At 51.9% G+C, this 57,671-nt stretch carries 47 protein-coding genes; 20 read left to right on the top strand and 27 right to left on the bottom strand.

Annotated elements, in window-relative coordinates:
* Positions 1-229: 229 nt before the first annotated feature.
* Positions 230-3,292: an efflux RND transporter permease subunit gene (locus AC27K1_RS13875; protein ID WP_487151350.1), complete on the bottom strand. Its 3,063-nt coding sequence runs from the start codon at positions 3,290-3,292 to the stop codon at positions 230-232.
* 5 nt (positions 3,293-3,297) lie between these two features.
* Positions 3,298-4,353, bottom strand: coding sequence for an efflux RND transporter periplasmic adaptor subunit (locus tag AC27K1_RS13880; RefSeq protein ID WP_487151352.1), 1,056 nt, complete (start codon positions 4,351-4,353; stop codon positions 3,298-3,300).
* Between the two features lie 186 nt (positions 4,354-4,539).
* Between AC27K1_RS13880 and AC27K1_RS13885 the strand changes: the two genes are divergently transcribed.
* Entirely contained in the window at positions 4,540-5,145 is a 606-nt protein-coding gene (locus AC27K1_RS13885) for a TetR/AcrR family transcriptional regulator (protein WP_487151354.1), read from the top strand.
* A 2-nt stretch (positions 5,146-5,147) separates the two neighbouring features.
* Here the strand turns inward: AC27K1_RS13885 and AC27K1_RS13890 are convergent, their stop codons facing one another.
* From AC27K1_RS13890 to AC27K1_RS13925, 8 genes are all read right to left on the bottom strand, one after another.
* Positions 5,148-5,957, bottom strand: a complete 810-nt coding sequence (locus AC27K1_RS13890; protein ID WP_487151355.1) for a hypothetical protein — start codon at positions 5,955-5,957, stop codon at positions 5,148-5,150.
* Between the two features lie 129 nt (positions 5,958-6,086).
* Positions 6,087-7,190 (bottom strand): DUF1513 domain-containing protein, encoded by a 1,104-nt coding sequence (locus tag AC27K1_RS13895; protein WP_487151357.1) that lies wholly within the window; start codon positions 7,188-7,190, stop codon positions 6,087-6,089.
* 20 nt (positions 7,191-7,210) lie between these two features.
* Positions 7,211-8,287 (bottom strand): imelysin family protein, encoded by a 1,077-nt coding sequence (locus AC27K1_RS13900; RefSeq protein WP_487151359.1) that lies wholly within the window; start codon positions 8,285-8,287, stop codon positions 7,211-7,213.
* Between the two features lie 12 nt (positions 8,288-8,299).
* Positions 8,300-9,754, bottom strand: a complete 1,455-nt coding sequence (locus AC27K1_RS13905; protein WP_487151361.1) for a di-heme oxidoreductase family protein — start codon at positions 9,752-9,754, stop codon at positions 8,300-8,302.
* Positions 9,755-9,817: 63 nt separating this feature from the next.
* Positions 9,818-11,110: an imelysin family protein gene (locus AC27K1_RS13910; RefSeq protein ID WP_487151491.1), complete on the bottom strand. Its 1,293-nt coding sequence runs from the start codon at positions 11,108-11,110 to the stop codon at positions 9,818-9,820.
* 299 nt (positions 11,111-11,409) lie between these two features.
* Complete coding sequence (locus tag AC27K1_RS13915) at positions 11,410-12,309, bottom strand: 6-carboxytetrahydropterin synthase (RefSeq protein WP_487151363.1); 900 nt, start codon at positions 12,307-12,309, stop codon at positions 11,410-11,412.
* Between the two features lie 152 nt (positions 12,310-12,461).
* Positions 12,462-13,277, bottom strand: coding sequence for a DUF547 domain-containing protein (locus AC27K1_RS13920; RefSeq protein ID WP_487151365.1), 816 nt, complete (start codon positions 13,275-13,277; stop codon positions 12,462-12,464).
* Positions 13,278-13,295: 18 nt separating this feature from the next.
* On the bottom strand, positions 13,296-14,126 hold the full coding sequence (locus tag AC27K1_RS13925) for a DUF547 domain-containing protein (RefSeq protein ID WP_487151366.1): 831 nt from the start codon (positions 14,124-14,126) through the stop codon (positions 13,296-13,298).
* A 247-nt stretch (positions 14,127-14,373) separates the two neighbouring features.
* Here AC27K1_RS13925 and bioA point away from each other — a divergent pair, with 247 nt between their 5' ends.
* A complete protein-coding gene (bioA, locus tag AC27K1_RS13930; RefSeq protein ID WP_487151493.1) occupies positions 14,374-15,651 on the top strand; it encodes an adenosylmethionine--8-amino-7-oxononanoate transaminase in 1,278 nt (425 codons plus the stop codon).
* A gap of 23 nt (positions 15,652-15,674) precedes the next feature.
* Here the strand turns inward: bioA and AC27K1_RS13935 are convergent, their stop codons facing one another.
* Genes AC27K1_RS13935 through AC27K1_RS13945 form a run of 3 tightly spaced genes read right to left on the bottom strand, consistent with a single transcriptional unit; the run spans position 15,675 to position 18,342 of the window.
* Positions 15,675-17,024, bottom strand: coding sequence for a sensor histidine kinase (locus tag AC27K1_RS13935; protein ID WP_487151368.1), 1,350 nt, complete (start codon positions 17,022-17,024; stop codon positions 15,675-15,677).
* 13 nt (positions 17,025-17,037) lie between these two features.
* The gene (locus tag AC27K1_RS13940; protein ID WP_487151369.1) at positions 17,038-17,715 is read right to left on the bottom strand and encodes a response regulator transcription factor; all 678 of its coding nucleotides are present in this window, start codon (positions 17,713-17,715) and stop codon (positions 17,038-17,040) included.
* Positions 17,716-17,733: 18 nt separating this feature from the next.
* Positions 17,734-18,342, bottom strand: coding sequence for a PepSY domain-containing protein (locus tag AC27K1_RS13945; protein WP_487151371.1), 609 nt, complete (start codon positions 18,340-18,342; stop codon positions 17,734-17,736).
* A gap of 178 nt (positions 18,343-18,520) precedes the next feature.
* On the opposite strand from AC27K1_RS13945, the gene pepQ reads away from it, so the two are divergent.
* Complete coding sequence (gene pepQ, locus AC27K1_RS13950) at positions 18,521-19,828, top strand: Xaa-Pro dipeptidase (protein ID WP_487151373.1); 1,308 nt, start codon at positions 18,521-18,523, stop codon at positions 19,826-19,828.
* A gap of 427 nt (positions 19,829-20,255) precedes the next feature.
* The gene (locus AC27K1_RS13955) at positions 20,256-21,557 is read left to right on the top strand and encodes a hypothetical protein (RefSeq protein WP_487151375.1); all 1,302 of its coding nucleotides are present in this window, start codon (positions 20,256-20,258) and stop codon (positions 21,555-21,557) included.
* A gap of 157 nt (positions 21,558-21,714) precedes the next feature.
* On the opposite strand, the gene AC27K1_RS13960 is transcribed toward AC27K1_RS13955, so the two are convergent.
* Both AC27K1_RS13960 and AC27K1_RS13965 read right to left on the bottom strand, forming a co-directional pair.
* A complete protein-coding gene (locus AC27K1_RS13960; protein ID WP_487151377.1) occupies positions 21,715-22,929 on the bottom strand; it encodes a dicarboxylate/amino acid:cation symporter in 1,215 nt (404 codons plus the stop codon).
* 194 nt (positions 22,930-23,123) lie between these two features.
* Positions 23,124-23,930, bottom strand: a complete 807-nt coding sequence (locus tag AC27K1_RS13965; protein WP_487151379.1) for a hypothetical protein — start codon at positions 23,928-23,930, stop codon at positions 23,124-23,126.
* Between the two features lie 129 nt (positions 23,931-24,059).
* Here AC27K1_RS13965 and AC27K1_RS13970 point away from each other — a divergent pair, with 129 nt between their 5' ends.
* Positions 24,060-24,749, top strand: a complete 690-nt coding sequence (locus AC27K1_RS13970) for a TetR/AcrR family transcriptional regulator (RefSeq protein WP_487151381.1) — start codon at positions 24,060-24,062, stop codon at positions 24,747-24,749.
* On the opposite strand, the gene coaE is transcribed toward AC27K1_RS13970, so the two are convergent.
* Together coaE and AC27K1_RS13980 are read right to left on the bottom strand one after the other, a co-directional pair.
* On the bottom strand, positions 24,746-25,360 hold the full coding sequence (gene coaE, locus AC27K1_RS13975) for a dephospho-CoA kinase (RefSeq protein WP_487151382.1): 615 nt from the start codon (positions 25,358-25,360) through the stop codon (positions 24,746-24,748). The two genes, AC27K1_RS13970 and coaE, sit on opposite strands and share 4 nt — an antisense overlap.
* A 10-nt stretch (positions 25,361-25,370) precedes the next feature.
* Entirely contained in the window at positions 25,371-26,237 is an 867-nt protein-coding gene (locus AC27K1_RS13980) for a prepilin peptidase (RefSeq protein WP_487151383.1), read from the bottom strand.
* A gap of 302 nt (positions 26,238-26,539) precedes the next feature.
* Here AC27K1_RS13980 and AC27K1_RS13985 point away from each other — a divergent pair, with 302 nt between their 5' ends.
* Positions 26,540-27,523, top strand: a complete 984-nt coding sequence (locus tag AC27K1_RS13985; RefSeq protein WP_487151385.1) for a hypothetical protein — start codon at positions 26,540-26,542, stop codon at positions 27,521-27,523.
* Positions 27,524-27,658: 135 nt separating this feature from the next.
* Here the strand turns inward: AC27K1_RS13985 and xylB are convergent, their stop codons facing one another.
* The 5 genes from xylB to AC27K1_RS14010 all read right to left on the bottom strand — a co-directional run bounded on the left by xylB (position 27,659) and on the right by AC27K1_RS14010 (position 34,859).
* The gene (gene xylB, locus AC27K1_RS13990) at positions 27,659-29,122 is read right to left on the bottom strand and encodes a xylulokinase (protein ID WP_487151386.1); all 1,464 of its coding nucleotides are present in this window, start codon (positions 29,120-29,122) and stop codon (positions 27,659-27,661) included.
* A 112-nt stretch (positions 29,123-29,234) separates the two neighbouring features.
* Positions 29,235-30,230 carry a sugar ABC transporter substrate-binding protein gene (locus AC27K1_RS13995; protein ID WP_487151388.1) on the bottom strand — a complete coding sequence of 332 codons (996 nt, stop codon included), beginning with the start codon at positions 30,228-30,230 and terminating at the stop codon, positions 29,235-29,237.
* Between the two features lie 39 nt (positions 30,231-30,269).
* Entirely contained in the window at positions 30,270-31,247 is a 978-nt protein-coding gene (locus AC27K1_RS14000) for an ABC transporter permease (RefSeq protein WP_345198236.1), read from the bottom strand.
* The gene (locus AC27K1_RS14005) at positions 31,247-32,722 is read right to left on the bottom strand and encodes a sugar ABC transporter ATP-binding protein (protein WP_487151390.1); all 1,476 of its coding nucleotides are present in this window, start codon (positions 32,720-32,722) and stop codon (positions 31,247-31,249) included. Before AC27K1_RS14005 ends, AC27K1_RS14000 begins: the two co-directional genes overlap by 1 nt.
* A gap of 424 nt (positions 32,723-33,146) precedes the next feature.
* Positions 33,147-34,859 carry a flavin monoamine oxidase family protein gene (locus AC27K1_RS14010; RefSeq protein ID WP_487151392.1) on the bottom strand — a complete coding sequence of 571 codons (1,713 nt, stop codon included), beginning with the start codon at positions 34,857-34,859 and terminating at the stop codon, positions 33,147-33,149.
* A gap of 299 nt (positions 34,860-35,158) precedes the next feature.
* Here AC27K1_RS14010 and AC27K1_RS14015 point away from each other — a divergent pair, with 299 nt between their 5' ends.
* The 3 genes from AC27K1_RS14015 (at position 35,159) to AC27K1_RS14025 (ending at position 40,987) form a co-directional block, all read left to right on the top strand.
* Positions 35,159-35,929 carry a helix-turn-helix transcriptional regulator gene (locus AC27K1_RS14015; RefSeq protein WP_487151393.1) on the top strand — a complete coding sequence of 257 codons (771 nt, stop codon included), beginning with the start codon at positions 35,159-35,161 and terminating at the stop codon, positions 35,927-35,929.
* A 1,372-nt stretch (positions 35,930-37,301) separates the two neighbouring features.
* The gene (locus AC27K1_RS14020; RefSeq protein ID WP_487151394.1) at positions 37,302-37,754 is read left to right on the top strand and encodes a ferritin-like domain-containing protein; all 453 of its coding nucleotides are present in this window, start codon (positions 37,302-37,304) and stop codon (positions 37,752-37,754) included.
* A gap of 479 nt (positions 37,755-38,233) precedes the next feature.
* Positions 38,234-40,987, top strand: a complete 2,754-nt coding sequence (locus AC27K1_RS14025; RefSeq protein ID WP_487151396.1) for a hypothetical protein — start codon at positions 38,234-38,236, stop codon at positions 40,985-40,987.
* A 115-nt stretch (positions 40,988-41,102) separates the two neighbouring features.
* On the opposite strand, the gene AC27K1_RS14030 is transcribed toward AC27K1_RS14025, so the two are convergent.
* Together AC27K1_RS14030 and AC27K1_RS14035 are read right to left on the bottom strand one after the other, a co-directional pair.
* Positions 41,103-41,366 (bottom strand): hypothetical protein, encoded by a 264-nt coding sequence (locus tag AC27K1_RS14030; RefSeq protein ID WP_487151397.1) that lies wholly within the window; start codon positions 41,364-41,366, stop codon positions 41,103-41,105.
* The gene (locus AC27K1_RS14035; protein ID WP_487151399.1) at positions 41,353-42,459 is read right to left on the bottom strand and encodes a hypothetical protein; all 1,107 of its coding nucleotides are present in this window, start codon (positions 42,457-42,459) and stop codon (positions 41,353-41,355) included. The genes AC27K1_RS14030 and AC27K1_RS14035 overlap by 14 nt, the downstream gene beginning before the upstream one ends.
* A 714-nt stretch (positions 42,460-43,173) precedes the next feature.
* Between AC27K1_RS14035 and AC27K1_RS14040 the strand changes: the two genes are divergently transcribed.
* The 7 genes from AC27K1_RS14040 to eutM all read left to right on the top strand — a co-directional run bounded on the left by AC27K1_RS14040 (position 43,174) and on the right by eutM (position 49,903).
* Positions 43,174-43,452, top strand: a complete 279-nt coding sequence (locus AC27K1_RS14040; RefSeq protein ID WP_395179662.1) for a BMC domain-containing protein — start codon at positions 43,174-43,176, stop codon at positions 43,450-43,452.
* Between the two features lie 24 nt (positions 43,453-43,476).
* Entirely contained in the window at positions 43,477-43,761 is a 285-nt protein-coding gene (locus tag AC27K1_RS14045) for a BMC domain-containing protein (protein WP_487151401.1), read from the top strand.
* 82 nt (positions 43,762-43,843) lie between these two features.
* Positions 43,844-46,405: a choline trimethylamine-lyase gene (gene cutC, locus AC27K1_RS14050; RefSeq protein WP_487151402.1), complete on the top strand. Its 2,562-nt coding sequence runs from the start codon at positions 43,844-43,846 to the stop codon at positions 46,403-46,405.
* A gap of 63 nt (positions 46,406-46,468) precedes the next feature.
* Positions 46,469-47,416 carry a choline TMA-lyase-activating enzyme gene (gene cutD, locus AC27K1_RS14055; RefSeq protein WP_487151403.1) on the top strand — a complete coding sequence of 316 codons (948 nt, stop codon included), beginning with the start codon at positions 46,469-46,471 and terminating at the stop codon, positions 47,414-47,416.
* Positions 47,417-47,481: 65 nt separating this feature from the next.
* Entirely contained in the window at positions 47,482-48,951 is a 1,470-nt protein-coding gene (locus AC27K1_RS14060) for an acetaldehyde dehydrogenase (acetylating) (protein ID WP_487151405.1), read from the top strand.
* Positions 48,944-49,516, top strand: coding sequence for a CsgG/HfaB family protein (locus AC27K1_RS14065; protein WP_487151406.1), 573 nt, complete (start codon positions 48,944-48,946; stop codon positions 49,514-49,516). Before AC27K1_RS14060 ends, AC27K1_RS14065 begins: the two co-directional genes overlap by 8 nt.
* Positions 49,517-49,618: 102 nt before the next feature.
* Positions 49,619-49,903 carry an ethanolamine utilization microcompartment protein EutM gene (gene eutM / locus AC27K1_RS14070; RefSeq protein WP_487151407.1) on the top strand — a complete coding sequence of 95 codons (285 nt, stop codon included), beginning with the start codon at positions 49,619-49,621 and terminating at the stop codon, positions 49,901-49,903.
* Between the two features lie 107 nt (positions 49,904-50,010).
* Here the strand turns inward: eutM and AC27K1_RS14075 are convergent, their stop codons facing one another.
* Positions 50,011-50,364: a DMT family transporter gene (locus AC27K1_RS14075; RefSeq protein ID WP_487151408.1), complete on the bottom strand. Its 354-nt coding sequence runs from the start codon at positions 50,362-50,364 to the stop codon at positions 50,011-50,013.
* A gap of 179 nt (positions 50,365-50,543) precedes the next feature.
* Positions 50,544-53,795 (bottom strand): ankyrin repeat domain-containing protein, encoded by a 3,252-nt coding sequence (locus AC27K1_RS14080; RefSeq protein ID WP_487151409.1) that lies wholly within the window; start codon positions 53,793-53,795, stop codon positions 50,544-50,546.
* A 442-nt stretch (positions 53,796-54,237) separates the two neighbouring features.
* Between AC27K1_RS14080 and AC27K1_RS14085 the strand changes: the two genes are divergently transcribed.
* Complete coding sequence (locus tag AC27K1_RS14085; protein ID WP_487151411.1) at positions 54,238-55,254, top strand: Gfo/Idh/MocA family protein; 1,017 nt, start codon at positions 54,238-54,240, stop codon at positions 55,252-55,254.
* Positions 55,255-55,357: 103 nt separating this feature from the next.
* Here the strand turns inward: AC27K1_RS14085 and AC27K1_RS14090 are convergent, their stop codons facing one another.
* Entirely contained in the window at positions 55,358-55,540 is a 183-nt protein-coding gene (locus AC27K1_RS14090) for a hypothetical protein (RefSeq protein ID WP_487151413.1), read from the bottom strand.
* A 101-nt stretch (positions 55,541-55,641) separates the two neighbouring features.
* Between AC27K1_RS14090 and AC27K1_RS14095 the strand changes: the two genes are divergently transcribed.
* Genes AC27K1_RS14095 through AC27K1_RS14105 form a run of 3 tightly spaced genes read left to right on the top strand, consistent with a single transcriptional unit; the run spans position 55,642 to position 57,530 of the window.
* The gene (locus tag AC27K1_RS14095) at positions 55,642-55,914 is read left to right on the top strand and encodes a sodium-dependent bicarbonate transport family permease (protein WP_487151495.1); all 273 of its coding nucleotides are present in this window, start codon (positions 55,642-55,644) and stop codon (positions 55,912-55,914) included.
* A gap of 24 nt (positions 55,915-55,938) precedes the next feature.
* On the top strand, positions 55,939-56,421 hold the full coding sequence (gene purE, locus AC27K1_RS14100) for a 5-(carboxyamino)imidazole ribonucleotide mutase (RefSeq protein WP_487151415.1): 483 nt from the start codon (positions 55,939-55,941) through the stop codon (positions 56,419-56,421).
* Positions 56,421-57,530, top strand: a complete 1,110-nt coding sequence (locus AC27K1_RS14105; protein WP_487151417.1) for a 5-(carboxyamino)imidazole ribonucleotide synthase — start codon at positions 56,421-56,423, stop codon at positions 57,528-57,530. Before purE ends, AC27K1_RS14105 begins: the two co-directional genes overlap by 1 nt.
* Positions 57,531-57,671 lie beyond the last annotated feature (141 nt).

Genomic DNA, 57,671 nt, shown 5'->3' on the forward strand with positions numbered 1-57,671 from the left:
TTCACGGTGTTACCGGCAACGCCTGTGGTATTCAGGGAGTGATATTACGGATAAATGCACAGTGGTGGAGCTGCCCTGCTAACGATGGCAGATTTTCCCGACACCCGGGCTGACAATCCTTTCACCCTGTGAAAGCAAGAGGGACAGGAACCGGTTTGAAGAGGTCCTCAAACCGGCTGTCTATTTGAAAAGGTTTGAAACGACATAGGGAAAACGTCGTTTTTTCGCCTCAGTGATTGACGGCTTTTACACGACTATGACTTTCCGTCGCCGTGCTGAGCAGTGTGTACAGGACGGGCACCACGATCAGGGTCAGCAGTGTAGACGTGATCAGTCCACCGATAATGCACCAGCCCATCGGTGACCACATGTTGGAGCCTTCCAGCGTGAGTGGCAGGAGTCCGCCAATGGTTGTCAAGGTTGTCAACAGGATCGGCACCAGCCTGACGCGGGCAGATTCCCGCATGGCGTCATGAATACTCAGCCCCTGTTCGTGATGCTGGTTGGCGGAATCCACCAGAATGATGGAGTTATTCACAACAATACCTACCAGGGAGGTTAGCCCGACAAAGGCGGTGAAGGAAAAGCTGTAGCCTGTCAGCCACAAAGCGACAATGGCGCCGGTCGCGGCAAAAGGTATAGCAGTGAAAATAATCAGTGGCTGGCTGAAGGATTGGAATTGCAGCACCAGTACCGCAAAAATACCGAGCAGGGCGACCAGCAGCACCTGGTTCATGCCGCCGAATGAATCTTTTCGGTTTTCCTGTTCCCCGCCCACCTGATAGTTGACCCCTTCCGGCCAATCATAACGATCCAGCTGTTCGATGATGTCGTTGGTGATCTCTTCGGTCAGGTAGCCGGGCATGATATCGGCGGTAATTCGTGCCATTCGTTCCAGGTTGTGGTGCTGAAGGCGTGCCAGTGTCGTCTGTAACGTCAGGCTGGCCAGTTGGTTCAAGGGGATCAATGCGCCGTTGGTTGATTCCACCATGATCTGGTTGAATGTATCGACCTGGGGGCGTTCACTTGCTGCACGAACCAGGATGGTGTGATCATCGCCGTTACTGTCCCTGAACTGACCGACCGCTTGTCCGACAAGGCTGGCTCTCACGGCCTGATCAATACTGGAAATTGGCACACCCAGCATGGCGGCTTTTTCCCGGTTAATCTGAACCTGTAGATCAATGCGTGGTTTGTCGAGCGGATTGTCGACATTCACTGTGCCGGGGGTGGCCACAAAAACCGATTCCACATGGGCCGCTGCAATGTTCACTTGTTCCAGGTTATCGCCCACTACCCGGATGGATACCGGTGCTTCGTAGGGAGGGCCCTGCATGAATTCCTTGATCGTAATTTTTGCACCGCTGATGGCATTAAACTGTTGTCGGATATCTTCTATAAAAGGCTCTACCACCTGTAGTCGTCCGGTATCCAGTTGAACCAGAATTTGCGCAAAATTCGGCACTTGTCGTTTGGGAAATATATTGTAGAAAATACGGGGATTTCCCTTGCCGACATTGGTGGCAAGGTTCGTCACGATGTCATAGTCCTGCAATATGGACTCAACGTTGAGCGCCATCTCCCAGGTGGTATCAAAACTGGCATTTTCCGGCATATCAATGTTGACCAGCACCATGGGTTTTTCCGCTTTTGGAAACATGCTGACGCCCACTAAAGGCACAAGCGCCAGCGATCCTGCGAGCAGCGAGACAGAAAGCAGCAATACACACCATGGGTGCTTCAGGGCGTGTTCGAGTAATTGTGTGTAAGGGCCGTTAGCCAATACCTGAATCTTGCGTAACAGCCAGGGCGTCTTCTGATCCCCTTTGCCAAGCACCTTGCTGGCCAGCAAGGGTGTGAGAGTCAGGGCAATTACCAGGGAAGCCAGCAGCGTCAGGATGACGGTTACCGGCATGGATCGCAGAAAGGTGCCGGCGCCGGTCTGCAACAGCAGAATGGGGAAAAACGACAGAATGGTCGTCAGTGTGCCGCTGACAACCGCCCAGCCTACCTGGCTGGCGCCGTTCATTGCGGCATTGGCGCTGTCATGACCGCTACGACGGAAACGGCCGACATTTTCGGTAACCACAATGGCGTTGTCGACCAGCAGCCCAAGGGCAACCACCAGGCCAACAATCGACATCTGTTGCAAGCCGAAGCCGCTGAGGTCGAGCCAGCCGATGCCGATCAGTACCGACATCGGAATTGCCAGTACGATGACAAAAGCGGCGCGTCCTCCCAGGGCCAGTACGGTCATGACGCCGACCAGTGCAAGCCCCTGAAGCAGATTGTTAAAAAATCCGTTAATCCTTTCATCAACGCTGATGCTTTGATCGTGCGCCAACTCTAGGGTGATTTCATCGGGCAGGGTCTGGCTGAATTCTGCCAGCGTGCTCTTCAGCGCCGCCATGACGGCCATGATATTGCTTCCCTTACGTTGCACCACGGAGATAAACACCGTCCGTTTGCCGTTAAACCGGGCATGGTAAGTGGGAAGTGCATCGGTTAAATGGACATCGGCAATGGTTTCCACATAAACGACATTGCCTGGTTTTGACCGGACCGCGGTGCGCCGGATCTGCTGCAGAGAGCGGAAGTCGCCACTGGTACGGACGGTAAAGCGTTCGCTGCCGGATAAGGCATGCCCGCCGGGCAGGTTGATACTGGATGACTGAATAGCGTTTGCCAGCTCGGCAATACTGATATTCAGGGCGCGCATCTTGTCGAGATCCGCCGCAATCTCGACCTGCTGTTCCGGGAAACCATCAATATCGGCACGTTTGACGCCGGCGATTCGCTCAAGGCGTTTTTCCAGCTTTTCCGCCTGGCGTTTGAGACGGGCATAACCGGCGCTATCCGACATCAGGGCAATCTGCAGGATATTGACGTCAGTAGGGGATATTTTCTCTATAGTCAGCTGGTGAATGGCTTCCGGCAGGTCATCCCGTATGCGTGATACTGCGGACACAACATCGTCGTATTTTTCATCCGGATCGGTGCCATAGAGAAATTCGACCCTCACAACACCCAGGCCATCCTCGATATCACTTTTAATAACTTTCAGGTCATCCAGTTCATTGATCGCTTCTTCAATGGGATCGACCACCAGTTTCTCCATATCCGCCGGTGCTGTACCGGGGTAGATCACCTTGATCATGGCGGCAGGGAAGTTGAACTGGGGATCTTCCGAGCGTGGCATACTGGCTAATGAAACCGCACCAAGCGCAATCAACAGCAATGTGATGACAAGGGTGAACTGGTGGTTTTGTATCGCAAGACGAGGTAACTGCATGATGATTATTGCCTGTTTGCTACCGGAGTCGATTGAACGTTGTCGTCGGGTTTGAGAAACGACGCGCCTCGGGTAATAACAGGTGTACCCTCAGGCAGGCTGCTTTGAATCGCCAGAGACTGGTTATCCAGCCAGAGAATATTTACACGGTGTTCAGTGATGTGTTCAGACGCAGGATCAGCCACATAAATGATTCCCTGGCCATTGTCTGCACTGACCAGGGCGTTGGCCGGCAGTCGTGCGATCCGCTGGGTTTCTGAAGGTGTGAGGGTGATCCGGCCGATGAATCCCTGGTAAAGCCGTTTTGGGGGGGCATCCAAAGCGATTTCCAGATCGAATGTGCCGGTTCGGCTGTCAGCGGCAGGAGCGATTTCAGTGACACGACCGGTAAAGCTGGCGCCCGGATAGGCATCAAAATGAATGGTGGCAGGATCGTCGATCTGAACCCGGACCACATCGCGATCGGATAAACCGGTGCGCATAATCCAGCCCTTGGTTTCATCTGCCAGCAGGAAGGCGGTCTGTTGGGGGCTGACCAGTTCACCCGGTTCAATCAGACGTTCAATAATCCGGCCACGACCCGGAGCGCGGATATGCGAGTAGCGATTGTTGAAATGGGCAATCCGGAGTCGGGATTCAGCGACATCAACGCTGGTCTGGGCGGCCTGGAGCTGATCCAGGGAGATAGCCTGTTGTCGGTGCAACCGCTGCAGGCGCTCAAGATTACGCAACGCTTCCTGATGCCGGGCTTCTGCTTCGGCAACCTGGGCCTCGATTTCCTCAGTATTCAGACTGGCCAGTAGCTGGTCTTTTTCAACCGTATCGCTTTCGTCGACCTGAATGCTGGCGACGGGGCCTGATGTTTTGAAGGACAGCTTCCGGGTTGCCTTATAGGTGAGCTGGCCACTCGTCTGTATTGGTCGGGTGGTCTCCTGGTACTGCAATGGCGTGATGTCATACGGTGCGGTGTCAGCCATCGCTGGCGACAGGAACATAACGGCTGGCATCAGCACAGGTGTGATCACCTGTCGCAGAAAACGGCCTACGGCTGCTCTTTTCACGTTTGATTCTCTTTGCCCTGGGGACTGTCGTTATTGGTGCGCAGTCATTGCGCTTGTCCGTAAAGATGAAATGTAGGGGGGGATGTTGTCACTGTCAACAATGTTGACAACAATAACATTGGACAAGAGAATCTCAAGCCAGACCATTTGGATAGACTTGAAACGCCAGAGAACCGGGGAAAGGCAATGACGACGGGCAAACGCACTTATCATCATGGCAACCTGCGCGATGCGTTGCTGGCGTGTGCGTTCCGGCATCTGGAGGCGCATGGGCCGGAAAAGCTCAGCCTGCGTGCATTGGCCCGGGATATCGGGGTGTCTCAGACGGCGCCTTATCGCCATTTTCCCGATAAGGAGTGCCTGTTGGCCGCAATGGCGACGGAAGGGTACCTGGCGCTCAAAGCCTTTATCTGTGGGGCCAGCCAGGGGATTGATCGTCCTGATGAAGCCTTGCTTGTCTGTGGTGAGGCCTATGTCCGTTATGCAGTGGCCAATCCCGCCAAGTATAAGCTGATGTTCGGGCCAATGATCCAGCACCCGGAAAACCATCCGGAGCTACAGGAAGCGGCGCAACAGGCTTTCAAAGCGCTCTATGCCATTATTGAGACGGGGATAGCGCAAGGTATTATGGTGAATCAGCCTGTCTGGCTGATGGCCAACAATTGCTGGGCGAATGTCCATGGTCATGCCATGTTGCTGATTGATGGTCTGTTGCAGCGGGTGACACCTGATAGTGAGCAATTCAATATCAGGGATTCTCTGAGGATCAATATGAATGGTCGGCTGGCCTGATTTCAGCTCGACGACGGATGGGGTGGGGTTAGTGTTAATTCGTGAACTGTCAGGATGGCTTCTTCTCTATCACTGTACAGCCTGAGCAGGTCGTCCAGCTCGCAGCAATAGAGACCGTTATCACCCAGGTAAGACAGGGTCAGGTTAGTGCTGTTAATAATGATTGCCGTATGTATCCAGTTAATAAACGGGTCGGCAAGCATGATATGTTTCCCGGTGTTATTTTCTGCTGTTCGGAAAGGGCGCGATGAGTGTTTTATAGTATAAAGCCGTTTCCTGAGGTCTCTATTTCCCGTCAGTAAAAACAGTGAAAATTCCATGCACTTGAATTTATTGTTATCGCATTTCAGATGTGTTGTGCCTTCCTTTAATAGTTGACGGAAAGACGCTGCCTGTTTTTCAGGGAATGAATATTGACCGTTGGCTGTACGGACGATGATCGGACTATTGTGAGTTATCTGTATCGCTGCGCTGACAAGCCAGTCAGGGCGGTCATGAAATTTGATGCAATGGTATTCATGGCAATGTTGGCCAATGACTGTTTTCAGGGGGAAACAGTCAAAGGAGGCATGAGTGCGGCGTATTTTCTTTTTTTTGTTGCTGACAAATAGGCTGACTTCACAGGCAGAGAGTTCATGTTCTGCTAATAAGGAACGAGTCGTTCCTGGCGCGCCTGCCTGGTGTCTTTGGCTTCTGCGTGTTGCGGTGGTGCGTACAGTTTGCCGTCGGTTGTCGTCATTGCCATAGTTTCTGTTGGATGCTCTTGCTACGGGGGACGGGTAAGGGGTTCCATGTCTTGCCTTCATAATCACCTGTTAATGCTGATTTAACGCGTATTGCACCTGTTCCTTATCGGTAGAGAAATAGAGTTTTTGCATTACATGGTCTTAGATTGTTTTTCGACAATGGGTTCATAACGTGTAGGTCAGCGTATACAACCATTAACTGGTCATGTGATTGTCCCATTGGCAATCGGGATAGAGCAGCCGCTGACTTTCTCTCCCCTTTCCATCCTTGCAGTGGTACTGGATTAATTCTCCGGTGCCATTGCTGATAACTGCCGAATAGTGGTTAATTGCTGCAACGCCGGCTGCATCATTAACAGACGCTGTATTCACGAGCTGGTGATCGCTGAGTCGCCAGAACGCTACACTATTTCCCCTTGGCGCAGTGGTAATCACTGTGTCGGCTTCTGGCAAAACACAGACGCTGGCAATGTACTGGTTGAGTTTCATCCAATCTGTGTCATCTGCCTGCATGGACTGGATAGATTGCCCCCGACGATGTAATGCGACCAGTGGTCTGATATCCGCAGGATCTCCCTGGTATTGCATACCAAAAACCACGGTGCCATCCGGAGCGAGATCCAGATGGCGAATACTGAGCTGGTGGTGCTGGAAGCTGTGCTCTTCCAGTAGTTGACCGGTATGGCTGTCGATATAGCTCAACCGTGGTTGCATGGTTTCCAGGTTGAGTTTCTTCCTGCCTGAGGCCGGGTGGGTCTGGATGCCGCCATTGGCGATAACCAGTGTTCTGTCGTCTGGATGCAGGCGGATCTCATGAGGCCCGATGGCATGGGCCGCAAATTCCGCTACTTTGGTGTAGTGATCCGTTTCATAGACACCAATCACCCCACGGCCATCGCGTAGGTTATTTTCAGTGGCAAACAGTTGAGCACCATCGTGGCTGTATGTGGCATGGCCATAGAAGTGGCGATTCGGGCGGCTGCCAATACGCTTGAGCAGGGCGCCATTCGGGTAATCAATAACATGCAGGTTTTCACCGGGGCGGCGGTCGCAGCAGACGATCACGGGTTGTGTTGGGTGTATTGCAATATCATGCCCTCTCTCGGGCAGGGGGACGATATGTTGCCAGATCCGGTCTGGAGAAACGATTCGCACGGAATAGCGTCCGTTCCGGTCACGCGCCGTGCTGAATACAAGACGCTCAGGGGTTGAGTTGGTACACCCGGTATACAACGGTAACAGGCCGACCATCGTACAACCGGTAACCATGTGTTTCAGAACGGTGCGGCGAGTAGGCATAAACAATGGCCTGTGAGTGATCAGTCTCCATCATTGGCATTGAAACTTAGCATAATGCCCAGCGCGTTGGGGACTTCGTTGCCAAAGAGATCCCTGAGAGTTTTGAGGTCGTTGGCCAGCGCTTCTACCGCATCCCTGGATTCCGGGTTGGTCACCGCAAGGGATAACGGTTGCGGGACCAGGGCCAGTGAACGTTCCACCTGGTTAAACGCCTGGTGTACCTCTACGGTCAGTGACCCGCCATTGGGGGAGGCTTTGACAAGGTCATCCAGACCAAAGCCATCGGCGCCATCATAAAAGCGGCGTGCACCCCGAATATTGGCGGCAATATTTTCAAGGGAATTGCGGCTGCGCCATGACTCAGCCAGATAGGGATTGCCTCTCCCGTCTTTTCCCAGGGGCAGGACAACTTTCTTGTAGGCCCGTTCCAGCATGGTATGAAGACCGTTCACCATTAGTGTACTGACCGGATTGGGAATACCTGCTTCCTGTCGTTGATCTGGCAGCGCCATAAACTGCTCATGCCAGCTGCTGTTACCCGGTTTCCAGCTGGATTTCAGCAGGGAGGCATTGTCATGTACATGTTGTGCAATATCGCGTAATAGCTGACAACGTTCAGGCTGTAGCCTCAGCTGCTCTGCTGTGTTGACGGATGGTTCAAACAGGAGATATTCCAGGGCAGAGAGGCCTTGTATGACGACACTCGCTTCACTGATGTCAGTTTTGGCATGACTCTGGAGTTGTTGTTCGACTTTCCGCTGCACCAGGTTTTTCTTGTCCGGCCAGAACTGGAATTGCCACAACAGGTTCTCTTCAATAACCGGGCCAAACTGGATCACTTCCGTTTCCAGCCAGGCGCCCATCAGGTTGCGCCAGTGCTGTTGCAGTTCATTGAATGCGGGTTGTGATGGTGCATGGCAAAAGTGTTCTGCTGAGGATTGAACCTGCTCAGCCTGAAATGCAAGACGGTGGTACAGTGCCAGGATCACCCGCCTGGAAGAGTTTTCCGCCAACTGGCGCTCGGAATCATTGTTGTTCGAGCAGCCCCCGAGTGCCAGCAACAGCGATGTAAGTACGACAATGGCAATAGATTTCATACTGCTTTGGACTTATAAGGATTCCAGAAAAGCCAGCAGCGCCCGGCGGTCATGACGGGGCATAGCCACGAAATGTTCCCGGGATTGTTCCGCTTCTCCCCCATGCCACAGGATGGCTTCCGTCAGGTTACGGGCCCGTCCATCGTGCAGGAATTCAGTATGGCCATTGACGGTTTTAGTGAGACCGATACCCCAGAGTGGCGGTGTTCGCCATTCCTGCCCTGTCGCAAGGAACTCGGGGCGATTATCCGCCAGTTCTTCGCCCATGTCATGGAGTAAAAGGTCGGTATAGGGCCAGATGACCTGGCCGGATTGCTCTGGCTGTCCGGTTATTTGTGCTGTCGTTGTCTGAGGAATATGACACGCAGCACACTGAGCGTCGTTGAAGAGCTGTTTACCCCGAAGGACGTCCGGTGCATCCACATTCCGGCGGGCGGGCACGGCCAGGTTGCGGGTATAAAACGTGACAAAGTTCAGAATGTCTTCAGAGAGTTCCGGATCGCCACCATTGATACTGTTCAGGCAATCTTGCTGGCTTTCTGTGCAGTGATCTTTCCGGAATAAGCTGGAGGTAATACCGAGATCGCCGTTGAACGCGGCAGCATTTTGCTGTCGTAAATCCGGCTGGCCGGCTTTCCAGCCAAAGCGACCTATAGTTGTCGTTTGTTTATCAGCATGCCAGACCTGGTTGAGTCGTCCGGAAATACCGTCGTTGTTTCGGTCGTCTGGGTCAGCATAGGCTTGAAGCGTATTTTCAGGAACGGCTTCCAAAAGCCCCAGGCCAATCATTGGTGGTGCGACCCTTGGGGAAAGCATGATATCCGGATGGAATTCACCATACCCTTTGTCCTCAATAGTAAACGACGGTTTACGCAGTTCTGCGGTGTCCCCATCGGAAAAGGTCACAGTCTGGTAGCTGTAAGTTACCCGGATTTTTCCCTCAGGTGTTACGCCTGGGAGTGCAAAATCCTGTAATTGCCCGCCATAAACGGGATCAGGTACGGAACCGTCGGTTTTTAGTTGTGCCTTATGTGCAGCAGTGATAGCTGGAATGCTCAGGCGTATCAGCATGGATACGGCATTGTCATCAGGTCCGGAAGGCGCATGTCCACGGCCATCTTTGATATGGCAATTCTGGCAGCCACTGGTGTTGAACAAGGGGCCGAGTCCATCCCGGGCATCGGTGCTGGCCGGCGCCATGACCCAGGGGTTGCGAAAGAAACTGTTGCCGACGCTGAAGTCCAGACGCCGGGAGACGGCCATGTTGGCAGATGGCAGGGAAAACGCATTACGGCTTTGGTTGAATACCGTGGCTTTACCACCACTAAGGTGTTCGTTGGGGGCAGGGGCAGAGTAATCGGCGTTGTCGGTCGCCATCGCAATGGCAAAACCCGTTGCCGCCAAAACAGTACCCACTCCGGTAGCAGCCAGCAAAGGTTTGGCATGGCGCTTGATAGAAACAGACATCAGTGTTTACCGTTCGTATGTCATTCGCACAGCGTCCCTGCCCGTGCGATAGAGAGATTATTATCAGAACGTATGGTCAGCCGTATCAGGACTCAGGTTGTTGATGCCGGCCAGCGCGGCAAGTTGCTCGATAGCGGCCGTTTCTTCAACCAGTGCGGTGATGGCTTGTTCAACAATCGCATTGCCTTCCTTGTTATCAGCAGCAATCAGCTGGTCAAACGCCTGACCCTGATCAGCCGCATTGACCATGGTCTGCAGTGCGGCCTGGGTACGGACAAACTTGCTGCTGATGGCGCTTGCCTGTTCCGGGTTCTCGGCGGCGGCGAGGTCGGCCAGGCTGGGACCGCTGACCTGTGTACCGTCAACCCGGGTATAGCTGCCGCTATAGACGTTGTTAATACCCAGCGCGTTATAGAAGTGTGAGTTGTGGGTATTGTCACTGAAGCAATCGTGCTCATCTTCGGTGGAGTTGGCTTCCAGGGCGACTTTCATCCGTTCACCGGCCAGTTCACCCAATGCCAGGCTGCCCATACCGAACAACATTTTACGCAGGCCCTGTTCGGCAGGTTCGCTCAGTAAGGTTTGACGATAGTTGTCGTCTTGTCCTGAGCGCCATTGCGCTTCCATGGTTTCAAGGTCACTGACGAGCAGTTCAGCGGCTGCGGTCAGGTATTGGGCGCGTCGCTCGCAATGGCCGTTGGTGCAGTCATCACCTGTCGCGTAATCACTGGCAGGACGATTGCCGGCGCCGGGTTCTGTGCCGTTCAGGTCTTGTCCCCAGAGCAGGAATTCAATGGCATGGTAGCCGGTTGCAACATTGGCTTCACTGCCTCCCAGCTCATTCAGGTTGGCCAGGAGTGCGGGCGCAAGGTTGCTGGTATCAATCATGTCCGGGCCAACTTGAACCTCAAGGTTGGCAATGATGTTGGCAGCAGCACCGATGTTGCCAAGTTCCGCCTGATAGGAACCGGTATCGACGTAATCGATCAGGCCTTCATCCAGTGGCCAGGCGTTGAGTTGGCCTTCCCAGTCATCCACGATGGCATTGCCGAAACGGAAGACTTCACTTTGCTGATAGGGCACTCGGGCTGCGACCCAGGCCGTTTTGGCTGCGTCCAGATTGGCTTCAGTAGGACTTTCAATCAGTGTGCTGATAGCGGTATGCAGTTGTTTTGCAGTAAACAGGGCATCTTCAAAGGTGGCGTGGGCAACGTTGGCATACTGTTCGACAATGGCTTCATGTGAAATGCCAGAATTCGTCTCGCTGCTTTGTGAGGCTGAGGTCTTTTGTTCATCATTTTGTCCGCAGCCGGCCAGTGCGGCGGAAATAGCGAGAACGGGGAAGACCTTCTTCATTCTTGTCATGGAGATATCCAACCTGTGTCATTGTAATTCGATGGTTATGTATCAGGCTTTTCGTACTTATTTTGCCCGCAATTATATTGATAATTATTATCATTACAATTCTGTTTTGTGGCGTTAGTTCTGAGGGAATCCTTGATATAGGGGGAATGCCAGCGTCCGGGCCTGCTGTTTTTCGCCGCGATCACAGGACTTTCCCTGTCCTGCATCGCTACCGCGACATCCTGTCGCTGCTGCAAACAGCAGGCCCGGACGCTGGCTGAAACGAATCAGTCGCGGTTGGTTTTTTTTGATTACTGGTTTTGGTTGTTAGTCAGCAGGAGATTCATTGACGGCTGGCATTGTGCGTCAGCAACCGCACCTTTCTGGAAACCTTCGTAAGCAATAGCCCGGATGTCTTGTCCCGGATTTTCGTTTGCCAAAGTATTTGCCATGTGATCAGCCAGCAGTTCTACGGTGGTATCTGTGTCGATCAGATAGCAGCGACTGGCCAGCAGGGATATTTCAAAATAGCCCTGTTGGGCGGTGTAGCCGAACCGGTGATATTCACGGTCCTGAACAGTGAATGTGGTTAGCAGATCTTCCCGGGTCGCGAGGTAAATGTCCTGCCAGCGATTCGCCCAGTCTTGCTCATGGGACTCGCTGCGCTGATTATTCAGCAGGATTTGAATGGCAGAGCGATGGCCATGGGCAATACGCTGGCAATCCCCCTGATGCTTTTTCAGGCCATGGCTGTAGTGGTACCAGGCGCCTTCAATGGTTTCAGGGTAAAGGCGCAGTTCAATACCGCTGACATTATCCGGCAGATCAGCCATCACCCGCTGTTCCAGCAAGGGTTGGAGCGCTTCGGGCGTGATATGGGACAGTGGCAGTAGTGTGATCGCCTGCTCTGGTGCACGGCACTGGATATAGCCCAGTTCGTGGGTATGAAGAGTGACGTCGATACGGCCACCGTCCTGGCAATATTCAATCGCCGTACATTCTGCAGGAACCAGCAGGGTGTGATCCATATAGCGATCAATGGATTGCTTGATCTGCTTTTTGACATGGCTGAAGTCAAAGACCATGCCTTCATCATTCAGATCGCCGTAGAGGGTAACATCGACAATCAGGCTCTCGCCAACCAGCCCGCGCTCCGGGCACAGGTAGGAAAAGTCGATGGTGGTCATCTTGTTAACGAACAGGGCGCTCATGGTGTGTCAGTTCTCGCTGCTGGCTCCCTTTTTCGCGACAAGGGAAGAAAAAGGGCGGTATTGTAGGCGACCTTATCAGTATGAGCGAGTGTAATACTAATCGTAATGTTTAGCGTTTTTGTTGGCGCTCATGCCTTCGAGCCTGCCCGTGTTTAGCGAAGGCCGCTGGATTGGTTGAGTCGCCAGTCATGCTTTATGTGGTGGATGTTTAATTGCTTGCTGGCTTCCTGGATGCCATAACGGACTTCAGGCTTTGAGTGATTCTTACAAATCAGATCCAGCATCTGCTCCCTGGAACCGAAGTCTTCACGATACCAGTGAAATTTCTGGGGAAGGTTAAGCGTTGTGGTATCCGGTTCAAAGAATACATGACTGGTGAGGTATAAACGGGTAATGGCATCCAGTTCGGCATCAATATTGTCGGGATGAAAGACCCTGAGATCGGGGCATGAGCGTGTCCCGCAAAAGAGGGCTGCATGAATCCGGGGGTCAATCTCGTGGAGGCAGTGCTTCCTGCCCGGATGATCCTTGCTGAGAGGGAGTAGGAGTGATGCATGCCTGGGATGGTTATTGCGCAGGATGCCGTGCTCAATATCGTCCAGCGAATAGACACCATCTGCCAGTGTGTAGCCGTTTTTGGTAAAAAAAGTTTTGCAGTTGTTAACGCTATCACCAATGTTATTGTGAATGATGTCGTGTATAGCCAGACCGTTGTAGAGATTCAGCCAGAACGCCAAAGCGTCGTTATGATCCGTTAATTGTTTCGGATCAAAGGCCGCCAGCTTTCCTGCGATGTTGACGTAACGGGCAAATTCCCGGGAATGCTCGCAGGCCAGATAATCAAATTCATGCAGTGCGTCATTATAAAACCGTTGATAAAGATCGCCGAGTATTGCCGCAAGTTCCCCAGGCAAGGCAGATGTATTGATTTTGTTTGGATCTACATAGCGGTCATTGAGTATATGCATAGTCCATTCCTGATGCGCCTACAGCTCCGATTGCTGCCATTGGTATCGGGTTGCGTTCAGACTCCAGTCGAAATCATGGTAGTCGAATTTGATGTTGTCCCCTGCTTTTGAAAGCGCCAGCCGTACATCGCTGGATGGATGTTTTTCCCTGATAAAAGCAATTAATTCACGATCTGAGCCAAAATCTTTCCGGTACCAGTAAAAGGTCTTGGGCAGGGTAAGAAGTTGTTTGCCGGCATCGAAAGAGACATAGTTCAACAGATAGTCTGAGACGGTATTATCCAGTATCGCCGACAGATGCTCCGGGTCGTAAATGCGTAAGAGAGGACAGGAGATCGTGGCGCAGAACAAGGCGGCATGAATTCTTGCATCCAGCTCAGGTAATGCATGCTGATAACCGGGGTGTTTCTTTTTCAGGGGGCGCCGGAAGGAAGCGAATTTGGGGCTGTTGCTGCGCAGGATGCCGTGCTCAATATCATCCAGGCTGTAATGGTGATCCCTGAGTTTATAGCAGTTATAGGTATAGAAACCATTGTGGTGCCTGACGCTGCCACAGACCTCATTGTGGATGACACTATGTATCACCAGGCCATTGTACAGGTTGAGCCAGAAGGCCACTTTCTCATCGATGTCGGCCAGTGAGGCTGGATCGAAGTCCTGAAGTGCGTTTACAACCTGAAGATAGTGTTCATAGGATTTGGAACTGGCACAGGCCTGGTAGTCAAATTCGTGTGTTTCTGGCGTGTAATGATATTGGGCAATGGCAGCCAGTGCCTTGGCCAGCACGGAGGGCAGGTGAGCCTCCTTCAGACTGTCATCCTTGAGATATCCGCTATTGAGTATTTCCATATACGTATCGATAAGTCAGCGGTTTGTTTATCTGTTTAAGTATATCCAATGAAAGCCGGCAGATGGCTTTCCAGACGCTTTAGTCCGTGTTGTTCATAGAGAACAGATATAATAGGCTGCCCGGTTATTGGGTTTTGAAGTATCTTGCTTCTGGTGATACCTGAATGGGTATAGCGGGCTGGATGAGTATTGCGATTTCAATCGATAAGAGGTGGCCGTTTTGCAAGCAAGCTCCAATGAACATTCCATGGGCCTGAGTCAGGATGACCTGAACTTTGACGCAAAACACATCTGGCACCCTTACAACTCGGTCACGCGTCGATTGCCGATTTTTCCGGTGGAGTCCGCCTCAGGAGTGAGGCTGAAACTGACCGACGGGCGGGAGCTGGTGGATGGGATGTCATCCTGGTGGTCGACCATTCATGGTTATAACCATCCAGAATTAAATGCTGCTATTTCACGGCAAACCCAGAATATGGCGCATGTCATGTTTGGTGGGCTGACTCATCAGCCGGCGATTGAGCTGGCGAAAAAACTGGTCGCCATGACGCCGGAAGGTCTGTCGACGGTCTTTTTTGCGGATTCCGGTTCTGTCTCCGTGGAAGTTGCCATCAAAATGGCGATCCAGTACTGGCGGTCCCTCGGCAATACCCGCAAGAAACGATTGCTGACCGTTCGCAATGGTTACCATGGCGATACCCTGGGTGCGATGGCGGTGTGTGATCCGGTCAACGGTATGCATAGCCTGTTTCGTGGCATCTTGCTTGAGCATGTGTTTGTTGAAGCGCCGCAGTGCCGGTATGGCGATGCCTGGGAAGAGCGTCATCTGGATGCGTTTTCAGACGCGATTCGCGAGCACCATGAAGACCTGGTGGCAGTGATCCTTGAACCAGTGGTGCAGGGCGCGGGTGGTATGCGTTTCTACTCACCGGAATACCTGCGTCGTGTGAAGGAACTGTGCAGGGAATGGGGTGTACTACTGATACTGGATGAAATTGCCACGGGCTTTGGACGAACAGGAACGCTATTTGCCTGCGAACAGGCGGGTGTGACGCCGGATATCATGTGCCTTGGCAAGGCCCTGACGGGCGGCTATATGACACTCGCGGCAACGCTGTGTACCGATGAGGTCAGCCATACCATTTCAGATAATGGCGTCTTCATGCATGGTCCGACGTTCATGGCCAATCCCCTGGCCTGCAGTGTCGCAGGCGCCAGTCTGGATATTCTGAATCGAGGGGAATGGCAATCCCAGGTCAAAGGGATTGAAGTGGCGCTGAAGGAAGAGCTGCAACCGCTGGCCGACTTATCCACTGTTGAGGATGTCCGTGTGCTCGGCGCGATTGGCGTTGTTGAGATGAAAGAGCCGGTGGATATGCAAACGGTTCAGCCCATGTTTGTAGAGGAAGGCATCTGGGTCAGGCCATTCGGCAAGCTGGTTTACGTCATGCCGCCGTATATCATCAGTCGTGATGATCTTGCATTGCTGGGCCAGGGCATTCGCAGTGTTGTCAGACGGCTTTGATCGAGGGAAAACCTTTCCTGCCTTTAATGCGGTGCAGGAAAGGTGATGGTGACACATAGCCCCGGGTTGTTATCTGTCAGCTTTATATCGGCACCGTGGAGTTTTGCGACCGCCTGGGCTAATGACAGACCCAGGCCATAGCCCGGTTGGGTTCGGCTGCTGTCAACCCGGTACAGCCGGCGAAAGACTTTCTCTTTTTCCGCATCCGGAATGCCGGGCCCCTGGTCTGAGATGCGCCAGCCGTCAACCGTGATGGTGATATCAATCGTTGTATCTGCCGGCGCATACTTGATGGCATTATCCAGCAGGTTGTAACACAGCCGGAACAGCAGACTCCTGTCGGCATTGACTCGAAGGTCATTGCTATCATCCAGGGCAATTCGCTGCTGTTTCTCTTCTGCCTGGGGTTCCGCCAGCTCAATGACTTCATGCCAGAGATCACGAACAGACAACGATTCCCGTTGCCAGTGACTGGCACCCTGTTCCAGTCGGGAGAGTTCCAGGATGGCCTGGAAGGTCGCCAGAATCTGATCCAGTTCCATCATCATGGTTTCCAGCTCATCGCCGACAGGGCTGTCTTCAGGCTGTTCCATCAGCAGTGTCTCAAGGCGCAGGCGCAGGCGAGCCAGGGGGGTGCGGAGATCGTGGGCAATGCTGTCTGTGACCGTGCGAACCGAGTGGATCGTTTCATCAATCCGGTTCAGCATGTGGTTGACGCGGTCTGAGAGGTAATCCATCTCATCGCCATGGGTATTGACAGGCAGGCGGGCGGACAGCTTTCCTTCTTCAATTTCATGGGTAATGCGGTTAATGCTTTCAATGCGTCGGAACAGGCGACGGGAGAGAATAAATCCAAACAGGCTGGCCAGCAGGATGGCGCCGACCATCGCCAGGGCAACGGCCTGTTTCGCCCTGGCGGCGACCCGATCCAGTCCACTGCTGTCCATGGCAAGGACTATCGGGCCGTAACGGGTGTCTATCTGGCTGCCGAGCACCTCCCGTAATCGTGATAGGTCGAGCAGTGAAGGGCTGAAAATAATGAACCGGCTGACCTGTGGCCATGGCTGGACATTTTCCGGCAGGACGTTGAGATTACCGACCATTCCCTCGGGGGATTGCCAGGCAATCATGACACGGCGAAACAATCGCATTCTGTCGTATACGGCACGCTGGAAATCGGGCAGGGAGATATCCTGGCTTAATTCCCGGAACTGGGACAACTCCCGTACGATGGTCTGCTCCTGCTGACGTTGCAGGGCCCTGATGGCCTGCCACCAGGTCGCCCCTGCCAGCAGACTGATAATCACCAGTACCAGCACGGTATACATGGCCGTGTAACGCCAGACCGAGGAACGCCAGGTAATCCGGTTCATAACAGTTGCCTTGTCAGGAAGCTTTAAGCGTATAGCCTACGCCACGCACGGTGTGCAGAAGGCGCGATTCATTGTCCTCCTCCAGTTTGCGCCGAAGACGGGCAATATGGACGTCAATCACATTGGTGCCGGGATCGAAGTGATAATGCCAGACTTCCTCGAACAGCAGGGTACGGGTGACGATCTGGCCGGCATGTTCCATCAGGTAGCGCAGTAACTGAAATTCCCGTGGCTGCAGCTCAATGGCGCGACCACTGCGGTGAACGTCACGGGTGATCAGGTTGAGTTCCAGATCGCCGACTGTCAGCGATGATTCCACTGTGGGCTGACGCTGACCGCGTGCCATCAACAGATCCGCACGGGCCAGCAGCTCGGCAAAGGCGAAGGGTTTGGTCATGTAATCATCCCCGCCCTGGCGAAGGCCGCGAACCCGTTCATCGACATCCCCGATTGCGCTGAGAATCAGTACGGGGGTAGTGATATCCGAGGCCCGTAGCGAGGCCAGCACTTTCATGCCGTCAAGGCCGGGCAGCATGCGGTCCAGGGTGATGAGGTCGTAGCGTTTTTCCAGACCCAGCAGCAGTCCCTGTTGACCGTCTTCTGCGGTATCGACACTGTGTCCCTGTTCGGTGAAACCCTTGCAGATATAGTTGCGGGTGGTGGTGTCGTCTTCGATCACCAGAATTTTCATGAAACTGCCTCAGCGCTGTCAGAAATTGCCATAAACCGGGATGGGCTTGCCGCTGCTGGCGTCAAACAGATGTTTGGTGATTTTACCTTCGTGGTTGACTTCCAGCTCAAAAAAGAGAATGCCTTTCTCCAGCTTGAGCTCCGCCTCAACCACGTGACCTTTGTCGTTTTTCTGGAAGCGACGCAGGATATCAACCAGCGGTGTACTCTGTTTCAGCAGGGTGTCGACGCGATTGTCTCGCCGGGATAACCAGTTGTCGAGGTCTTCGGGGTTGTTTTCCAGTACTTTGCCGGTTAGCGCGTCAATGGTGAGTTCGCGGGACGACTGGAAATCAGCAGAGACCTGGGTTAATTCATACACCAGGTGACCATTCTCATCATCGACCTCATACTCAGTGATCAGGCCCGGGTAGGCATTCAAGGTATCCGTCAGCGCCTTTTCCGGTGAATAGGGCGCCTGTTGCAGGGCCTGCCAGGTCAGGGCCCGTTCCCGGGGAGAGTCGGCCATGGCATCTCCAACAGACAGGCTGCCGGCCAGTAACAACAGAATAAACAGAACTGAATACAGCGGGCGATGGTCTGTTTGACGAATGGCTTTGGCTATTACAGTGCTCCGTCGTTTTTCCATGGAAACATCCTCATGATCAGGTGGGTGCATTATAAAAGGTGTGAGATGACACTCGCATGGGCGCTTCATTAAATTTTGTTAATCTCTGGCATGTGTCGTTTTGGATCAGTAACATCATTCCATCCCATCAAGTACGATAATCCTGAGCCATCCAGGCTCGCAGCAGGATAGGCAATCAATGACAGACTGGACATCTCTCTTTTCCCAACATGTGGCCACACTGGCAGAGCGGTATACCGAAGGACTGGCGCAGGCAGGTTACCATGGGCTTCTGATTCCGGCAGGTTCGCCTGACCGACGTTTTCAGGATGACCAGGACTACCCTTTCTGGGGAAATCCGTTTTTCAGGCAGTGGGTGCCGTCACGTGGTGCGCCGGAATCCATGCTGGTCTTTGTTCCAGGTGAAACGCTGCAGCTGGTGCATTATCAGCCTCGTGATTACTGGCATGTGGCACCGGAACCGGCAGAGACTTTCTGGTCGACAGCCCTGGACATCAAGAGCATCAATAGTCCAGATCAGCTTCGCGATTGTTTACCTCAGGATCTGTCCAGGTTTGCGCTGCTGGGGTGCGAAGATGACCGCTTCGGTAATTGGGGGTTAGGCGCCATCAATCCGCCCGAACTGCTGCATTACCTGACCTGGATGCGCGCTTATAAAACGCCTTATGAACAGGCCTGCATGCGTGAAGCCAACCGGGTTGCCGCTCATGCCCACCAGGCGGCTGCCGAGGCTTTTCATGAAGGTCTTTCCGAGTTTGATATTCATCTCCGCTACCTCTCTGTAAGCCGGCACAGGGAGTCAGAGTTACCCTACGGCAATATCATTGCGCTCAATGAGCACAGCGCGGTACTGCATTATGATGATTATGACCGGGAGCCGCCGGCGGAACGCCATGCATTTCTGATCGATGCCGGCGCCAGTTTCCGGAATTACCATGCTGACATTACCCGTACTTATGCAGCAGGTAAGGGAGACTTTGCCGATATGGTGGAGCGCATGAATAGCGAGCAATTGGGCATTATTGGTGATATCCGGGTGGGTATGTCCTATGTGGAACTCCATGATGCCATGCATCGTCGTATCGCGGGCATGCTCAGTGATTTTGATATTATTCGCCTGCCTGCTGAATCAATTTATGAGCGTGGCTATACCCGGACATTTTTCCCGCATGGTCTTGGGCACCTGATCGGTTTGCAGACTCATGACGTCGGCGGTTGGCTGGCGGGTTCTGATGGTGCACAAGTGGGTCGACATCCGGAGTATCCGGCATTACGTCTGCAGCGGAAAATCGAACCCGACATGCTGTTTACTATCGAACCCGGTCTTTATTTTATTGATCAATTGCTGAGTGAGCATGAGGGTAAGACTGACTTTAACTGGGCGCGTATCGAAGCATTAAAGCCATTTGGAGGTATCCGGATTGAAGATACCGTCCTGGTCAGCCATGAGACAATGGAAAACCTCACCCGTCCCTGTTTCTCCTGATGCACTGAGCTATCATGTGTCGCTGCCACTATTCTGTGGCAGCGACACATAATGCCGGGCATGGCGTTGTATCTGGCTGTCGAATGCCAGTATTTCAGTCGCACATTGTCAGTAACGCAAGAGGGGATCGTTGAACGAAAATACAGATGTCAGGTCTTTTTTAACACGGAGGCGCTATTAACCGCCGAATCAGCGCATTGGAAAGTGCAATCCTGGTAACGAATATCCCTGAGTAAACTTGCAGGTTTGCAGGATTAAAAAGTGATGACAGGAATATAGCGCGAACACGATAATTTTCCCTGGATACATTGTATGAGTCGGCCAGTCGAACCGCCAGCCAGCCTGTCAATGGTCTTAGGGCATTCAACGCCAGAGTGGCTGAAATTGAGTGATATCCAGAACTGCGTTTGTATTTAAGGAGGTGAAAATGGATGTAAGAAAAACTCAAGGCGATTCAACAGCAAATCAGCAGGCTCGATTTGAACGTCAGGGCGCACGCCCCAAGACAAGTTCGTCTGGGCGTAAGGTCGAAGTAGCTGAAGAAGATTGTCAACATATTCTGGAAGCTTGTTATAAAAAGGTTTCTGGCGATAAATCAGGGTTTTCAGGTAACGTGCAGGCCGTTAAAATATTTGAGATGGTTGATCAGGGAAGGGTGGTATTTGATTATTTTGCCACGCATGAGCTATCAGAAGGAAGTCTCTGTAAATCACTAATAGATAAACTTCTTCCTTGTGTTGCTGATGAAGTCGAAAGATGTCCTGAATTATATGAGGACAAATTTACCAAAGATGGAATGGCTTTGCTGAATCAATATAAGACTGAGAGAGATAAAGGAAAAAGTAGACTTCAAGAGTTAGAGCGGGTTAAGGCATCGATTGTCAAGAAGTATAGATTGAATTCCTTGAGTCCATTGCGGACAGAACAGGTAAAAGAGTTTTTTCACAATCTTGATGAGGATAATGTCTTTGGTAGTCCTTGTTTTGATGAAGTGTATTCATCACTCGATGATGCTGGCTATACAAGAGTTAAAGATCATATTGATAAATGTGTTCTTATTATTCTTGAAGATATCAAGATGCATGATAATGCAAGGGGATATTCCATGGAAGCTTTATTGTTTATGAAGAAAACAGCGGAGAAAAAAATTAAGAAGTTGAGACCTGACACGCTATACACACCGGAAATGAAAAAAGAGATCGTTCAAAAAGTTTTCGTGGAACTGAAAGTAGATGAGAAAGGCAAACCTGTAGACATTGAAGAAAGTTATAGAGCTTATTGTAAACTTGATAAAGACTGTAAATTATTTGATGGTGAAAATGTTCAGGGGTATAAGGACTTTGCAGAAGTTATTGAAAAGCTTGATTGGTTGGCTGAAAACACAGCCTATTATATTAAAAAAACTGTTGGTGATAAAAACGAATTGTCAGTTGTTGCATTGAAGTATATCAAGTATGCCCTAAAGAAATCAGGTAAGAGGGCTGCGTTGTATCATAGGCTTGATATGCGAAAGGAGATTGTACGGGAAGCGTTTAAGCGAATCAGTGGTACTGACTTAACTTATACTGGCAAAGAAGAGGCTTTAAAAATTCACCGCATACTTAAGGATGAATACTGCTTATTTTCAGCTGAAAATAACGTGGATCTGATGCAGGATAAAATATATAAAGCTGCACTAAATTCATTACTGAAATATGTGAGACAAGAAAAAGCGCAGAGTTCAACTTGATGCTATACAAATTGCTTGCAGGCCAAGAAATTATTTATGGTATTCATTGGCCAGTTTTCTGAATGGTTCTTTTGTTGGGGCTGATCTGTATTCCCCCAGGTGATCTATTCCCGTTCTCGCCTGTTGACTGTCTGCCGTGAAGCATGAGCGCTACCCGCTACATCTGGTCAGCAAGCAGTGAGGCATGATCATTCCTTTCCTTGTTGATAACACTGGTAATACATGTGTCAGACCAGACGTTAATGGCGCTCTCCAACATATCAATGAGTGCATAAACCGGCAGTATCACGCCCATGATATTCAGGGGAATATTCATGGACGCCAGAATGGTGCTGGATAGCAGGTAGCAGCCCATCGGCACGCCAGCGTTACCGAATGCCGCCAATGTCGCAATAAATATCCAGCTAATGAGCTCCAGTCCTGAGTAGGTTACGCCATAGGCCATGGATACAAACAATACAGTGATCAGAATAAACGCCGCGCAGGCATTCATATTGATGGTAATGCACAACGGGAAGCTGAATCGGGAGATTTCACCGCTGATGCCCAGTTTTTTCTCGGCATTCTCCATCGCAGAAGGTAACGCTGCGCTGGAAGATTTGGAAAAAAACGCCACAGTGAGTGTTGGCAAGATTCCCTTGAAAATTTTCCAGGGCGGCAGGCCTTTGAACAGGAGCATACCGGGCAGCACGATAATGGCCTGAATAAGATTGGCAATCAGTATGCAGGCAACATAGAGCGAGATCGCTGCCAGCATCTGTTGATTTTCCAGTGTCTGGCAGAAGTCGGTGACAAACGCCCAGACGGCTAGTGGTAATAGAAGCAATATCAGGCCGGTCATGCGCATGATGGCTGAGAACAGGCTGTCAAACAGTTCATGGAGGAGATCACGCTTCTGCTCCGGCAGCGACAGAATGGAAATGCTGAGTAACAGTGCCAGCAGCAGTACACTGACAATCTGGTTGTCGACAAAAGGGGCAACGAAACTATTCGGAATCAGGCCTAACAGGTATTGCCCATACCCATCGCTCACGATGCTTTCCGTAGTGCCGGTAATGCCGGTGATACCACGAACCGGGTCAATAACAAGAAAGGTAGCCAGCGCAATCGCGGCGGCCAATAGTGTCGTCAACAGGGAGTATTTCAACACCATGCCCGCGAGCTTTCGGGCATGGGTGGTGTTTTTCATACCCGTCAGGGTCGAGAGCAGGGCAAAGAAAATAATCGGTGCGCTGACCAGCCGCAATAGCCGGATAAACAGGTCGGATACCACCGCTGCGGTGTCCAGCACCGGTTGAGGCGCGCCCAGTCCGCTGACCAGGCCCGCCATGGCGCCCAGTAGCACCATTGTGTTCAATGAAAGTCTGCCCATGAAGTTGCCTCTTACCGCTACCGGCAATTCCTGACAGTCCCGAGTTAATAACTACTGACTGTATTGCTGCCGCTTTTCTAGATGATTTATAGATAAGACAACCATAGGCAGGAAGAGTTCGTATGCCCAAATACCGGTTGGGTATTTGCTTATGAAAACCGCGAAATCCCGGTGGGATGAGGGAAGACTGGTGTTCAGCCTATGCCCTCGTGGATTTTGGTCAGTACCGGCAGAAGTTCCGAGAGTGTCTTTTGTACTTCATCCAGATCATGGCTTTCGCTGAGTTGTATGACTTTAGTCAGTAACCGCTCCCTTTCGGCTTTTGGCAGATGAACAAACAGCTCAGGCCAGGTTTGGCCCAGTTCATAGCTGTAGAGGATCAGGGCTTCCTGCTCGAACTGCTGGTGAAGGTTGAGATAATCCAGCGCGCTGGATGCCAGCATGGCGGCAGCGGCCTTGGTGTCATTGAGACCTTCGAGCCGTTCCCGGCTTTGCTGGTCTTTCTCGCTGAGGGTCAGCCAGAACTCCACCGTCAGATCGAACAACACGGCCTGTTGGCGGATGGAATAACTCATCAGGCTCAACGCCTCTTTTCCATAAGGTTGCCGCGAGGCAGAAAAATCAAAATACAGACGCATGATCTCCTTGAGGGAGAACAGTATCCTTGATGCCTCTTCCCGCCGGAAATCCAGTGACTGGTAAATATCCAGCTGGGGGCGGAAATTCTCTTCGTTGATCAGGCGCTCAAAGACGGCGCCCGTGTACTCGCCGCCACGGCGGGGCAGGGCATCGGCCTGTTTCTCGTCGATGGTTTTCAGCGCTTCTGTCGCCTGCCGGTAGTCGGCTGATTGCCAGGGTCGGGTGACATCGGGAATTTTCTGGCCAAGATACCAGAGCGCTTTGGCGGCCTGCGCCGAGGGAGGAAGTAACATCAGGCCAATGGCGAACAGGAACGGCGTCAGCCGGTGGAGGCGGTCAGGCGACAGGCAACGTCTTCTCATTGTTATCAGGCACTTCGCTGTTATTATATCGTGCTTGGCAGGCGCCCGGGTGGCGGACGGCTGTTCTGGACATCGTTATACCGTATTCCGGTAGCTGACGGAAAGTACAATTGTTGGGGGAGAGCCATCATGGCCGGCGCACAGGGGAGTGACAGCCTGGTTATTATCCGGCAGGTGTTTGAAGAACTCGGCGGACGGGAAGCCCTGTTTCGGCAGCAAAAAGCCGAAGCCGGCATCCTTTCTGACCAGGGCGAAATTGCAGCCACTGAGATCATGCTGCATTGTATTCCTGTTTTTCTCGGCAAAGGCATTGATCCGGTGACGGTCAATGACCTTATCCAGGCGGCAGGCGTCTCCCGTCGTACCTTTTATAAATACTACCCCAGCAAGATGGCGGTACTGGAAACTGTCTATCGGGCAGGCGTTGACCTGATGATGGGGCAGTTGCAGATGATGGCGTCAGAGTCCACATCGTTACGGGAACTGATTGAGCGTTCAGTAGGCCTGTTTTTTGATTGTCACCGCTATATCGGCCCATTGCTGAAACTGCTGGAAGAGGAGGCGATGCGCTCAGAGTCGCCACTGGCGATTTATCGGCAGCAGGGTTACGACGCCATGGTCGAACTGTTCCTCAAAAAAATGCTCGACCTGGGACTGGAAGCCCCGGATCGTATGGTCTTTTACACCCTTATCTGGGCGATGGAAGCGGCGTCCCTGAACCTGCTGAAGGATACCCGGCATACCCGTGAGGATGTTAACCGGGTCAGGGAAGTGGTGATCCGTATCGTGATGAACTCGCTACAACCTGTCGGCCACTAATCTGTCGCCCGTTGGGAAGCCATTTCCAGCCAGGTGTTGTGTAGCTGATCCAGCGCCTGGTGCAGATCATCCAGCGAACCACTGTTGTCTATAACATCATCCGCCTGTTCCAGCCGGGTCTCACGGGCGGCCTGGGCTTTCATGATGGCTTCCGCCTGGCTCTGTTCGATCCCATCCCGCGCCATAGTACGTTGTACCTGCAACTGTGCAGGAATATCGACCACGGCGATGCGGTCAACCATCGTATGTTGGTCTGTTTCCAGCAGCAGGGGCGAAACAATAATGCTGTATGGTGACAGGGACTGTGACAACTGGTTCAGCATCTCTTCCTTGATCAGCGGATGTAACAGGGCTTCCAGCCAGCGTCGTTCTTCCTTGTCGTTAAAGATGATGTTGCGTAATGCCCGACGATCCAGGCTACCGTCTTCCTGCAGGATTTGTTCGCCATAGTGCCCGGCAATGGCCTGCAGGGCCGGCGTTTCTGGCTCAACAACCACCCGTGCGGCCTGGTCCGCATCGACAACCGTGATGCCCAGGCTGGCCAGGTAATCCGTTACGGCAGTCTTGCCGCTGCCAATACCGCCGGTAATACCAATAATCAATGTGCTCATAGGGCGTCAATCAGAGTCCGGTGAAGCGCAGGTAAGTATTGATCAATTGTTCACCCTGGAACATGGCGATCAGTCCTGCGGCTGCCAGGTAAGGGCCAAAGGGAATCGGTATGGTCCGGTCCCGGCCAAGGAACAGAATTAAAGAAATACCGATCATGGCGCCGACCAGGGAAGAGAGCAGGATAATCACCGGCAACTGGCTCCAGCCCATCCAGGCGCCCAGTGCGGCCAGCAGCTTGAAGTCGCCATAGCCCATCCCTTCCTTACCCGTGACCAGCTTGAATAACCAATAGACAGACCACAAGCTGAGATAACCGGCAACCGCCCCCCACAGGGCCGCTTCCAGCGTCGTAAATAAACCAAAGCTGTTACAGATTAACCCCAGCCAGACCAGCGGCAAGGTGATGGAATCCGGCAACAGCTGGTGGTCAAAGTCAATCATGGTCAGGGCGATCAGCGACCAGGTAAGCACCAGTACCGCCAGTGCCTGCCAGGAGAATCCGAAGTGCCAGGCGACCAGGGCGGAAAGCACGCCGGTTACCGCCTCAATAATGGGATAACGGGGAGAAATGGTTGTCTTGCACTGACTGCAGAGCCCCTTCAGGAACAGGTAGCTGAGCACGGGAATATTTTCCCACGGGCGAATCTTGTGCTGACAGGAAGGACAGGTGGATGCCGGTACGATGAGATTAAAGCGTTCGCCATTTTCAGGCGTCTTATCCGGATCCAGCAGTTGCTGGCATTGCTGTTTCCAGTCCGCCTGCATCATCACCGGTAACCGGTATATCACCACATTGAGAAAACTGCCCACCAACAGGCCGAGGATCAGCGTCAGTGTGATAAACAGCAGGGGAGAGCTGGACAGAAGCGACAACATATCCATAACACAGTCTGATTTATTCTGGTAATTCCGGGTAGTGTCTCAAACGGGCAGGTGTGAATCCAGCGTTAATCAATTATCAACGGTGTTTGCCATATATCGTCTCAGAATCGTGACATATTTTAATCACGTAATGTTTGTTGACAGATGGACGCTTCTACTTGCCTGAAGGTTTGTCCTGTGTCATAGCCTTCGGGGGCACTTTAACTTTGCCAGTTAGCCCAACATGTCCGTCAGGGCATTTGATGCACTCATGGGATAGTTTATATCCTCGTTTGCCATTGCGTTGGGAGAATGTCATGCAAGGAGTAACCTCAAGTTCAAGTTCTAGCAAACAAGCTGTTTTTCCAGCAAAACAGCCAGTAACAAACACAGGGCAGTTAAATGGCAGGTCGTGTGGCTCGTTGGATTGTCAGTTTGCTTTTGATGAAAGGGAGCCGTCTACTTACTTATTGCATTTGGTCTCGGCACATGCGATTTCCTATGAAAATGGGACGATCGCCTGTCATGTGGATATGCACAATCCAGCTTCCCCTATAAAGAAGTCGTATTGCGGTGAAGTAATGCCATTGAGAGCGTATCCGGATCATCTTCGCAGAACGCATGGGTTTCTGGTGCCATCCAGCGAGCAATTCGCGGGATTGCAGGCGTCGGCGCTGCCCCCAAAACAAACAGCGGCTGCTGTTAGTGTGATCCCTCAACCACTCCATAAGAAACATAAAACCGCAGAGGCAGCGCCCGTTCAGTCAACAATGCCCCTGACAGTACCGTTCTCGTTACAGCACGTCACCCCTTCGGTAACTTCAACGCTAACGCTGTCCACGACCGGGATTTTTCAGCAGGCTAACCAGCCCATAACAGTTTCTGTGGTAACAAAGCCAGATTCGATGCTTCGAACTAAAACTTTCAGGTCAGTTGTCGCCCCATCTTTTGCTGGCAACATTCAAACATCGAAAGAGCAGACAGTATCGTCCCCGATGAGCATGATAGCACCGGCAGCCCCCCCCGAAGAAATAGAAGGCACTGGGGTAATAGAAACCAAATATAAATGTAGATCAACAGGCTGTGAACATGAAAGCAGTTCTGAAAAAGAGTGTATACAACACATTAAATCCGGACATGTGATTCGCATGGAGAATTATCAATTTTGCGGCGTGGATCTATCTGGATCAAAATATTGTAGGGTAATACTTCATCCGGTAAATGAAGACGAGCATCTAGCGACGCATGTAGAAAAACGTCAGGACTACAAAACGTTTCGGTTATTAGGACCCCAGATATAACAACGCCTTGTCTGAGCTGGCGCCATGGAGGGAAATTGAGAGGTCAATTGTACATACGGAGCCTGAGCCCAGATCCTTTGACATCGAACCTTATACACAGGAGAACGACGCAACACACAGTTCCCCTGTAAAGTGTCAAGAGGCTGAAAATTCGTCCTTGAGCGCCAGGTAAAGGCGCCTGAACCGGGTTTGGCGCTTTTTATTGTGCTCAACCGCATTGGTATCAGGCGAGACTGTCTCAATCAGTTCCGGCACAGGGCAGACCCTTGCGGTTACCACCGGTTGGTCGCCATATAGACAAAGACGCGCCAGCCGGGCAGCACCCAGGGCGGGTCCCACCTCGCCGCCACGGCGATAACTCAGTGGCATGTTCAATATATTGGCAAGCATCTGTCGCCAGAGCGGACTGCGGGCGCCGCCGCCAATCAGCGTCATTTCATTGATGGTAATACCCGTTGCGTTCAACGCTTCCAGGCCATCGTTTAATCCCATGGCGACACCTTCCAGTACTGCCAGTGTCAGCTGGGCGCGGGTTGTTGCGCCGGTCATACCAAAGAAAACGCCGGATGCCGTGGGATTATTGTGTGGCGTACGCTCACCGTTCAGGTAAGGCAGGAAATACAGACTTTCCTGGGGCTGAGCCTGTTCTGCTTCTGCCAACAGAGTTGGGACATCGACAGCGCCGGTCAGTTGGGCGAGCCAGTCCAGGCATCCGGCGGCGCTCAGCATGACGGACATAAGATGCCAGCGATTGGGCAGGGCATGGCAGAAACTGTGTACACCGTTGGCGGGGTTGCTGCGATAGTCGTCACTTACGACAAAAATGACGCCGGACGTTCCCAGGGACAGGATACCCTGACCCGGTTCGGTCACGCCGGTACCGATCGCGCCGGCTGCATTGTCACCACCGCCCGCGGCAACGGGTACGGGCTTCATGCCCCACTGTCGTGCAATATCGGGTTTTAAATAACCGGCGACCTGTGAGCCTTCCCTCAGTTCGGGCATGTGTTCGAGCGTCAGCCCGCAACTGGCGAGCATGGTTTCTGACCACTGACGTTTCGCAACATCCAGCCAGAGCGTACCGGCGCTGTCAGAAAGATCCGATAGACAGCAACCGGTCAGCTGCAACCGGATATAGTCCTTGGGCAGCAGCACTTTATGAATTCGGGAGAAAATCTCGGGCTCATGTTTCTGAAGCCAGCGCAGTTTCGGTGCGGTGAATCCCGGCATGGCCTGGTTGCCGGTAATTGCGCGCAATTCGGGTAGAAGCTCTTCCAGCTCCAGGCATTCCGCCTGGCTTCGGCCATCATTCCAGAGAATGGCGGGGCGCAGTGGGCGCAAGTCATGATCCAGCACGGTGGCGCCATGCATTTGCCCCGACAGGCCAATTGCTTGCACACCGGACAGATCATGTTGCTGCCGGAGACTCTCAATGCTGGCGCAGACGGCCTGCCACCAGTCATCCGGATGCTGTTCTGACCAGAGTGGCTGCGGACGGGAAACGGTCAGGGGAGCGCTGGCCTGGCCAATGATGGCATCGGTGTCAGACAGCAGAACGGTTTTGACACCGGAGGTGCCCAGATCAATACCAAGGAACATGCGCGTAATTGTTGCCGGAAGTGAAGGACTGTCACAGCAGGGAGCCTGCTGTCCTGAATGTAAGGTGTCCGCACAGACGCTGCGCTGTGCGGACCGGGCAATATCCCGCTACTCAGCCGCGGGGATTCTGTGCGTCGGGGTACATGATGACCTCAACAGGGATATCCGCGCTGGCTGGCTTGATGTTGTTCTTCAGGAAATCATCCAGCACATTCACGGCGTGTTCACCGATGTACTGGAAATCCTGAACGATGGTGACCTGCATATCGCCAGCATCCACCAGACGCTTGCCCTCAGAGGAACCGTCAAAGCCAATGATGGTGAAATTGTCCAGGTTGAAACGGCTGTCGTTCTTGATGGCGCCGATGGAGCCAATCGCCATGACATCGTTTTCGTTGTAGATCACGTATTTGCCTGCCGGATCCAGAGCGCTCAGTTTGGCTTCCAGTACGGACTGGGCCACGTCCTGGGCAAAGTCGCCCGTCAGGCGAATGTACTTCTGGGGATCGGCGGTCAGCGCATTCCAGGCAGCACCAGCTTCTGCGGATGTCAGGTAGTCAGTGAAACCTTTTGCGCGGGTGATGTGGGCGCTGTGGCCGTCCAGTCCCTGCATGTGAATGACACCGGTTAGCTCTTCCGGGTTGATACCGGACTTTTTCACCAGCCATTCGGCCGCGAACTTGCCGCCATCGACGTTGTCGGTGGCAACGCGGGCCAGCATGTCCACATTGGCGACGGTGGTGTCAACGGACACGATCGGGATGTTTCGATCAATGGCGTCATTCAGCACGCTGCGGGTGGCGTCCTGGTTCAGCGGGTTGATGATGATGGCGCTGACGCCCTTGGTAATGGCGTCTTCCACCTGGCTGGGCTGACGGGTGGCGTCGTTACCGCCGTCGTACACTTCAATGTTGTAACCCAGGGTTTTTGCCTGTTCGACCGCGGAACGCTCCAGCACGCCGAAGAATTCGTTGGAACGGTTGGAGATCATCAGGGCAATGGTCTTCTGATCAGTGGCGGTGGTGTCCGCACTGTTTTGATCAGAGCAGCCTGCCAGGAGACCGGTTGCGGCAAGGGTAAGGCAGGATACGGCCAGTAGTTTTTTCATGGTACGACGACGCTTCCTAATGACAGTGTGTGTAAGGTGTTACTTCTTCTTGATGTCGATGACGACAGCAAACAGGATGACCAGCCCCTTGATCACCTCCTGGTAGAACGAGGAGATGCCCAGCAGGTTCAGGCCGTTATTCAGGACGCCGATGATCAGCACGCCGATAAAGGTGCCGGTGATTCGACCACGGCCGCCGGTCATGCTGGTGCCACCGATGACGACGGCGGCAATGGCATCGAGTTCCATACCGACGCCGGCGTTGGGATAGATCGAGTTGTAACGGGCGATGTAAAGGATGGCGGCCATGGCGGAGAGCAAACCGCACAGCATGTAACCCAGGATCTTGATCTTGTCGGTCGGCACGGTGGAGAGCCGGGCCGCTTCCTCGTTACCGCCGGTGGCGTAGAGCTGACGGCCGAATACGGTCTTGTGCAACAGCACCATCAGGATGACCAGCACCACCAGGAATACGATCATGGAGACAGGCAGAATGCCGATGCTGCCCCGGTTGATCCACGCGATCATGGACGACACATCACCGATATTACGCACCGGCATGCCATCGGAAATGATCAGGGTCAGCCCGCGGTAAACGGTCATGGTAATCAGTGTGGCGATGAAGGGTTGCAGTTTGACCCGGGCAACCAGCAGGCCATTGATAAGCCCCAGGATAATGCCCAGCGCCAGCGCCACAGGCAGGGCAATGGCGATCGGCAGCTGGAAGTTCACCAGCATGACACCGGTCAGGTAACCGACGAGCGCCAGTACAGAACCGACGGACAGATCAATACAGCCCAGCAGAATGACAAACGTCATACCAAAGGCAATGAGGCCGTTAATAGACGACTGCTTAAAAATATTCTGCAGGTTATACAGCGAGAAAAAGTTAGGGTTCAGGCAGGTGAAGAGTACACACAGCCCGATCAGAATAACGAACAGGCCATACTTCTCATAAATCTCCGACAGGCTGGGCTTCCTGCGGGGGCTGACGGCGCTGGCTGAAAGGGTAGACATTACTGGGCACCTGTAAAAGCGTATTTCAAAACCTGGTCCTGGGTGAGGGTATCGGTGTCGGCGATTTTGACCAGCCGGCGTTGATGCATAATGGCCAGCCGGTCCGAGATACCCATCACTTCAGAGAGTTCACTGGAGACGACGATAATGGCGACACCCTGTTGTTTAAGTGTGTTGATGATGTCGTAGATTTCTTTTTTAGCGCCGATATCTACGCCGCGGGTCGGTTCATCCAGAATCAGGATGTCAGGCCGGGTTTCCAGCCATTTGGCCAGCACCACTTTCTGCTGGTTGCCGCCGCTGAGGTTTTTCAGTTTCTGGTCGCGGCTGCTGGTCTTGATATGCAACCGGGCAATGTGCTGATCCGTGGTGGAAACCAGTGCGGCGTCATTAACCAGCCCGTTTTTGCGAAAGCTGTCGAGCGAAGGCAGTGTCGTATTTTCGGTGAGGTTGAAGTCCAGTATCAGGCCTTCTTCCTTGCGGTTTTCGGTGACAAAGGCAATGCCGTGTCTGCTGGCGTCACGGGGGGTTTTGATGGTTACCGGCCGCCCGTGAATATGGATTTCACCGGTTTCGGCAGGATAGCTGCCAAAAATGCCGTGCATGACTTCTGAGCGGCCTGCCCCCATCAAACCGGCAAAGCCGAGGACTTCGCCAGCGCGCAGGGTAAAACTGACATCCTCGTACTGCCCCGCTGAACCCAGGTTGCGGAGTTCCAGCGCGATATCACCAGGTATGGCTTCACTGGCGGTGTAGAGGTTGTCGATGCTTCGCCCGGTCATCATTTTGACCAGGTCATCTTCATTCACGTCGGCGGTCTGGCAGGTGCCGATATAACGGCCATCCCGCAGGACGGTAATGCGGTCAGACAGCTCAAAGATTTCATTCATCCGGTGCGAGACATACAGGAAGCTGACACCCTGTGCCTTGAGTTTTCGCACAATAGTGAACAGTGTGCGGATTTCCTTGTCGGTCAGCGCCGCGGTGGGCTCATCCAGAATGATCAGGCGGGCGTTGATCAGCAATGCCTTGGCAATTTCGATCATCTGCTGATAACCGACACTGAGCTGTCGCATCAGGGTACCAGGCGACAGGTGTTCGAGGTGCAGTTCGTTAAGCAGCTCGACGCAGGTCTGGTTCATGCGCGGACGGTCGATGAAACCGAACCGGTTACGCAGTTCACGGCCGAGGAACAGGTTGTCGGCAATGGACATGTCGTTGATGACGTTCAGTTCCTGGTGCACATAGGCGATGCCCAGTTGCTGGCAGGCGGCAATACTGCAGGCGTCCACCGCCACGCCGTCAATGGTGACCGTGCCGCTGTCCCGGGTGTAGACACCCGCCAGGATCTTGATCAGGGTGGATTTGCCGGCGCCGTTCTCGCCCATCAGGGCATGCACTTCACCGTCGGCAATCGACAATGCAATATCGGTCAGGACATTCACATGGCCGAAAGCCTTGCAAATGCCTTTCATCTCAACGTTCAAGTGGTTGTCTCACTGGTAGTCTGAGTCCCGCGGAGAACGGAAACCCTGTCTGCGGGAGGGTAAACAGCGTTTACCGGGATTGCAGAAAAGCAGCCTATAGGGTGGCGAATTGAATCATTGTTTGTGTTTCTGATTATTGATGTTTATCAATGTTGGAAGGTGTTTGATGTTGTTGTGAGGTATTAAAAGCGTATGCGCCAGATCAATGATGTCAGAAACAGGCCCAGGAAGTATGGAGCAGCCATTGTCCGGCTCGGTCTGAATAAACGCGGATTATGGCCTGCAACCTTGACGGTTTTTACCCAACCGTTGGGATCCTGATGGCTTTCTTCAGCATAATAAAATGCGTCATATTGATCACCGGCTCAGCCCGAAGCAGGGCCGTGCCGGTGATGCATAGTGCACAGCCGCTTCAGGTACCGTAATCAAAGAGGTCTGATGTCTGCTTGAGGGGATTGTCTGGATGGAGTGCCTGTTCACCCGCCAGTCGGGCGATCACCGCTGCCGAAGCATTCAGCGCCGTCTGCAGGGCGCCTTCAATCCAGCCGCCGGACCAGGAAACGCTGTCGCCGGCCAGGTACACGCCTTTGTCGGTTTCCGGGTTTTTGACGGAGAGGAACTGGCTGTACAGATGCCGGGTTTCCAGGTCCTGCCCGGGGTAATTCAGTTTGAAGGCGCCGAAATAATTGGGTTCCAGCTGCCAGTCAACGTTCTTGTTGTCGCAGACTTCCTCCCTCAGTTTTGCGACAAATTCAGGGCAGGCGGACTCCAGCGAATTCAGCAGAATCTTTTCCCGGGTGCCGACATCCAGGGCAATCAGTTTGGTGGAATCATCGCCCCAGGTGTAGCTGAGCAGTACGACGCCGCTGTCGGTGCCGGGATAATCCAGGCAATAAACGCCCCGGCAGAGGCCATCCGTTTGAATGTTTTCCGGCAGGTTGCGGGATTTCCATTCCTCACTTTTCCAGAACTTGGTGCGGGTCCGCAGAAACAGCTTGGACGAGTTCATCAGGTGAAGGTTCTCAACGGCAGTGATCTCGTCGTTATTCAGCGGAGAGGTCTCGACCGGGTTGGTCAGCCGCAGATCAATTTCCATGGAGCGGGTCGTGGTGGCGACGATGACGGCATCGTAATAGTCCGTGCAGGTATGTCCGCAGGGATCAACGGATATCAGTTCAACCCGGCCATCCGGCTTGCTGGTGACTGATTTCACCGGCTGGTTGAAACGGATCTGGCTCCAGGTTTCCAGGGACTGCGGCGTACTGTCATGGATGGGGGTCCGGGTGGAATAAAGACCGTCGATCAGCTTGTCCATGCCTTCGGGATAGAATTCCTGGGAATCTTCCAGGCCATTAATCACCAGCCGGGCGATCTCGGCGAAGTTAACCGCATACAGCGGACCGAAGCCGCCGGAACCAATGCCCAGCGTGCCGAACAGGTCAAACTCCCTGGCCGTCCAGTGGGGAAACTGTTGTTTCAGTGCGCCATAGAAACTGAGGTTGCTCCAGCCCGTGTCTTTGCCGGTCAGCAATGCCTGCCATTGTGTCTGTGCCTGGTCAAAGTCACCGTTCTTGAGGTTGTTGGCGATCGGTACCATGGTGTTGGCGACCAGTGATTCCCAGTCTTCCTTTACCGCCCGGAATATCGCCGGAACATCCTCACCCTCGTGCCAGTTATAGGTTTTGCCCTGGTACTGAAGCCGCGTATCGACAATGCCGGGATCCGGGAATGGCTCCGAAGGCATTGCGAACAAATCGGCAAAATACCTGAAAATCTGCTCGGAAGGGGGAACCCGCATGGCGCCCATTTCAAACAGGGCGTTCGGCTCGTCTGTGCAGTGGTGTGTCCAGATCCTGCCGCCGACCCGGGCTTCCTCGGCTTCGTAGATATCGGGTTTTAACCCCATTTTCATCAGGAACCAGGCCGAGGCGAGCCCGGCAGGTCCTGCGCCAATAATGGCAATTTTTTTATCGCCGCACAGTCTGGCCAGGGATTCCGGGCCGAGGAATCCGCCGTGGTCATCAAGGAATTTTCGATGGTCGTAGAGAATATCGATAAAGCTTTTCTGGAGTTGGTCCGATTCTGCGCGGGGTAATCCACTTTTACGGGTAACAAAGAACGTCATCGCTTTTCCCTTGCCTTGTTATTGTGCGTTTTATTCGTTGGAATAACGGCTTACCGCAGCCTGTAAACTAACGTTACCAGCAAAAAATCAAATGCCTGTATCCTCAATTTTGATGAGTGAGTCACAATTGGAGAGAATTAATGCACTGAAATTGTGCAGAAATGATTGTGTTTGCGTGACGCTGCCATCTTATTCGATGACGCTTAGCTTTCATGTCATTAAGAGATTGTCACTGGTGACTTTGTTTTCATTCTTTTTATAGGGTATTTTACGTTCTTGCTGTTGCGAGGGAGACCGCGATGCACCTGACAGGAACAAAACTCAGAAACCTGTATGACATTATTGATTTATTGAATCAGTCAGATTCGAGCAGTGCTTTGCGTCTGCATCTCGGTTATCGACTCCTGGAACTGCTGGAAGCAGATTTTTATGCGTCATTTGTATGGAATGAGCAACAGCAATGTTTCACCGAGCGTGTGTCCATCAATATGGATAACAACAACCTCAAGTGTTATGAAGACTATTACCAGTTTAATGATCCCATCACATTCAAACTGCAGTCCCTGGGTAAAGCCAGTAGCGTAAACGAAGTGATCAGCCAGGCGGAGCTGGTCAAAACCGAGTTTTATAATGATTTCCTGGGTAAAGATGGCCTGCATTACGGCGTGAATATGTACGCCCTGGATAATGACCTGAATATTGGGGATCTGAGAATCTGGCGACATGCCGGCAGGCGTAATTTTACGCAGAATGACCTGGAAATCCTGCAGACACTCAGGCCATACATCACCCAGGGATTAAAACATATCGGGCAAAATGACGTAGAGGCCGCTGCAAATCAATCTGCACAAACGATCAATCCGGAACGGTTAACAGACACCTATGCGCTGACAGCACGGGAAGCTGAAATAGCCACGAAAGTATTAATGGGTAAAGGGGATAAAGCCATTTCTTACGAGCTTGATATTAGCTTTGCCACCGTGCGAACCCATATGAAGAATATTTTCTCTAAACTCTCGGTACAGAATCGTACCGCGTTGGCGCATAAATTAATGACATCGTCGGGGTAGTGTCAGGATTCATTCATTGATAGGGTCATTCGGGATCAAACACATGTCGAATATTTTTTGTTCGCTGGTGATTCCTTGATAGCGAGCAACGGGTTGATGCACTGTGTTTCTGATGATTGATGGGTAATCATCTATTTGGCCAGGGTTGATTTCTGTTACCAAAAAAGTGTTCTATAGTATTACGAAACATCGTGATGCAATTTTGGTAACTGGCTGTCGTGCTTACTTGAGCGTGATAAAACGGTTGATGATGTACCCGCGTGTTTAGAGGCGGGGCTGCGTGGCTCTCATGGCATGTTGCAACATGTTCGGTTAAATGTCCGGGGCGAAGAAATATATATTCGCAATCTGGAAAATCACACTTGAACGTATCGTTGTTGCTGGTGTGAGTGAGTGAGTTCATGAATTTTATGGTTTAAACCATGCTCAAAAGTGGCCATGCAAAATTCCTGTTGATCATTTTTATGGCGGCATAGATATTTTCGATTGCGACTGCCTTCGATTGATTCTGATCTGCGATGTGCTGATTTCCAGTGTTCTATTAAAAGGTCTGGGTCTGGGAAGACGTCTCTTGCACATAAGTCACCAAGCCCACAAGTGTAATGATTCTTATTGTTTTTATCTGCTCTGATGTGATCCCGGAGATCACTGGAAAATGTCTTTATCTTACCCATGTGTTCAATGCATGCCTCGCAAGAGTTATTGTAAGATGGAGTATGATTGAGGAAATCAATGTAATGATAATACGCAGGTTGAAGATGCACCTCTTGAAGATGTCTCTCATATAACCCTTTATGCGAGTCTATTTGAGAGATTAATTGTGTGCATCTGACACATTCAGTCTCAGTGCTCGTTTGGCGATTTTCATCGGGTTGTTCTGGCAAGTTTTGTGTTGATTGCCTGAATCTGATGGATGTGAAAGTGACTGTATTCATAATGTTTGATGCCTGATTTTTTGAGTAGAAGGACTTTCCCGAAATAACTGAGGCTAAAGTGCCTTAAAGTGTAACGTCTTCAAATTAGGTATCTTCTCGCGCTATTAGTTCCTGTCTGGTTAACCAATCTGTCAGTATCGGTTATGAATAAAGACAAGAAATTCTTTGTCTTTTAACGTGAAATTTCTGCTAATCATGAAAATGATTCCCAATGAAGATCCTTTGCCGCGGAGACTGAATGAATCTGGGAATACTGACAATATGCGAACCCTTCAGGGTGCGTGTTTGTCTTATCCCTATACTCAAGCGGCCTGATGAGTAACAGAAAAGTGAGAACTGTGAAATGGTCCCTGCTATTCGAACAGCCCGATACGTAACTTCAGTTATGTCTATACTCAAGCGGCCTGATGAGTCCAACAGAAAAGTGAGCAGCTAAAATGTCCACTCATACCGCTGAGATCGTGGTCAAACTGAACGATATTCTTGAACATGAACTGGCCGGCGTTGTGCGATACACCCATTACAGCTTTATGGTGTTTGGATACAGTCGAATACCGATTGTTGGATGGTTCCGCAGTGCGGCCCAGGAAACCCTGGCTCACGCCCATGAAGCCGGGGAATTGATTACTTACTTCGGTCAACACCCCTCGATCAGTATTGGCGAATTACTGGAAACCTCCCGGCATGATATCCACGATATCCTGACAGAATCACTGCAGTTTGAGAAAGAAGGCGTGGCCCATTACTACGAGCTGCTGGCATTGGCTGAAAAGGGAAAATCTGTGCTGATCGAAGAATACGCCCGACGTTTAATCACGGAAGAAGAAACGCATATCGGTGATATCGATAAAATGTTGCGTAAGCCCGGCGAGATAGCCAGTGTTGTCTGACGGTAGCGGTATTTCAATGGGTAAAGCAGAGAGGTTACAGCAAACAGTCCGGGACGTTGTTTAAACTGGCCCTTATGACTCAAACAGTGAAGCCCTGGTCCGGGGTTGTTCAGGCTCCAGGCTTGAACCAAACCCCTGATCGTTTTCATTCGGCGATTTTCCAGGTGGGTAACCAGGTGCGTTAATTAAGCCGAAGCACTGACAAGCCCACAAGCATACCCAACATTTATTCATCAAAACAAGAGAGACTATGTCCTATTGAGTATGGCGCTGTTTACAGATGTTTCAGTGTAGTGACTGACACTCTGCTGGTATTAAACGGCGAAATTAAACGGGACAGGCAAAAAACTGATAATCCCCTTTTTCTCGGTGGTTTCGGAAGGGCTTATGCCAGAAGCTGCAATCCTCCCTGAACCCGTGAGCATACATCTAAAACCCGTCTCATTCAGGAGATTTCAGCAAAACAGCAGGTAGTCATTATGGAAGCGAGTAAACTGACCGCTGCCCCTACAGGGGGGAGTCATGAAGGTCAAAAGCCAACAGGTTCAGAGGTTTCAGCCAGTTCGGGAACGGGGAGGTTAATGCCTTCAGACGCATCGGGGGGATGCGAAACAGGCAAGTCAGTCCATGAAAGAGCGGCAGCGGTACATAATCCTGGAAAAAGCGAAACCGAAATGCGTGTGATGCAATCTGCCCAGGCCCCGTTTAGCGGCTGCGATATCAAAAATATTAAGGCGAAAGAGATATTTTGGAATTTTATCAAGTACTCGCACCCGGAAATCATGGAAGGCTTGTTAGAATCTAAAAAGAAAAAGCTGGAAGCATTGATGAATTTCAAGACAGATCTGCCAAAAGATAAAGATCAAAAGATAGAATTTTTATCGATATCTGTCAGGCTGAATACTAAATACACTTATACTGCTGATAAAATTTACCAGAACAATCCCCTCCTGGTAACACTATTGCCCCGGGCAATGACCCTGGTTTTTGATTTTCAAACTGGCGAGTTTATCCATGCCATTCAGGGACCCTGTAAATTCTCGGGAATAGATACCCGTTATGACGATGATCATGAAGATCGGGATGTCATCGGCAGCGTATATGATGCGGAAAAAACCAGACAATGGATTCAGAAAGGTTGTTGTTCCATTGTGAGTTGTATCAAGGCGAACGGCACATTTTCCATTGTAAAAGCCAAAAGGCACCAAGGAAAAGTCCTGCTGACAGCGGGTACAAAAAACGTACATAAAACAATCTGGGCTGAAAACATGAAGGATTTTATCCCGCCATCAAGAGAAAAAAATGAGATTTATTATAAGGCGCTTGTGAGTATATTTAACGATATCGTCACTAACTGGGAAAACATCCAAAAGCTGATGGATCGTTTTGAAGAAGGGTATAGCCTGGTAGGCGAACTTGAAGACGGTCAGCATTTCATGAAGGGTGACAATACCATCAGCTGGTTCGGCCTGTTTAAACTCGGACGGCCGGACAATACCATCAAGACGCTGGCTACACTCAGGCAACACGGTATCAAAACGGTTGACTATGAAGAGGTATTTAAACCGGGCGACGACCAGGAAAAATTTGAAGCAATGGTCAAAAACTATCGATTGAAAGACAATGAAGGCGTCGTACTGTATATCAGGAACACAAACACCAATGAAACCCAGTTGCTGAAAGTTAAGACCATCCCGTATGTCGTCAAGCGAATGGGTCGGCAACAATACATTAATGGCACGCACCAGATGCCTGGAATCATCAACAGGTTTATTGAATCCGCGGATTATCATCAATTGACAACGGACGCTGCGGCAAGGGTAATCCATCGGCTGATGGATTTTGGTTTCTGGATGATCGAAAAACAGTATCCCTGCAGGCTGCTCATGCAGATTCCTGGCGAGAAATACGAGGCCTGTTTCAATATGAGCGGCTTCAACGATGTCTGGCAGGAATATCTCGCCGAGAAACACTTAATGGATATAAAAATCACATCCTCGGACCTTGGCGAATTTGATAAGAAAGCCTTTCTCAAATCCGGGTTGCTTTCGCCCTATAAGGAAAGGGCTGCCGGGAAGGAACCATTCATTGTGTTTCTGCAGGGTGTCCAGGGATCAGGAAAAACAGCCATCGCTCAAACACTGTGTGAAATGTTACCTGACTGTGACTTCATTGAGCAGGACATGTTTTGGGGAGATACCAACGCTACCCAGGGAGCGCTGTATCACATGATCAGGAAAGATAACGGTCTCAAGACCATTATCGTCAGTCGATGCAACGCAAACCTGAACCATTACATGAAATATATCGCGTTAGTGCAGAATCTGCGCTGCAGGTTTATGTTTGTGGCTTCCAACCAGGCTAAAACGTGGCTTGGCCTGATGGTGGGCATAGCCGGTATCATCAGACGGTCAGAGTGTATGGATTCGTTAGTGCTCGGAAAATTTACCAAACCATTCGAAGATGTCGTTAAAAGGGCTAGCGATGTCTGGAGTGAATTCTCATCCTTTTCCTATGGTTCAAAAAAAGCCGCAATGGTAGATACGATTAAACATGATGAAGCGCTGGCAATCCTGGCGAAAGGGGCGCTGCACAAGAAAAAAACAGTTGACCAGAAAAAACAATTTTTTCAGGAAAGGCAGGATGCGTTAATGGATTTAAAGCGTCCCATACGCGAGATTGCACACGACATCTGCAAACATATCAATAATCCCGGCCCTGAACATGTGATCACGTCATGCCTGGGGGGCATATCTTATGTCGCGTTAAAACTCCATGAAATGGACAGGCGGCAGCTGCTGGATATCGCCGATGGTCATGTATCGCCAGAGGCGAAAGGACAAATGCATTGTGAACATTTAACGCAGCTCTTTATCAGTAAGCAGGTTCGATCTTCCCTGATGAAACCGTGGGATACTTCCCGGGGCATCATCGGAATGGATGAAGAAAAGATCCTGGCGCACGGTACCCCCTGCCAGATCAGTGTCGATGCGCTCGTCATTGAAATAGCGTCAGGTTCATCGGCATTCAGGGTTTCAGGCGTCACAACAATGACAGACGGTATGGATGTGGATGTTGAAATACAGTCAAAAACGCCGCATATCACGGCTTACGTCGCAGAGGACAAAAGGGCGGATGACTCGAAGGGTTTTGTGAATTCAGAGGATAAATCCCTGGTCAATGTCATTCCCATGGGGAGTACAAAGCTTGCGGCCACCGCTGAGTGGCGGTAATGCAGGATGGGAGTACCGGGCAAATAACCCTTATGCTGAATCTCCCTGGAATCAGGCCTGATCCGGCGTCGTCCGTTAGCCGTCAACGTCGCCGGTCAGGCAGGGTTATAGCCGGTTACAGGATATACTGGTTGATCGTTGCCGCACCGGATTCATGGGCGCGGTAGTAAACCCGTAACGCGTTGTTGTCATCCAGATCGAAACGGGTTTCTTCCAGCAGGCCGTTGGTTTCAGCGGTCATCAGCGCGGAGGTGATGGCGTCTTTCCTGAAGGCCTTGAAGTGGCTGTAATCGGCTTTCAGCGCTTCCATGACGTCTGCCACGCAGGCTTCCTCAACCGTGGTGAAATATTTCAGCAGTGCGTAATTAAGCGGCTTCATACAGGCCTACCTCTTTCTTTTTCAGCAGATCCATCGGGTTCATGGCGATCACGAAAATACCCACGACCATCAGTACGGCGGCGGCCCAGGCGATCGGCGGAATGGTCCAGCCGTCCAGTCCGAAGATCACGCCGAGCAGCAGCCAGCAGCAGAACGGACCCCAGAAGGAGAAGGTGCCGTTACAGGACATGCCCAGCGCCGCGCCGCACATGCTGGTTCCCTTGTACCAGAACATGAACGTCAGGTAGGCGCACAGGCCGGCAATGATGAACCAGAGGGTGGAATCGCTGTTGATAAACGACTGCTGCACAAGGCTGAGCGTGGCGATGTCGTGGTTGGACATCATGCCGAACAGGGGCACCAGGATGATCAGGTTGGTCATGCCGGACGTCACCTGGCGGATAGTGATGCCGATTTCAGAATCGATCATGGACGTGCCGTAGCCGCAGACACAGCCTTCAATACCCCAGCCCAGCGCGGCGATAAAGCCGAAGAACAGGCCGACCATCAAGCCTTCCGGCGCTTCACCGCCGAGGCTGGTGCTGGCAATCATGCAGCTGGCGATAAAGCAGATCAGGATGCCGAGCATCATGCGGGAATTGAGTTCCTGTTTGAACAGGAAGCGACCCAGGATGGCGCCGATGGCCGGGCAGAGTGCGCTGATCGGCACGATGATGGAACCGGCTTTCTGCAGGCCGATCACGTAGGCGGTGCTGGCCAGCGGGCCGCCGATAATGGCCGCGACCGCCATGATCATCCCGGGCCGTGTTTTCATGCAGCGAAAAAAGTCGCCCACCCGTCCCCGGGCGGTGGCGAAGCCCAGTGACCAGACGGCGCTGAAGGTATCGGTGGTGGCGGCGCCCAGCGCGCCAAGCAGGTAGGTGATGGCAAAGGCTGACAGGCCGGCGGTGTTGACGCCGTACCAGTCGACCCAGCTGCCGGTGGACATTCCCAGGGTCATGAAGGCTGTATAACAGCCGTAGAACATGCCGGACAGCAGGGCGATGATGATGCCCCGTCGTTTGAAATCAAAATCCAGTTTGGCCTTGGCCTGGTGGGCCATCATATTACCAGTGGCGACTGCCCCGCTCATCGATTGGGTTTCCTATCTTGGTTACTGTTCAAGCCGGTGTCATGCTCTGGTCAAACAACTCAACTGGATTTAAACGCGCAGGAACCTCTCGAGAGTAAAAAAGTCAGGCTCCCGATTAAATGTATAGACTGGATTGAGTTCTTTGAATGTGAAAGCACATGGTCATCTTTGAATCGCTGACATGTGTCAGTTCCGAGCATTATTCCTTTTCCGGTATTACCTTTGATTTAATTGACCGATAACGGTTGATTAAATCATTGTTATGCGGGGCGCATACTTGCAGATTTCCTGGTGGGATAAACTGATATAAATCATTTCTTGTGATTTATTGTTTGTAATTTGTTGATTTATTAAAAAATAGGCGTAATCAAAATAGAAAATAATATTGTCTATGCCTACTGGTTTTTGAGCATTTCCTGCCGGTTTTGGGCGTTTTCTGCTTCTTGTGCCCTGAATCAACAGAATATGGGTGCTTACCGGTGAGAATTATCAAATTTGTCGTTTCTTTATTGATTCTTCTCAAAGGTTAAAACCGTTCAATGCGTATTATCTCGTTCTGAATTTGTTTGGTGGCGTTCACTCTTGTTAGACGTTTTATTGTCCTGACTGACAAATCACACGTGCACGACTTTCAAGCGGGTTCATGGCTGATGTTAACGCCTGTCATCACTGATTCGTGAATGATACGGCGATTTTATTGTATCGGAGAGCCCGATGAGCAACGCATTAGGGATGATAGAAACATGGGGTGTGGTGGCCAACCTGGAAGCGACCGACGCCATGTCCAAATCAGCTGATGTTGAAATGATCGGTTACGAAAATATTGGCTCGGGCTTCGTAACCACCATGGTCCAGGGCGACGTAGGCGCCGTACAGGCCGCCGTGGATGCCGGCGTGGAAGCCGCCAAGCGGGCAGAAGGGTATGTCACCTCGGCCGTGATCCCTCGCCCCCACGACACCGTCAAAAAGATCATGGTTTTGCATAAACCGTAACCTCCTTGTCGTCAGGAGCTGTAAATGAGTAATGCGCTGGGGCTGATTGAGACCAAAGGCCTTGTCACCTGCGTCTATGCCACGGATGCCATGTGCAAGGCTGCCAACGTGGAATTGATTGGCTATGAAAACGTCGGTTCAGGCCTTGTATCCGCCATGGTGAAAGGGGATGTGGGTGCCGTCAGGGCTGCCGTCGATGCTGCCGTCGCTGCGGCCAAAGACGTTGGAGAAATGCAGACGGCACTGGTAATTCCCCGCCCCCACGATGACGTAGAGCGGATTGTGGCCCAATACCTCCTGGGTGAATAAGGGCTGACGATCAGATTCATTGTAATAGCCCCAGGACGGATTAACAGGCCCTGAGGCTTTCCACTTAAGGCTTTAGTTCGCGATGACCACGATGCAAAACACCAGCATATTCGACGACCAGCGCTTCGGTTCCACGTCCCCGTCAAACACTTCCCTGGACGGCGTCAGCGAAGAAACACTTCGCCAGCTGGTCCGGGAGATCATCCAGCACCTGCCAGCCGCCAGCGGCAAGCAGCCGGAGCCAAGTCCTGCTTCCGGCAAACTGATGGAAGGCTTGACGCCCCGTATGCAGCGCCTGCGGGATCAATACCTGAAAGCCCGTCCGAGTGTCTCTATTTACCGTGCACTGGCATTTACTGAAGTTGCCAAAAAGAACCCCGGCTTGCCGCCGATCATGCTGCGTGCAAAATCCTTCCGGGCCGCATGCGAAACTGCACCGCTGCTGATTCAGAATGACGAGCTGATTGTTGGTCATCCTTGCGGCAAGCCACGTGCTGGTGCCTTCTCCCCTGATATCGCCTGGCGCTGGGTGGAAGAAGAGCTCGACACCATGAGCACCCGTCCCCAGGATCCCTTTGAAATCTCCGAAGCGGACAAGCAGGTCATCCGGGAACAGATTGTGCCTTTCTGGACCGGACGTTCTGTCGATGAAGTCTGTGAAGCGCTCTACCGTGAAGCCGGTATCTGGGAATTCAGCGGTGAGACTTACGTCAGTGACCTGTCCTATCACCAGATCAACGGTGGTGGCGATACCTGCCCCGGTTTTGACGTCCTGCTGGTGACCAAGGGCATGAACGGTATCAAGGCGGATGCTGAGGCTCGCCTGGCCACCCTGAGCATGGAAAACCCGGGTGATATCGACAAGATCTATTTCTACAAGGCTGCCATTGATACCTGTGAAGGTGTGGTGACCTACGCACGTCGTCTGGCCGAGCACGCCCGGACACTGGCCGGTCGTGAAACCGACCCGGCCCGTCGTGCCGAGCTGATGGCCATTGCCGAAGTGAACGACAATGTGCCTGCGAATCCGCCCAGGACTTTCCACGAAGCCCTGCAGGCTGTCTGGACTGTTGAATCCCTGTTCGAGGTGGAAGAGAACCAGACCGGCCTCTCCCTGGGCCGTATGGACCAGTACTGCTACCCGATGTATGCCGCCGATATTGAATCCGGCCGTCTGACCCGTGACAAGGCGCTGGAACTGATGCAGGCGTTCATCATCAAGTGTTCCGAGATGATGTGGATGTCCAGCGAACTGGGCGCCAAGTACTTTGCCGGTTACCAGCCATTTATCAACCTGACCGTCGGTGGCCAGAAGCGTACCGGTGGCGACGCCTGTAACGACCTGACCTACCTGATGATGGACGCTGTGCGTTTCATCAAGGTGTACCAGCCATCACTGGCTTGCCGTATCCACAACCAGTCTCCACAGGAATACATGGAGAAGATCGTTGAGGTGGTGAAAGCGGGTATGGGCTTCCCGGCCTGCCACTTTGATGATTCTCATATCAAGATGATGCTGCGCAAGGGCTTCGATTTCGAAGATGCCCGAGACTACTGCATGATGGGCTGCGTGGAACCCCAGAAGTCAGGCCGTATCTACCAATGGACGTCTACCGGTTACACCCAGTGGCCGATTGTCTTTGAATTCATTCTGAACCGCGGTCGTATGACCCTGTATAACAGTGTGCAGGGTATTGATACTGGCAGCCTGGACAGTTTCAAAACCTTTGAGGATTTCGAAGCAGCAGCAAAAGTTCAGATTGCCCATATTGTGAAAATGTCTGCTATCGGTACCGTGATCAGCCAGCGGGTTCACCGTGACATGGCGCCCAAGCCGCTGATGTCACTGCTGGTGGAAGGCTGCATGGAAAGCGGTAAGGATGTTGCCGGTGGTGGCGCCGTGGTCAACCATGGCCCGGGTCTGATCTTCTCCGGTCTGGCGACCTATGCAGACTCCATGGCTGCGATCAAGAAGCTGGTCTTCGAAGACAGAAAGTACACCCTGGAACAAATGCGTGATGCCCTGGAAGCCAACTTCGAAGGTTATGAACAGCTGCATCGTGACTGCATCAATGCGCCCAAGTACGGCAATGACGATCCCTATGCGGATGAGTTTGCCCGTGAAGTGACCGAGTGGACTGAAAAGGAATGCCGCAAGTACCAGATGCTCTACTCAACAATGAGCCACGGTACCCTGTCCATTTCCAACAACACGCCGATCGGTGAACTGACGTCTGCGACGCCTAATGGCCGTAAAGCCTGGATGCCGCTGTCTGACGGTATCAGCCCTTCACAAGGTGCGGACAAGTGCGGTCCTACCGCGGTGATCAAGTCCGTCAGCCAGATGAACGTGGAATCCATGAACATCGGCATGGTGCATAACTTCAAGTTCCTGAAAGGCCTGCTGGATACGCCGGAAGGCAAGAATGGCCTGATCACCCTGCTGCGTACCGCCTCCATCCTGGGTAACGGTCAGATGCAGTTCAGTTATGTGGATAACGAAGTGCTGCTCAAGGCGCAGAAGGAACCGGAAAAATACCGTGACCTGATCGTCCGTGTCGCTGGTTACAGCGCGTACTTTGTTGAACTGTGCAAGGAAGTTCAGGACGAAATCATCAGCCGTACTGTGATTGAAGGCTTCTGATTGGATGCCGGCAACACCTGTCGTGTTGCCGGCGTTTTCCACAGACAGGGTTGAATGACGAGCATGCATAGCACTTCATTGATCGCGACCTCGGGCGCTGAAGAGCCCAAAGGTCGGATCTTCAATATCCAGAAATATTCCATTTACGATGGCGATGGCATCCGGACGCTGGTGTTTTTCAAGGGCTGTAACCTGCGCTGCCCCTGGTGTTCCAACCCGGAAAGTATCAGTTTTGCCTACCAGGTGATGTTCAATGCCGATAAATGCGTGCATTGCGGTCGCTGTGTGGAAGTCTGTCCGGTAGGGGTGCATACCCCGAATGGCATTGATCGTTCCGTTAACTGTGTGGGCTGCCGGCACTGTGAAGAGAACTGCCTGGGCGGTGCCCTGAAAATCATGGGGCAGGATGTCACCGTGGCGGAACTGATGGATGTGATCCTGCAGGATTACAACTTCTACATGGCTTCCGGCGGTGGCGTTACCCTCAGTGGCGGCGAGTGCACGCTGCAGGCGGATTTTGCCGCTAAATTGCTGGCGGAATGCAAACGCAACATGATCAATACAGCCATCGAAACCAACGGTTCCACGGCGCTGGAGAATTACGAAAAACTTGCGCCGTACACCGATCTTTTCCTTTTCGATATCAAGCATATTGATACCGGGAAGCATAAGGCGATCTTTGGTATCGGCAATGAAGCGGTGAAGCGTAACCTGGAACGCCTGGTTGAACTGAACGCCAACATTGCCATCCGTATGCCGCTGATCCGTGGCTACAACGACTCCTATGACGCGATTACCGGCGCGATTGATTACGTCACGGCGCTGGCGAAAAAAGGCGGCATCCAGCGTATTGATGTCCTGCCTTATCACCAGATGGGCAAAACCAAGTACAAGATGCTGGACCTGGCGTATCCGGCCGAGCATGTCGGTGGTTACAGTAATGAAGAGCTGAACCAGCTGGACGCGTTTTTCAACCGGTTTGATTTTGATATTCGGGTTGTAAGGCATTAATTCCCCTGTAGCTGTTTGCGTTTCGCTGCAAAAAAACAGGGTTTGGAAAATAATGGTGACATCCGTTGGAAGACTTCGATAAAGACCTGCTCTCGGTGCAGGATGTGCGTTGCCTGCTGGCGAAAGCCCGGGCGGCACAGAAGATTCTTGCCGGTTACAGTCAGGCCCAGGTCAACACGCTCGTCAAGGCCATGGCGGACATCGCGGAACAGCATGCCCACGAACTGGCAGATAGGGCAGTGAAAGAGACGGGCTTTGGCCGGGTCAGGGACAAGGTGACCAAGAACCTGCTGGCCAGCCGGATTCTCTGGAACTCCATCAAGGACATGAAAACCGTCGGGATTATTGCCCAGGACAAGGAACAGCAGTTGATGGAAGTGGCGGTGCCGTTTGGTGTGGTCGCCGGTCTGGTGCCGTCTACCAACCCGACGTCAACGGCCATCTATAAGGCGATGATTTCCGTAAAGGCGGGTAATGCTGTGGTGATCAGTCCCCATCCTGCCGCACTGAATGCCATCACGCGTACGGTTGAACTTCTGCGTTCAGCCCTGAAGCGTCAGGGTGCGCCGGAAGACCTGGTCAGTGTCATGGCCTATCCCACACAGGAAGGTACGGCCGAGCTGATGAAACATCGGGATACCGGCATCATCTTGGCTACCGGTGGTTCGGCAATGGTGCGGGCGGCTTACAGCTCCGGCACTCCGGCGCTGGGCGTTGGCCCCGGTAATGTCCCGGCATTCATTGAGCGGACAGCGGATATCAAGAAAGCCGTGCGCCATGTGATCACCGGTAAAACGTTTGATTACGGGACGATCTGTGCATCGGAACAGCATGTGGTCACAGAGCACGTGATTGCCGATACCGTGCGTGCGGAGATGATCGAACAGGGCTGCTATTTCCTGAATCAGGAAGAAATCAGCAAGCTGGAAGCGCTGATCAAAAATCCACGAGGCGGTCTGAATTCAAAAATTGTGGGTAAACCTGCAGCAGCAATTGCACGCATGGCCGGTGTAGAAGTCCCGCCTTTTACGCAGGTGCTGGTAGCCGAGCAAGCGCGGGAAAACGTTGGGAAGGACTTCCCGTTCTCTTGGGAAAAACTTTCCCCGCTGCTGGGCTTCTACCGGGTGCAGGACGCCCATGAGGCTTGTGAGCTGTGCATGGAATTGCTCCATTACGAGGGGGCAGGGCACACGCTGGCGCTGCATACGCAGGATCACCTGTTGATCCAGGAGTTTGCGCTCAAGAAGCCGGTGTCCCGCCTGGTGGTGAATACGCCCGCGACCCATGGTGGTGTTGGGGCAACTACCGGTCTGCCTCCGGCCTTCACGCTGGGGTGCGGCGGAATTGGTGGATCATCGACGTCGGACAACGTGACGCCATTACACCTGTTTAACAAGCGTTATGTCGCCTTTGGTCTGATTGAGCCGGAGTCACTGGCATCCGGTTCAGAGCCTACGGCATCCACAACTGACATTGATATTGAAGTATTAACACGCAAGGTGATCAGCCAGCTGTTATGTGAGCAACATGATTGATATAGCGATGAAAAAAATTCTAGTTTCATTCACTCTGGCTTTGGTTATTCTGAATATTTCTGGCTGCGGTTCTACGGCGAAAAAGGGGTTTACTAACCCTAACTATCCCGTTTCCTCTGTAAAGAGAATAGCAATTTTGCCTTTTGATGGTGTCCCTGATGCCAACACCGCTGCAGATATGATATCTATGGTGTTAGACAACCACGGTGTTTTTGAAGCCATTGTCGATAGAACACAATTGAACGCTGTAATAGCAGAACATCGTCTGCCAGAAGACTTGTTGAATGACGAAACTGCTATTGCTAAAAAGCAACTAATCAATGCTGATGCCCTTTTGAAGGGGCGTGTAACTCGTTTCGAGCAGGGTGTTCCCTCTGTGCCCATAGCCACTCCAACTAAAATATCAATGTCATTAAAGCTGGTTAGTGCAGAGACTGGGCAAATGATTTGGACACAATTGTATTCTAAATCTTCTGCTGGTCGAGGGTTACTTGCACCTAGCGTAGATGAAATGATGATCGAAATGGCGGAAGAAATTGCCACTGACTTAGTGAGACTGAAATAAATCACAAAACAAATGCAGACAGTAGGATGCTCTCAAACTTGTAGGTCTACTGCAGCGAAAGGTTACGGATACGGTTTTGCAACACATTTACGGGAGTAAGAAATGGCGGTAAGCAACGCACTGGGTATGATTGAAACCAAGGGGCTGGTCGGCGCGATTGAAGCGGCTGACGCCATGGTGAAAGCGGCCAACGTTACGCTGGTTGGCAAGGAACGGGCTGGTGGTGGTCTGGTGACTGTGATGGTGCGGGGTGATGTCGGCGCTGTTAAAGCTGCGACAGATGCCGGTGCTGCGGCAGCCCAGCGCGTCGGTGAGCTGGTGTCTGTGCACGTGATCCCGCGTCCCCATGAGGAAGTGGAAGTAATTCTGCCTGCTCAGACAAAGTAAACTTCATAGCGTTTGCTATCTGCAGCATAAAAAAACGGGCCCGGAATAATAATCCGGGCCCGTTTTTTTTTGTTCTTATGATCTGCAGTCAGCAGGCGCGTAAGCTGTCAGTGTGACACGGTTCGGGAAAACACATTAATCACAATGGTGCCCGCCATAATCAGACAGATACCAAAAATCGCTGGCAGATCCAGCTGCTGGCCATGCCACAGCCAACTGATCAATCCCACCAGTACGATACCGGCACCGCACCAGATCGCGTAGGCAATACCGATAGGAACCGTTTTCACGGTGATGGATAACAGAAAGAACGCAAACGCATAGCCCGCCAGAGTGATGAGCGTAGGTATCGGCTGACTGAACTGTTGTGTTTTCGGCAGCATGGACGTCGCAACCACTTCGCAGGCGATGGCGATGGGTAATGCGACCATTGGCGGCAGCGCAGTAAGAAACTGCAACATCTTACGACCCCATTCAGGTGTTCAAGGCGGCGTAGTCTAAGGGGTAATGGCCAAACGACCAATGGCAAATTGCCGTGATTTTCCCGTCGTGATTCAGCGCCAGGTAACCGGTAACACCGATTGCCGTCAGTGGAGGAGAAGTGCCGCCCTGCAGAGACTTCCCAGGGTAATATCTGCCGTTACGGCCATCGGGGTGGCAGTAGTCTCTTGATCCAACCAAACTGAACCAGCGATAAAACCAGTTTATTGCATATGGGTCGGGTGACATGGATTTTTTTCAGTCTGTGATGATGCGCCATCAGTGAATCTGCATCCCTGCAGGCGCGGATATACTCCAGGCAGGATTTTTCCGGTGCGTCAGTGGCGGATATCAGTATTTCCCTGCCTCTTTCGCCCAGCGTTCCTGCCTTGAGTTTGTCCAGCAGGCCCTTGAACGTCACCGGTCGATCCGGGGCAGGTTCGCGCCCTAAATAAACGAGGTACGGCATGTCGATCATATCCAGTAATTGCATATCAATATCGCTGTGTTGCTTGTTACGCAGCTTGTAATTGATCCACTTCAATAGTTTCTTTTCGCTGCTGCGAAGTGCCAGTTTCCGGGATGTCGCTTCAACCAGCAGCGCCTCAAGTGGCGCCCCCATATCCAGGGTAGCCGGTGTATCGCCCCCTGGCCGGATATACAGGCAAAACAGCCCCTTTTGCAATGTAAATGCGTGCAGGTTCGCGCCTTCCGCCAATACGGGTAAATTTGAACTCAGCACCAGTTCATTAAATATGGGGTTGGGTAGAGTGTGTAACAGACACAGCCCTGTCTCTCCGGGCTTTAATTGTGCTAATTGACGGTGCGCGTCGCTGCCGCTGAGATCCATTACGGTGACAGGCAAATACGCGGCTTTTGCGATCTTCTTCAGCATTTCAAGATCAATCACCACGCCTGATGAAACGGTGATTACGGTGGGTTTATGCGTTTCGCCCGGTTGCTCCGCCCATTGTTTTACGGCGATGAGCCATGTTGTCAAAATGTTCTTTTTCTCGGTATGGTCGATCATCGGATGATGCAAACCATAGACAACACCCAGGTTGACGTCCCCGGCCCGGCTTTTTTCAATAAGGCTTTGGATATTACGGCATAAGACGTCTGTTGGATCAGTGCCAGGGCAAATATCAAACCGGTTTCCGCCAAAGACCGGTTTATCTTCAGGCTCGGGAATGACACTGTTCTCAGGAAAATACAATGGATAGGTGTTGCATTCCATGCCATGCACATCGGTAAAAAAAAGTTGCCAGCCGCTTGCGAAACGAAAAGGCTTTATGGTTATGAAATTGCCGTTAATATGACCGCCAAAGACATGTTGTTGTTCTATCGTCTTGAAGGAAAACATAACGGAAGGTTCAGGTATGCCGACGTCATCACTCGAATAAACATACACTTCGCATTCGTTGATTTTAATGGCTTGAGGGGTAGGTTTTTTGTCATCAAAACCCGGTAACAGTCTGGCGAGCTTGGCTCTCGCGATAGGGAGAGCCTGATCATAGTTCCGTTTCGTTCGGCCCGGGAAAGCTCCCCTAGTGACCAGCGTGGCGTCTTCAACGGGCGGTGAGCACACAAGAACGATTTTCCTTGCCCCCATAGCGGCAAGCGGTTTAATCATTCGTACTGATGCGGCCAAATCTCCAAGCGTTGAAAACTGACCTTCCGTATCTATTTTGCTTATATCAAGCTGGCAGTAAATACCTATGCATTCCAGGCTGGCCAACAGGTTTTCAGCCCACTTTTCAAGTACTGACAAGTGCGACATTTCGGGGTTGAGGTCCAGTGCGTCAACCGTTTTGCTGACAGTCACTGTTTTCCTGGGCGGACTGCTGCGATCAAGCAGGGCCGACATCTGGGCGTCCTCTTTTCGCTTCCAGGCGTTGCGAAATAATGCTTCTTTATTAAAACCGTTAACCGGTATGAAATCGTGCGCCTGTGACATTCTTGCTTCCGTTAATAAGGAAGCGCATTCGGGGGATTTTGTTGTTAATGTTGCCAGGTGGTCAATCCTGGTGAGGTGCTTTTTCACCGTCTTATTGCCCAGGAGCACTGTTGCGATTTCCTTAAGCCCATACACGAAGGCCAGATGGACCGACGTCGCTCTTTTATGGTTTTTTATCAGCAGGCAGTCAGGCAGTAGTTTAGCTATTGTACTGACAATCGCACCGTGTCCATTAATCACCGCATTGTGAATGGGCAGATTGCCTTCATCATCCCCATCATAAAGAGCAACCCTGACCATTTCTGACAAGTACATAAAACAATCAAGATGGCCCTGGTAAGCTGCGATGTTTACAGGGGCCATGCTTCTGCCTCCCTTACTGAGTAGCGACTCTCTGCCTTTGGCGTAGTAAACCAGTTGCTGCAATATGGCCAGATGGCCTTTTTGAACCGCAAGGTGAACAGGCATGTCGCGATTGTAGTTTTCGACTGTCAAACCGTCGGGATAGCACTCCGCCAGGTAGTTGAAGCAAAGGGGGGCTCCGTTTAATGCAGCTGTGTGAATAGCCAGATACCCATTGCTATTCGGAACCGACAGACTTTCAGGCTTCTGTGCCGCCAGAAACTCCACACAATTCAGATGTCCATTCAGGGCGGCGCAGCTTAAGGGTGTCAGATATCCACTGAACTTTACCAGGGTTTCCCTGGCCTGTTGGAACCTCATCATGTAACGCAGACCGGTAATATAGCCATCTGCGGCGGCTTCATGAACCGGGGTTCTACCGTTGTTATTATAGTGGGCCAGCCCTGTCGGTGAGTTTACCAGGATGACTCCAACGCACAGGATTTGCCGGTATTGCACGGCAAGATGCAGGGGGAGATTATTTTGGTTGTCTGCTTGCTCCTTGATCTCAGGAACGTTTTTTATTAACCAATTGACACAGGCTTTCGATCCTGTAGCGGCAGCCCAATGCAGGACGGTGCCATCAAGATGAGCCAGTCCGATGCTGACAGCATTGTTATCAAGAAATAGCTTTAAAAAATCGGGTAAATCTTTCTCTATGCAAGTGCGGATCAATGCTTCAATCGCTTTGCCGTCAAATGCATTGATACGCGACAGAACATCGGGCCCGGTCAGTAAGGATTGCAGGGTTGTCAGATCCTTTGACAACAGGGCGGCTTTCATGCGGTCAGTGCATTGACCGATGTCAGGGGAGCGGGTTAACCTCCCGGTGGACAGGTTGTCTTCACTGCTCAGGGGCCCGGCGCCAGAAACGGTAACCCTTTCAGGCGACAGGGCGGCAGCTTCTTTCGCACGGCCTGTTTCCGGACGCTGGGTGACGGCAGCTTCGACACGGCGAAGGGTATGGGCATTGGTGTCATGGACGCCTGTCGCGACAGTGTCCGATAGCCCTGTTCCCGGTCTGACGCTGGGTGGAGGAGGCGTTCCGTCCATGATAAGGTGCTACTTGCCACTAATGATTGTAGTTAAGCGATTTCGGACACCTGGTTAAGCCGCTTTTTCCATATGCTTTTTCTTCAAACATAACGGGACTGCAGTAGTTCGAGCTACTGCATAAGGCCTTCAGTTGCAGCTGAAGGTGGGCCTCCCTTTACCCGAAAAACATTTAAGAAGAACCCTACAAGGTGTCCTGAGTCATTACACCACTTCATTTCCGCTTGTGGGATGTTTGTTGCCTGCCTGCCTGCCATTTCTCCTCCCGTCTGGCATATCATGGCGCTTTTCGGATATGCCCTGCAAGATTGCTATTATCAGCTTTAGACTGAGGCTTGTCCCTTATAGTTGCCTGGTTGTCAGTCATTTTGTCCGTCTTGTTTGAATGAAGGCCGCATTAAACTCTCAGGCGCGAATAGTGCCGATAACTGGAATTCGATGCATGTCTAAATTACGTTTAGGTATTGTCGGCTCGGGTTTGATTGCTGGTGTCATTGCCGATGCTGTGAAGCAGGTTGAAGGCATCAAGTTAGTGGCCGTGACCAGTCGTCGTCCAGCATCCGCTCAGGCATTTGCGGAACAGCAGGGTATTGGTATTACCTATGATAATTGGCGTGACATGCTCAGTTCGGATCTCATTGAGGCGGTTTATATCGCGACCCCGACCGCCTGCAAGGAAGAAATTTCACTCTTCGGAGCGGCGCATAAAAAACACCTCCTTGTGGATAAGCCATTTATCAACGCTGAATCGCTGCAAAAGATCATCGCAGCCGCACGTGACAATGGTGTTGCCTTTATGGATGCCACACACTTCTCACACCATCCCCGTACCCGGCAGATCCGGGATCAGATGGTCGCATCGATTGGTGAACCCCAGGCAGTTCGCAGCTCGTTCTTCTTTCCCCTGATGGATAAAAGCAACATTCGCTTTAATCCGGAAAAAGAGCCAACAGGCGCTGTCGGTGATATGGGCTGGTACGCCATGCGTGCGATTACCGAGTACCTGGAGCCTGCCTCTGCAATTCAATCCGTTGCGGGTGGTATTGTGCGAGATGATGATGCCGGGGCTGTTATTCGCGGGTGTGGCGTGGTGGTTTTTGAGGACGGCAAATCATCCACATTTGATTTTGGCTATAACGTCGGTGTGTGTTTGATGGATCTTGATATCCTCGGACACGAGGGCATGTTCAGCCTGTCAGATTTCGTATTGGACTGGAAAAGCGGCTTTGCTTTTGATAACCAGGAACATATCAATGGTTATATCAAGCGCACAGGGTTGGCTCAGCCTGAGGACTTTGAGTTTGTGACAGCAGATTCTGATGAACCGCAGGCAGCCATTATGATGCGCCATTTTGCTGCAATGACTGCTGACCCCTCGTCGGAAAATGCTCGTCAGGCGGCAGCACTATCACTGAAAACCCAAACGCTTCTTGATGCTTACTGGCAGGCTGTGAAATAAGTTTTGAAAGCATACACGCTGACTTTCCGCAGAAAGCTGTGAGGCAGCATATCGTCAGGCTCTTATTAGTCGCTAAACGGGAACTTTAACGAGTCCCGTTGCATTATAAATTCATCTTCGCTTCTATACTTTTCCGCCCCTGGCTCGAGACGTAATCCAGGAAGGTCTGGGCAACCGTGGACAGCTGTTTGGTCTGTAAGCTGGCAAGGTACCATTTGGTTATGATCGGCGTGGACTCGACATCAAGTTCTGCCGGTCCGGCGCTGCCACCCAAAGCCCATGCCATTCTTCGGTAACCTCTTTTATGGCGTATTGGCACTGTTTCTGCAGGAAATGGGCAGGGTTTCAGCATCACGTCTGCAACTTTTAAAGCAATAGGGTTCTTTCATCGCAACCTTTGGGGTGATTATGCCTCTCATTGGTGCTACTTTAGGTGCCCTGTTTGCGCAGCTTTTGCAGCTTTCGGCTGGGGGCACTATTCTGCTGGCCACTCTGGGGGGCAGTGCCTCTTACATTGCCGTACCCGCGGCGATGGCCGTTGCCTTGCCAAAGGCCAACCAGGGATTGTCGATTACGTCATCGCTCGCCATCACGTTTCCGTTTAACGTGCTGGTGGGTATACCGTTATACAGCGCGCTGATCATCGAAGTGATGGTTTAAACTGGATTCACCCGGATACACTGTATGAGCAAGATTTCCGTCAGCATCATTATGGGCTCACAATCGGATTGGCCCATTATGCAGTCCGCTACCATTCCATTGAACGAGCTGGGTGTCAGTTTCGAAACCCGCGTGGTTTCTGCCCACCGTACGCCTGATCGGCTTTACCAATTTACCTCTGAAGCTCACCTGCGCGGTATTGATGTGATCATTGCCGGCGCCGGTGGTTCTGCGCACCTGGCCGGAATGGCCGCGGCCATGACGCACCTGCCCGTGATTGCCGTGCCTGTGCCCAGCAAGCATTTCAACGGTATGGACAGCCTGATGTCGATGGTGCAAATGCCCAAAGGGGTTGCTGTCGCCTGTCAGGCAGTAGGGAATTCTGGCGCCTATAATGCAGGGCTGCTGGCCGCACAGATGCTGGCGCTAAAAGATGACGAACTCAGCCAGCGTTTGCAGCAGTGGCGTAAAGAGCAAACAGAAAGCGTTCCCGTAGAGGTTGAATAATGCACATCGCAATGATTGGTTGCGGTCAGCTGGCCCGTATGATGGCGCTGGAAGGCTGGCATTTGGGGCTGACATTTTCTTTTCTGGCAGAGCCCGGTGAAAACAGGTCCTGTGTCGAGGGCCTGGGAAACATTGTTGAATTAACACCAGGGTTGACGGGCCGTAAGCTTTTCGAAGCGCTGGGTGAGCCTGCCGTGGTAACGGTTGAGCGCGAGCATGTCGATGTAAAGATGCTGAAAGATCTCGCCTCATTCTGTGAGGTCAACCCTAACCCGGATGCGATTGAAATATGCCAGCACCGGGGGCGTGAAAAGAACTTTGTTAATGCCCTGAGTGTGCCGACAGCCCCTTACCGTCTGATCAATTCCGCAGAAAGTCTAAAAGCCGCTGTTGAAGCGCTGGGATTGCCTGTGATTGTCAAATCCTGTGAGGAGGGCTATGACGGTCGCGGTCAGTGGAAGATTGACAACACGCAAGAGCTGGATGCGATATTGCTTGAAAATACAGTGGACGGCGATTTCATTGTCGAAGGCTTTGTTGCTTTCGAGAAAGAAGCTTCCATCGTTGCCATGCGATCAAGCAAGGGAGAATGTGCATTCTACCCACTGGCAGAAAACGAACACCGTAACGGCATTCTTATCAGCTCCATTGCACCAGCCGAGCTGCCCTCGCCATCACTCTCAGTAGAAGCCCGGAAAATTGCACAGACCATCATTGAAAAAATGGGATATGTCGGTGTTCTGTCTATTGAGTTCTTTGTTCTGAATGACAGGCTTCTGGTCAACGAACTGGCGCCCAGGGTGCACAACAGTGGTCATTGGACACAGGCTGCCGGCATCTGTTCCCAGTTTGAAAACCATCTGCGCAGTATTGCCGGCATAACGTTAGGTGCAACTGAGCCAGCGACCCATGCGGGCATGGTGAATGTGCTTGGACAAAAGCTCAATACAAACTGGCTGGTTGACAGCAATGTTCAGCTACACGATTACAACAAAACGCCACGTCCAAACCGGAAGGTAGGGCATCTCAATGTATGGAGTACAGATCGCCAGAAGTTGGTCAACCAAATCAGCGATTTGAAACGCGTCATATATAAAGAGAGCCGGTAATTAAATTTGTGTAAACGTTAACGACATGATCTCTGGCTGACCTGACTCTACAGCCAACTTGGCAGCTCTCCGCTTGAACTTCTGAGAGTAGTTCTGGGCATGGAATACCTCGTCTATGCGCGTTATGCCGCGCTTGGCGAG

The sequence above is a fragment of the Kistimonas ophiarachnellae genome (assembly GCF_057552235.1).

Excerpts from the sequence above, each read along its gene's own strand:
- AC27K1_RS13900 (WP_487151359.1), bottom strand. The coding sequence starts at position 8,287 with ATGAAATCTATTGCCATTGTCGTACTTACATCGCTGTTGCTGGCACTC.
- AC27K1_RS13925 (WP_487151366.1), bottom strand. The coding sequence starts at position 14,126 with ATGGAAATACTCAATAGCGGATATCTCAAGGATGACAGTCTGAAGGAG.
- AC27K1_RS14015 (WP_487151393.1), top strand. The coding sequence starts at position 35,159 with ATGCACCTGACAGGAACAAAACTCAGAAACCTGTATGACATTATTGAT.
- AC27K1_RS13885 (WP_487151354.1), top strand. The coding sequence starts at position 4,540 with ATGACGACGGGCAAACGCACTTATCATCATGGCAACCTGCGCGATGCG.
- AC27K1_RS14085 (WP_487151411.1), top strand. The coding sequence starts at position 54,238 with ATGTCTAAATTACGTTTAGGTATTGTCGGCTCGGGTTTGATTGCTGGT.
- cutD (WP_487151403.1), top strand. The coding sequence starts at position 46,469 with ATGCATAGCACTTCATTGATCGCGACCTCGGGCGCTGAAGAGCCCAAA.
- bioA (WP_487151493.1), top strand. The coding sequence starts at position 14,374 with ATGGGCCTGAGTCAGGATGACCTGAACTTTGACGCAAAACACATCTGG.
- AC27K1_RS14030 (WP_487151397.1), bottom strand. The coding sequence starts at position 41,366 with ATGAAGCCGCTTAATTACGCACTGCTGAAATATTTCACCACGGTTGAG.
- AC27K1_RS13960 (WP_487151377.1), bottom strand. The coding sequence starts at position 22,929 with ATGGGCAGACTTTCATTGAACACAATGGTGCTACTGGGCGCCATGGCG.
- AC27K1_RS14065 (WP_487151406.1), top strand. The coding sequence starts at position 48,944 with ATGATTGATATAGCGATGAAAAAAATTCTAGTTTCATTCACTCTGGCT.
- AC27K1_RS14105 (WP_487151417.1), top strand. The coding sequence starts at position 56,421 with ATGCACATCGCAATGATTGGTTGCGGTCAGCTGGCCCGTATGATGGCG.
- AC27K1_RS14005 (WP_487151390.1), bottom strand. The coding sequence starts at position 32,722 with ATGAAAGGCATTTGCAAGGCTTTCGGCCATGTGAATGTCCTGACCGAT.
- AC27K1_RS13920 (WP_487151365.1), bottom strand. The coding sequence starts at position 13,277 with ATGCATATACTCAATGACCGCTATGTAGATCCAAACAAAATCAATACA.
- AC27K1_RS13935 (WP_487151368.1), bottom strand. The coding sequence starts at position 17,024 with ATGAACCGGATTACCTGGCGTTCCTCGGTCTGGCGTTACACGGCCATG.
- pepQ (WP_487151373.1), top strand. The coding sequence starts at position 18,521 with ATGACAGACTGGACATCTCTCTTTTCCCAACATGTGGCCACACTGGCA.
- AC27K1_RS13985 (WP_487151385.1), top strand. The coding sequence starts at position 26,540 with ATGCAAGGAGTAACCTCAAGTTCAAGTTCTAGCAAACAAGCTGTTTTT.
- AC27K1_RS14010 (WP_487151392.1), bottom strand. The coding sequence starts at position 34,859 with ATGACGTTCTTTGTTACCCGTAAAAGTGGATTACCCCGCGCAGAATCG.
- AC27K1_RS13955 (WP_487151375.1), top strand. The coding sequence starts at position 20,256 with ATGGATGTAAGAAAAACTCAAGGCGATTCAACAGCAAATCAGCAGGCT.
- AC27K1_RS14000 (WP_345198236.1), bottom strand. The coding sequence starts at position 31,247 with ATGTCTACCCTTTCAGCCAGCGCCGTCAGCCCCCGCAGGAAGCCCAGC.
- AC27K1_RS13980 (WP_487151383.1), bottom strand. The coding sequence starts at position 26,237 with ATGTTGTCGCTTCTGTCCAGCTCTCCCCTGCTGTTTATCACACTGACG.
- AC27K1_RS13965 (WP_487151379.1), bottom strand. The coding sequence starts at position 23,930 with ATGAGAAGACGTTGCCTGTCGCCTGACCGCCTCCACCGGCTGACGCCG.
- AC27K1_RS14020 (WP_487151394.1), top strand. The coding sequence starts at position 37,302 with ATGTCCACTCATACCGCTGAGATCGTGGTCAAACTGAACGATATTCTT.
- AC27K1_RS13910 (WP_487151491.1), bottom strand. The coding sequence starts at position 11,110 with ATGAAGAAGGTCTTCCCCGTTCTCGCTATTTCCGCCGCACTGGCCGGC.
- xylB (WP_487151386.1), bottom strand. The coding sequence starts at position 29,122 with ATGTTCCTTGGTATTGATCTGGGCACCTCCGGTGTCAAAACCGTTCTG.
- AC27K1_RS13915 (WP_487151363.1), bottom strand. The coding sequence starts at position 12,309 with ATGAGCGCCCTGTTCGTTAACAAGATGACCACCATCGACTTTTCCTAC.
- AC27K1_RS13970 (WP_487151381.1), top strand. The coding sequence starts at position 24,060 with ATGGCCGGCGCACAGGGGAGTGACAGCCTGGTTATTATCCGGCAGGTG.
- AC27K1_RS13895 (WP_487151357.1), bottom strand. The coding sequence starts at position 7,190 with ATGCCTACTCGCCGCACCGTTCTGAAACACATGGTTACCGGTTGTACG.
- eutM (WP_487151407.1), top strand. The coding sequence starts at position 49,619 with ATGGCGGTAAGCAACGCACTGGGTATGATTGAAACCAAGGGGCTGGTC.
- AC27K1_RS14080 (WP_487151409.1), bottom strand. The coding sequence starts at position 53,795 with ATGGACGGAACGCCTCCTCCACCCAGCGTCAGACCGGGAACAGGGCTA.
- coaE (WP_487151382.1), bottom strand. The coding sequence starts at position 25,360 with ATGAGCACATTGATTATTGGTATTACCGGCGGTATTGGCAGCGGCAAG.
- AC27K1_RS13905 (WP_487151361.1), bottom strand. The coding sequence starts at position 9,754 with ATGTCTGTTTCTATCAAGCGCCATGCCAAACCTTTGCTGGCTGCTACC.
- AC27K1_RS13940 (WP_487151369.1), bottom strand. The coding sequence starts at position 17,715 with ATGAAAATTCTGGTGATCGAAGACGACACCACCACCCGCAACTATATC.
- cutC (WP_487151402.1), top strand. The coding sequence starts at position 43,844 with ATGACCACGATGCAAAACACCAGCATATTCGACGACCAGCGCTTCGGT.
- AC27K1_RS13945 (WP_487151371.1), bottom strand. The coding sequence starts at position 18,342 with ATGGAAAAACGACGGAGCACTGTAATAGCCAAAGCCATTCGTCAAACA.
- AC27K1_RS14090 (WP_487151413.1), bottom strand. The coding sequence starts at position 55,540 with ATGGCATGGGCTTTGGGTGGCAGCGCCGGACCGGCAGAACTTGATGTC.
- AC27K1_RS14035 (WP_487151399.1), bottom strand. The coding sequence starts at position 42,459 with ATGAGCGGGGCAGTCGCCACTGGTAATATGATGGCCCACCAGGCCAAG.
- AC27K1_RS14040 (WP_395179662.1), top strand. The coding sequence starts at position 43,174 with ATGAGCAACGCATTAGGGATGATAGAAACATGGGGTGTGGTGGCCAAC.
- AC27K1_RS13875 (WP_487151350.1), bottom strand. The coding sequence starts at position 3,292 with ATGCAGTTACCTCGTCTTGCGATACAAAACCACCAGTTCACCCTTGTC.
- AC27K1_RS14025 (WP_487151396.1), top strand. The coding sequence starts at position 38,234 with ATGGAAGCGAGTAAACTGACCGCTGCCCCTACAGGGGGGAGTCATGAA.
- AC27K1_RS14075 (WP_487151408.1), bottom strand. The coding sequence starts at position 50,364 with ATGTTGCAGTTTCTTACTGCGCTGCCGCCAATGGTCGCATTACCCATC.
- AC27K1_RS13995 (WP_487151388.1), bottom strand. The coding sequence starts at position 30,230 with ATGAAAAAACTACTGGCCGTATCCTGCCTTACCCTTGCCGCAACCGGT.
- purE (WP_487151415.1), top strand. The coding sequence starts at position 55,939 with ATGAGCAAGATTTCCGTCAGCATCATTATGGGCTCACAATCGGATTGG.
- AC27K1_RS14045 (WP_487151401.1), top strand. The coding sequence starts at position 43,477 with ATGAGTAATGCGCTGGGGCTGATTGAGACCAAAGGCCTTGTCACCTGC.